The organism is Nonomuraea insulae, assembly GCF_042656245.1.
Genome location: NZ_JBHSPA010000038.1, coordinates 56,162 through 113,832 on the forward strand (window position 1 = coordinate 56,162; position 57,671 = coordinate 113,832).

At 70.3% G+C, this 57,671-nt stretch carries 49 protein-coding genes (1 of these 49 cut by a window edge); 32 read left to right on the top strand and 17 right to left on the bottom strand.

Annotated features, from left to right (window positions below):
• Together ACFPZ3_RS32245 and ACFPZ3_RS32250 are read left to right on the top strand one after the other, a co-directional pair.
• Window positions 1-428 (top strand): oligopeptide/dipeptide ABC transporter ATP-binding protein (locus ACFPZ3_RS32245; RefSeq protein ID WP_379518065.1); only part of this gene is annotated, 428 nt, incomplete at its 5' end.
• A gap of 32 nt (window positions 429-460) precedes the next feature.
• Window positions 461-1,444 (top strand): ABC transporter ATP-binding protein, encoded by a 984-nt coding sequence (locus ACFPZ3_RS32250; RefSeq protein WP_379518127.1) that lies wholly within the window; start codon window positions 461-463, stop codon window positions 1,442-1,444.
• Window positions 1,445-1,463: 19 nt separating this feature from the next.
• Here ACFPZ3_RS32250 and ACFPZ3_RS32255 read toward each other — a convergent pair whose 3' ends face one another.
• The 3 genes from ACFPZ3_RS32255 to ACFPZ3_RS32265 all read right to left on the bottom strand — a co-directional run bounded on the left by ACFPZ3_RS32255 (window position 1,464) and on the right by ACFPZ3_RS32265 (window position 4,386).
• Entirely contained in the window at window positions 1,464-2,147 is a 684-nt protein-coding gene (locus tag ACFPZ3_RS32255; RefSeq protein WP_379518066.1) for a response regulator, read from the bottom strand.
• A complete protein-coding gene (locus ACFPZ3_RS32260) occupies window positions 2,144-3,316 on the bottom strand; it encodes a sensor histidine kinase (RefSeq protein ID WP_379518067.1) in 1,173 nt (390 codons plus the stop codon). Before ACFPZ3_RS32260 ends, ACFPZ3_RS32255 begins: the two co-directional genes overlap by 4 nt.
• Window positions 3,317-3,525: 209 nt before the next feature.
• On the bottom strand, window positions 3,526-4,386 hold the full coding sequence (locus ACFPZ3_RS32265) for a RecB family exonuclease (protein ID WP_379518068.1): 861 nt from the start codon (window positions 4,384-4,386) through the stop codon (window positions 3,526-3,528).
• Between the two features lie 115 nt (window positions 4,387-4,501).
• Here ACFPZ3_RS32265 and ACFPZ3_RS32270 point away from each other — a divergent pair, with 115 nt between their 5' ends.
• Window positions 4,502-5,638 carry a site-2 protease family protein gene (locus ACFPZ3_RS32270; RefSeq protein WP_379518069.1) on the top strand — a complete coding sequence of 379 codons (1,137 nt, stop codon included), beginning with the start codon at window positions 4,502-4,504 and terminating at the stop codon, window positions 5,636-5,638.
• 339 nt (window positions 5,639-5,977) lie between these two features.
• Window positions 5,978-7,450: an FHA domain-containing protein gene (locus ACFPZ3_RS32275; RefSeq protein ID WP_379518070.1), complete on the top strand. Its 1,473-nt coding sequence runs from the start codon at window positions 5,978-5,980 to the stop codon at window positions 7,448-7,450.
• A 256-nt stretch (window positions 7,451-7,706) separates the two neighbouring features.
• On the opposite strand, the gene ACFPZ3_RS32280 is transcribed toward ACFPZ3_RS32275, so the two are convergent.
• The 4 genes from ACFPZ3_RS32280 to ACFPZ3_RS32295 all read right to left on the bottom strand — a co-directional run bounded on the left by ACFPZ3_RS32280 (window position 7,707) and on the right by ACFPZ3_RS32295 (window position 13,875).
• The gene (locus tag ACFPZ3_RS32280; protein ID WP_379518071.1) at window positions 7,707-8,588 is read right to left on the bottom strand and encodes an SDR family oxidoreductase; all 882 of its coding nucleotides are present in this window, start codon (window positions 8,586-8,588) and stop codon (window positions 7,707-7,709) included.
• Between the two features lie 172 nt (window positions 8,589-8,760).
• Window positions 8,761-11,700, bottom strand: a complete 2,940-nt coding sequence (locus ACFPZ3_RS32285) for an AAA family ATPase (protein WP_379518072.1) — start codon at window positions 11,698-11,700, stop codon at window positions 8,761-8,763.
• Between the two features lie 379 nt (window positions 11,701-12,079).
• A complete protein-coding gene (locus ACFPZ3_RS32290; RefSeq protein ID WP_379518073.1) occupies window positions 12,080-12,583 on the bottom strand; it encodes a hypothetical protein in 504 nt (167 codons plus the stop codon).
• Between the two features lie 203 nt (window positions 12,584-12,786).
• On the bottom strand, window positions 12,787-13,875 hold the full coding sequence (locus ACFPZ3_RS32295) for a GNAT family N-acetyltransferase (RefSeq protein ID WP_379518074.1): 1,089 nt from the start codon (window positions 13,873-13,875) through the stop codon (window positions 12,787-12,789).
• A 55-nt stretch (window positions 13,876-13,930) separates the two neighbouring features.
• On the opposite strand from ACFPZ3_RS32295, the gene ACFPZ3_RS32300 reads away from it, so the two are divergent.
• The 6 genes from ACFPZ3_RS32300 to dop all read left to right on the top strand — a co-directional run bounded on the left by ACFPZ3_RS32300 (window position 13,931) and on the right by dop (window position 23,052).
• Complete coding sequence (locus ACFPZ3_RS32300) at window positions 13,931-14,782, top strand: tRNA (adenine-N1)-methyltransferase (RefSeq protein WP_379518075.1); 852 nt, start codon at window positions 13,931-13,933, stop codon at window positions 14,780-14,782.
• Window positions 14,783-14,986: 204 nt separating this feature from the next.
• A complete protein-coding gene (gene arc / locus ACFPZ3_RS32305) occupies window positions 14,987-16,750 on the top strand; it encodes a proteasome ATPase (protein WP_379518076.1) in 1,764 nt (587 codons plus the stop codon).
• Between the two features lie 237 nt (window positions 16,751-16,987).
• Entirely contained in the window at window positions 16,988-19,225 is a 2,238-nt protein-coding gene (hypF, locus tag ACFPZ3_RS32310; RefSeq protein WP_379518077.1) for a carbamoyltransferase HypF, read from the top strand.
• A gap of 48 nt (window positions 19,226-19,273) precedes the next feature.
• On the top strand, window positions 19,274-20,302 hold the full coding sequence (locus ACFPZ3_RS32315) for a pyridoxal-phosphate dependent enzyme (protein WP_379518078.1): 1,029 nt from the start codon (window positions 19,274-19,276) through the stop codon (window positions 20,300-20,302).
• Between the two features lie 66 nt (window positions 20,303-20,368).
• On the top strand, window positions 20,369-21,448 hold the full coding sequence (locus ACFPZ3_RS32320) for an acyltransferase family protein (RefSeq protein WP_379518079.1): 1,080 nt from the start codon (window positions 20,369-20,371) through the stop codon (window positions 21,446-21,448).
• An 86-nt stretch (window positions 21,449-21,534) separates the two neighbouring features.
• A complete protein-coding gene (dop, locus tag ACFPZ3_RS32325) occupies window positions 21,535-23,052 on the top strand; it encodes a depupylase/deamidase Dop (protein WP_379518080.1) in 1,518 nt (505 codons plus the stop codon).
• A 134-nt stretch (window positions 23,053-23,186) separates the two neighbouring features.
• Here the strand turns inward: dop and ACFPZ3_RS32330 are convergent, their stop codons facing one another.
• The gene (locus ACFPZ3_RS32330) at window positions 23,187-23,591 is read right to left on the bottom strand and encodes a hypothetical protein (protein ID WP_379518081.1); all 405 of its coding nucleotides are present in this window, start codon (window positions 23,589-23,591) and stop codon (window positions 23,187-23,189) included.
• Window positions 23,592-23,737: 146 nt separating this feature from the next.
• Between ACFPZ3_RS32330 and ACFPZ3_RS32335 the strand changes: the two genes are divergently transcribed.
• Together ACFPZ3_RS32335 and ACFPZ3_RS32340 are read left to right on the top strand one after the other, a co-directional pair.
• On the top strand, window positions 23,738-23,947 hold the full coding sequence (locus ACFPZ3_RS32335) for a ubiquitin-like protein Pup (RefSeq protein ID WP_379518082.1): 210 nt from the start codon (window positions 23,738-23,740) through the stop codon (window positions 23,945-23,947).
• 185 nt (window positions 23,948-24,132) lie between these two features.
• The gene (locus ACFPZ3_RS32340; protein WP_379518083.1) at window positions 24,133-24,984 is read left to right on the top strand and encodes an endonuclease VII domain-containing protein; all 852 of its coding nucleotides are present in this window, start codon (window positions 24,133-24,135) and stop codon (window positions 24,982-24,984) included.
• A gap of 9 nt (window positions 24,985-24,993) precedes the next feature.
• On the opposite strand, the gene ACFPZ3_RS32345 is transcribed toward ACFPZ3_RS32340, so the two are convergent.
• Genes ACFPZ3_RS32345 through ACFPZ3_RS32365 form a run of 5 tightly spaced genes read right to left on the bottom strand, consistent with a single transcriptional unit; the run spans window position 24,994 to window position 30,406 of the window.
• The gene (locus tag ACFPZ3_RS32345; RefSeq protein WP_379518128.1) at window positions 24,994-26,019 is read right to left on the bottom strand and encodes a DNA polymerase IV; all 1,026 of its coding nucleotides are present in this window, start codon (window positions 26,017-26,019) and stop codon (window positions 24,994-24,996) included.
• A 45-nt stretch (window positions 26,020-26,064) separates the two neighbouring features.
• Entirely contained in the window at window positions 26,065-27,330 is a 1,266-nt protein-coding gene (locus tag ACFPZ3_RS32350) for an ABC transporter ATP-binding protein (protein ID WP_379518084.1), read from the bottom strand.
• Window positions 27,327-28,145, bottom strand: a complete 819-nt coding sequence (locus ACFPZ3_RS32355; RefSeq protein WP_379518085.1) for a carbohydrate ABC transporter permease — start codon at window positions 28,143-28,145, stop codon at window positions 27,327-27,329. The genes ACFPZ3_RS32350 and ACFPZ3_RS32355 overlap by 4 nt, the downstream gene beginning before the upstream one ends.
• A 10-nt stretch (window positions 28,146-28,155) precedes the next feature.
• On the bottom strand, window positions 28,156-29,064 hold the full coding sequence (locus tag ACFPZ3_RS32360) for a carbohydrate ABC transporter permease (protein ID WP_379518086.1): 909 nt from the start codon (window positions 29,062-29,064) through the stop codon (window positions 28,156-28,158).
• Window positions 29,039-30,406: an extracellular solute-binding protein gene (locus tag ACFPZ3_RS32365; RefSeq protein WP_379518087.1), complete on the bottom strand. Its 1,368-nt coding sequence runs from the start codon at window positions 30,404-30,406 to the stop codon at window positions 29,039-29,041. Before ACFPZ3_RS32365 ends, ACFPZ3_RS32360 begins: the two co-directional genes overlap by 26 nt.
• A 235-nt stretch (window positions 30,407-30,641) precedes the next feature.
• Between ACFPZ3_RS32365 and prcB the strand changes: the two genes are divergently transcribed.
• The 8 genes from prcB to ACFPZ3_RS32405 all read left to right on the top strand — a co-directional run bounded on the left by prcB (window position 30,642) and on the right by ACFPZ3_RS32405 (window position 37,822).
• Window positions 30,642-31,490, top strand: a complete 849-nt coding sequence (gene prcB / locus ACFPZ3_RS32370) for a proteasome subunit beta (RefSeq protein WP_379518088.1) — start codon at window positions 30,642-30,644, stop codon at window positions 31,488-31,490.
• A gap of 21 nt (window positions 31,491-31,511) precedes the next feature.
• Complete coding sequence (prcA, locus tag ACFPZ3_RS32375; protein WP_379518089.1) at window positions 31,512-32,315, top strand: proteasome subunit alpha; 804 nt, start codon at window positions 31,512-31,514, stop codon at window positions 32,313-32,315.
• A gap of 290 nt (window positions 32,316-32,605) precedes the next feature.
• The gene (locus tag ACFPZ3_RS32380) at window positions 32,606-33,130 is read left to right on the top strand and encodes a hypothetical protein (protein WP_379518090.1); all 525 of its coding nucleotides are present in this window, start codon (window positions 32,606-32,608) and stop codon (window positions 33,128-33,130) included.
• 124 nt (window positions 33,131-33,254) lie between these two features.
• The gene (pafA, locus tag ACFPZ3_RS32385; RefSeq protein WP_379518091.1) at window positions 33,255-34,613 is read left to right on the top strand and encodes a Pup--protein ligase; all 1,359 of its coding nucleotides are present in this window, start codon (window positions 33,255-33,257) and stop codon (window positions 34,611-34,613) included.
• Between the two features lie 131 nt (window positions 34,614-34,744).
• The gene (locus ACFPZ3_RS32390; RefSeq protein ID WP_379518092.1) at window positions 34,745-35,662 is read left to right on the top strand and encodes an FKBP-type peptidyl-prolyl cis-trans isomerase; all 918 of its coding nucleotides are present in this window, start codon (window positions 34,745-34,747) and stop codon (window positions 35,660-35,662) included.
• 78 nt (window positions 35,663-35,740) lie between these two features.
• Window positions 35,741-36,649, top strand: a complete 909-nt coding sequence (locus ACFPZ3_RS32395; protein WP_379518093.1) for an FKBP-type peptidyl-prolyl cis-trans isomerase — start codon at window positions 35,741-35,743, stop codon at window positions 36,647-36,649.
• Between the two features lie 19 nt (window positions 36,650-36,668).
• The gene (locus ACFPZ3_RS32400) at window positions 36,669-37,325 is read left to right on the top strand and encodes a helix-turn-helix transcriptional regulator (RefSeq protein ID WP_379518094.1); all 657 of its coding nucleotides are present in this window, start codon (window positions 36,669-36,671) and stop codon (window positions 37,323-37,325) included.
• Between the two features lie 17 nt (window positions 37,326-37,342).
• Window positions 37,343-37,822, top strand: coding sequence for a DUF3291 domain-containing protein (locus tag ACFPZ3_RS32405; RefSeq protein ID WP_379518095.1), 480 nt, complete (start codon window positions 37,343-37,345; stop codon window positions 37,820-37,822).
• Here the strand turns inward: ACFPZ3_RS32405 and ACFPZ3_RS32410 are convergent.
• A complete protein-coding gene (locus ACFPZ3_RS32410; RefSeq protein WP_379518096.1) occupies window positions 37,768-38,835 on the bottom strand; it encodes a DUF3866 family protein in 1,068 nt (355 codons plus the stop codon). The genes ACFPZ3_RS32405 and ACFPZ3_RS32410 overlap by 55 nt on opposite strands.
• A gap of 38 nt (window positions 38,836-38,873) precedes the next feature.
• On the opposite strand from ACFPZ3_RS32410, the gene ACFPZ3_RS32415 reads away from it, so the two are divergent.
• The 9 genes from ACFPZ3_RS32415 (at window position 38,874) to ACFPZ3_RS32455 (ending at window position 48,859) form a co-directional block, all read left to right on the top strand.
• Window positions 38,874-39,824, top strand: a complete 951-nt coding sequence (locus tag ACFPZ3_RS32415; protein WP_379518097.1) for a helix-turn-helix transcriptional regulator — start codon at window positions 38,874-38,876, stop codon at window positions 39,822-39,824.
• On the top strand, window positions 39,821-40,786 hold the full coding sequence (locus ACFPZ3_RS32420; RefSeq protein WP_379518098.1) for a helix-turn-helix transcriptional regulator: 966 nt from the start codon (window positions 39,821-39,823) through the stop codon (window positions 40,784-40,786). The genes ACFPZ3_RS32415 and ACFPZ3_RS32420 overlap by 4 nt, the downstream gene beginning before the upstream one ends.
• Window positions 40,783-40,983 (top strand): hypothetical protein, encoded by a 201-nt coding sequence (locus tag ACFPZ3_RS32425; RefSeq protein ID WP_379518099.1) that lies wholly within the window; start codon window positions 40,783-40,785, stop codon window positions 40,981-40,983. The genes ACFPZ3_RS32420 and ACFPZ3_RS32425 overlap by 4 nt, the downstream gene beginning before the upstream one ends.
• Before the next feature lie 29 nt (window positions 40,984-41,012).
• Window positions 41,013-41,369, top strand: a complete 357-nt coding sequence (gene tatA / locus ACFPZ3_RS32430; protein ID WP_379518100.1) for a Sec-independent protein translocase subunit TatA — start codon at window positions 41,013-41,015, stop codon at window positions 41,367-41,369.
• 32 nt (window positions 41,370-41,401) lie between these two features.
• Entirely contained in the window at window positions 41,402-42,289 is an 888-nt protein-coding gene (gene tatC, locus ACFPZ3_RS32435; protein ID WP_379518101.1) for a twin-arginine translocase subunit TatC, read from the top strand.
• A gap of 40 nt (window positions 42,290-42,329) precedes the next feature.
• Window positions 42,330-43,229, top strand: a complete 900-nt coding sequence (locus ACFPZ3_RS32440) for a diacylglycerol/lipid kinase family protein (RefSeq protein WP_379518102.1) — start codon at window positions 42,330-42,332, stop codon at window positions 43,227-43,229.
• Window positions 43,230-43,304: 75 nt separating this feature from the next.
• Window positions 43,305-46,028, top strand: a complete 2,724-nt coding sequence (locus tag ACFPZ3_RS32445; protein ID WP_379518103.1) for a DEAD/DEAH box helicase — start codon at window positions 43,305-43,307, stop codon at window positions 46,026-46,028.
• A 476-nt stretch (window positions 46,029-46,504) separates the two neighbouring features.
• Entirely contained in the window at window positions 46,505-48,175 is a 1,671-nt protein-coding gene (locus tag ACFPZ3_RS32450) for an ABC transporter ATP-binding protein (protein WP_379518104.1), read from the top strand.
• A gap of 108 nt (window positions 48,176-48,283) precedes the next feature.
• On the top strand, window positions 48,284-48,859 hold the full coding sequence (locus ACFPZ3_RS32455; protein ID WP_379518105.1) for a TetR/AcrR family transcriptional regulator: 576 nt from the start codon (window positions 48,284-48,286) through the stop codon (window positions 48,857-48,859).
• An 80-nt stretch (window positions 48,860-48,939) separates the two neighbouring features.
• Here ACFPZ3_RS32455 and ACFPZ3_RS32460 read toward each other — a convergent pair whose 3' ends face one another.
• Both ACFPZ3_RS32460 and ACFPZ3_RS32465 read right to left on the bottom strand, forming a co-directional pair.
• The gene (locus tag ACFPZ3_RS32460; protein ID WP_379518106.1) at window positions 48,940-50,361 is read right to left on the bottom strand and encodes an RNB domain-containing ribonuclease; all 1,422 of its coding nucleotides are present in this window, start codon (window positions 50,359-50,361) and stop codon (window positions 48,940-48,942) included.
• A gap of 126 nt (window positions 50,362-50,487) precedes the next feature.
• Entirely contained in the window at window positions 50,488-50,811 is a 324-nt protein-coding gene (locus ACFPZ3_RS32465) for an STAS domain-containing protein (protein WP_379518107.1), read from the bottom strand.
• 559 nt (window positions 50,812-51,370) lie between these two features.
• On the opposite strand from ACFPZ3_RS32465, the gene ACFPZ3_RS32470 reads away from it, so the two are divergent.
• Both ACFPZ3_RS32470 and ACFPZ3_RS32475 read left to right on the top strand, forming a co-directional pair.
• The gene (locus ACFPZ3_RS32470) at window positions 51,371-52,354 is read left to right on the top strand and encodes a hypothetical protein (protein WP_379518108.1); all 984 of its coding nucleotides are present in this window, start codon (window positions 51,371-51,373) and stop codon (window positions 52,352-52,354) included.
• A 65-nt stretch (window positions 52,355-52,419) separates the two neighbouring features.
• Window positions 52,420-55,257, top strand: coding sequence for a hypothetical protein (locus tag ACFPZ3_RS32475; RefSeq protein WP_379518109.1), 2,838 nt, complete (start codon window positions 52,420-52,422; stop codon window positions 55,255-55,257).
• A 28-nt stretch (window positions 55,258-55,285) separates the two neighbouring features.
• Here the strand turns inward: ACFPZ3_RS32475 and ACFPZ3_RS32480 are convergent, their stop codons facing one another.
• Window positions 55,286-56,179 carry a siderophore-interacting protein gene (locus ACFPZ3_RS32480; RefSeq protein WP_379518110.1) on the bottom strand — a complete coding sequence of 298 codons (894 nt, stop codon included), beginning with the start codon at window positions 56,177-56,179 and terminating at the stop codon, window positions 55,286-55,288.
• A 310-nt stretch (window positions 56,180-56,489) separates the two neighbouring features.
• Between ACFPZ3_RS32480 and ACFPZ3_RS32485 the strand changes: the two genes are divergently transcribed.
• Window positions 56,490-57,671 carry the 5' portion of a pectate lyase family protein gene (locus ACFPZ3_RS32485; RefSeq protein WP_379518111.1) on the top strand. 261 nt of this gene lie beyond the right edge of the window, so 1,182 of the gene's 1,443 nt are visible here — the first part of the coding sequence; the start codon lies at window positions 56,490-56,492; its stop codon lies beyond the right edge, outside the window.

Below are 57,671 nucleotides of genomic sequence, written 5' to 3' on the forward strand. Positions count from 1 at the left end.
AGCGCGAGTTCAACTCCGCGCTGATCATCATCACTCACGACCTCGGCGTGGTGGCCGAGCTGTCCGACGACATCCTCGTCATGTACGCCGGCAAGTGCATCGAGTACGGCACCGCCGACGACATCTTCGCCCGTCCCGAGCACCCCTACACGTGGGGTCTACTGGGATCGATGCCCCGCCTCGACCGGGAGCGCACCGAACGGCTCCTGCCGATCAAGGGCTCACCGCCGTCCCTGATCAACGTGCCGTCCGGCTGCGCCTTCCACCCCCGCTGCCCCTACGCCGGGCACACGGCCGGCAAGGCGGAGAACGAGGTGCCGGCCCTGGCCGAGACCGAGGGCGGCCACCTGGTGCGCTGCCATCTGAGCAGGACCGAGCGGCAGAGCCTGTGGGACAACGAGATCAAGCCCGTGCTGGAGACGCAGTGACCGACAACGAGCCGCTTCTGTCCGTCCAGGACATGGAGAAGCACTTCCCCGTGACCAAAGGCCTGCTCAAGCACCAGGTCGGCGCCGTCAAGGCGGTCGACGGGATCAGCTTCGAGGTGTTCAAGGGCGAGACGCTCGGCCTGGTGGGGGAGTCCGGCTGCGGCAAGTCCACCACGGGACGGCTGGTGACCAGGCTGCTGGAGCCCACCGCCGGCAAGGTCCTCTTCGAGGGCCAGGACATCACGCACATGAGCCAGGGCCGGCTCCGGCCGCTCCGGCGCGACATGCAGATGATCTTCCAGGACCCGTACTCGTCGCTCAACCCGCGCCACACCGTCGGCGCCATCGTCGGCGCGCCCTTCCGCATCCAGGGCGTCAAGACCGAGCACGGCGTCAAGAAGGACGTCCAGGACATCCTGGAGCTGGTCGGGCTCAACCCCGAGCACTACAACCGCTACCCGCACGAGTTCTCCGGCGGGCAGCGGCAGCGCATCGGCATCGCCCGCACGCTCGCGCTCAAGCCCAAGCTGATCATCGCCGACGAGCCGGTCTCCGCGCTCGACGTGTCCATCCAGGCCCAGGTCGTCAACCTGCTCGAAGACCTGCAGAACGAGCTGGACCTGACCTACGTCGTGATCGCCCACGACCTGTCGGTGGTGCGGCACATCAGCGACCGGGTCGCCGTCATGTACCTCGGCAAGATCGTCGAGGTCGCGGACCGCAAGCGGCTGTACAGCTCGCCCATGCACCCGTACACCAACGCCCTGCTCTCGGCCGTGCCCGTGCCCGACCCGAAGATCCGCAGGGACCGCGACCGCATCCGGCTGACCGGTGACGTGCCCAGCCCGCTCAACCCGCCGCCCGCCTGCCGCTTCCACACCCGCTGCTGGAAGGCGCAGGACATCTGCAAGCAGGTCGAGCCGCCGCTGGAGGAGCTGGCCAGCGGGCACCGGGTGGCCTGCCACTTCCCGGAGAACGCCCCCGAGGCGTCTGCGGCGCCCGCAACGGCCGGGTGAACCCCGCGCCGGGCGCCTGTCAGGAGATGGCGCCCGGCGTGATCAGCCCCGTCTCGTACGCCAGCACCACGGCCTGCACCCGATCGCGCAACCCCAGCTTCGTCAGCACGTTGCCCACGTGCGTCTTCACCGTCGTCTCGCTCACCACCAGCTTGGCCGCGATCTCCGCGTTCGACATGCCCTTGGCGATCAGCCGCAGCACCTCCAGCTCCCGCTCGGTCAGCCGGTCGAGCCGCGCGGGGGTCGCCTGCTCGTAAGCCGACGGCAGCCGCGTCGCGAACCTGTCCAGCAGCCGCCGCGTCACGCTCGGCGCCACGATCGCGTCCCCGGCCGCCACCACCCGGATCGCCTGCACCAGCTCATCCGGCGGCACGTCCTTCAGCAGGAACCCCGACGCGCCCGAACGCAGCGCCTCCACGATGTACTCGTCCAGGTCGAACGTCGTCAGCACCAGCACCTTCGGCACGTGCGCCGCGGGGGCCGCCTCCCGCACGATCCTGCGGGTCGCCTCGATGCCGTCGACCCCGGGCATCCGGATGTCCATCAGCACCACGTCGGGCAGCAGCGCCCTGGTCTGCTCCTGCGCGCCCTTGCCGTCACCGGCCTGGCCCACCACCGTGATGTCGGGCTCGGCCTCGAGGATCAGGCGGAATCCGGTACGCAGCAGCGGCTGATCGTCCACCAGCAGCACTCTGATCGTCATTGGCCGTCCTTCAAGGGGAACCTCGCCCGCACTTCGAAACCGCCCCCAGCTAGCGGACCGATGTTCAGGATTCCACCATAGAGGGCCACCCGTTCGCGAATGCCCACCAAACCATGGCCCGACAGCCCCTCGCCACTCGGCCCCGTGCCGTCGTCCTCCACCCGCACGTCCAGCTCGCCCGGATCACGGCGGACGATCACCACCGCCTTCGCCCCGGCCCCCGCGTGCCGCAGGCTGTTGGTCAGCCCCTCCTGGACCAGCCGGTAGGCCGCCAGGTCCACCCCCGCGGGCAGCGCCCCCGGCTCGCCCTCCACCTCCAGCCGCGTGGCCAGCCCCGCCTCCCGCATCTGCTCCACCAGCGCGGGCAGATCCCGCACACCCGGCTGCGGCCCCAGCTCGGCCCGCGCGTCGGTGCGCAGCACACCCACGATGTTGCGCATCTCCGTCATCGCCAGCCGGCCCGTGTGCTCGATCGCCGACAGCGCCTCGCGCGCCAGGTCCGGATCGGAGGCCAGCACCCGCCGCGCCGCCGAAGCCTGCACGGTCATCACGCTGACGTGGTGGGCGACGACGTCGTGCAGCTCGCGCGCGATCCTCGACCGCTCCTCTGCCCGCGCGGCCCGCGTGTCCGACGCGTGCGCCCGCTCCAGCCGCGCCGCCCTGTCCTTCAGCTCCTCCAGGTACGCCCTGCGCAACCGCAGGCTCCGCCCGCCTCCCCAGACCGCCACCAGCACCACGGTCACCACGACGTACTCGTTCCAGCTCGCCGCCCGCACCGGCCCCGCGACGGCCGCCGTCACGTATGTCAGCAACGACAACACCAGCGCGCCCAGCGCGACCGCCAGCCCCCGGTAGGAGGCCACCGAATACAGCAGCACCATGCCGGACAGGCTCGACAGGCCGGTCCCGTAACCGAGCAGGGTGAGCAACGTCTCCGGCACCAGCCCCGCGCACAGCGCCGCCAGCGGCCAGCGCCGCCGCATCGCCACCGGCGCGCACGCCGCCACGACCAGCAGAGCGCCGAACGGGTCGGGCTCGCGCATCCCGCCGGCGGGCAACCCGCCGGCCTGCAGGCGATCGGGCCCGTAGAGCGTGAACAGCGCCACGGAGGCCGCGGCCACCACCCCGGCCAGCACCGCGTCGTGGAGCCTGCTCCGATCTATCCGCACCGCTTCACTGTAAGACCAGGTGAGAGCCCACAACCTCCTCCCTCGGGAGGATAAGCACCCATCTGGTCCGGTGGCGGGCTCCCGGACGGCCAGGACCGTGTACGGGTCGTCAGGGCGGCAGGACCGCGTACGGGACGCCAGGACCGCGTACAGGACGCCAGGACGCCAGGATCGCGTGCGGTCGTCAGGGCGCCGGGCCGCGCGCGGGGTCAGAGCTCGTCGGTGGCCGCGCGTCTGCTGCTGCGCACGGTGTCGCCGGGCTGGCGGTCCGGCACCGGCGGTGGCGTGCCGCCGAACTCCGGGCACAGCGCCTGATGGTCGCACCAGTCGCACAGGCGGCTCCTGCGCGCCCGCCACTCGCCCGTCACCAGCGACCGCTCGATCGCCGCCCACAACGCCATCACCTTGCGCTCGGTGGCCAGCAGGTCGGCCTCGTCGGGCGCGTAGCGCAGCACCTCGCCCTGGCCGCCCAGATAGACCAGCTGCAACAGCCGCGGCACCTGGCCGCGCAGCCGCCACAGCACCAGCGCGTAGAACTTCATCTGGAACAGCGCCTTGGCCTCGAAGTCGGGCCCCGGCGCGCTGCCCGTCTTGTAGTCGACGACCCGCACCTCGCCGGTCGGCGCCACGTCGAGCCGGTCGACGTAGCCCCGCAACATCAGCCCCCCGTCGAGCACCGCCTCCACGTAGAGCTCCCGCTCGGCCGGCTCCAGCCGGGTCGGGTCCTCCAGCGTGAAGTAGCGCTCCAGCATGCCGCGCGCCTGCCCGAGCCACTCCTTCTGCTCGGCCTCGTCGGTGAACATGCCGGCGTATTGCGGATCGTCGTCGAGCAGCCGTTGCCACTGCGGATCCAGCAGCTCCAGCGCGGCCTCGACCGAGCGTCGCGGGGCGGGCAGGTCATACAGACGTTCCAGGACCGCGTGGACCACCGTGCCGCGCACCGCCGCCTGCGAGGGCTTCTCGGGGAGCTGGTCGAGCACCCGGAAGCGGTAGAGCAGGGGACATGTCATGAAATCGCCCGCCCGGGACGGGGAGAGAGCTCCGATGATCACCGGTTCGGTCAACGTCATGCACCGCACTCTAGGTCAAGACCCCGACAGAATAACGCCCGCGGAACGAGGATCACGTGATCTGGCGCGTAGCATCAAGGCAGCAACAGCACGTAATGGACGTACAAGGAGTGCGGTGAGCGAGCAGAGCCCGCGACAGGAGTTCTCCGGTCTTCGGATGGGCAGGCCCTTCGGCATTCCGGTCTACGTCTCCTGGACGTGGTTCATCGTGGCGGCCTTCATCACCATGATGTTCGGGCCGCGCGTGCGGCAGATGTTGCCGGAGCTCGACAGCGTGGTGGCGTACGCGGTGGCGTTCGTGTTCGCGGTCCTGCTGTACGTGTCGGTGCTGCTGCACGAGCTGGCGCACAGCGTGCTGGCGAAGTCGTACGGGCTGCCGGTCCGCAGGATCACCCTCTACCTCCTCGGCGGCGTGTCCGAGATCGAGAAGGAGCCGCCCACGCCGGGCAAGGAGTTCATGGTCGCCGCGGCCGGGCCGGCGCTCTCGCTCGGGTTGGCCGGGCTCGGGCTGGCCGCCGACGTCTACGTGATCAACGACGGCGGTGTGCCCGAGGTGCTCATCTGGCAGCTCTGGGTGGCCAACCTCATCGTCGGCGTCTTCAACCTGCTGCCGGGGCTGCCGCTCGACGGCGGCCGGATGTTGCGGGCCGGCGTGTGGAAGCTGACCAGCAACCCCGGCTCCGGCACCATCGTGGCCGCCTGGGGCGGGCGGGTGCTGGCCGTCTTCCTCGTCGTCACGCCGATCGTGATGACCCTGTCCGGCGGCGAGGAGCTGGACATCACCGACCTGGTGTGGCCGATGGTGCTGGCCTCGTTCATCTGGATCGGCGCCACCCAGTCGCTGCGCGTGGCCAAGATCCGAGCCAGGATCCCGCGGGTCAACGCGCGTGCCCTGGCGCGCAGGGCCATCCCGATCACGGCCGAGACGCCGCTGTCCGAGGCGCTGCGCCAGGCCACCGAGCAACGGGCGGGCGCCCTCGTCGTCGTCGACCACGACGGCAAGCCCCTCGCCATCGTCAACGAGACCGCCGTCCAGGCCACCCCCGAACACCGCCGCCCCTGGGTGAACGTCGGCTCCCTGGCCAAGTCCCTCGAGCCCACCATGGTGCTCGCGGCCGACCTGACGGGCGAGCCGCTCATCGAGGCCATGCGGGAGGCGCCGGGCAGCGAATACCTGCTCGTCGAGGACGGCGGCGAGATCTTCGGGGTGCTCGCCACGGCCGATGTGAACAGAGTTTTCACGGGCGTCTGATTTGTCCCACTCGTTTATGCGGCAGCCCATGGATAGGGTCGTGTCCAGCAGTTTCGGGCGGCCGGAGCCGACTCCGGCGATTTCTGCGATGCGACGACTGGCCGATAGTGTTCTGTTTGGCCAGACTTGCACAGTTAAGGGGTTTGCTGCGGTCACCGGTTCATCGAATCGAGACGAGGAGGCCGCGACACGGCCTCGTCGCCTGGGTATGCGTATGACTGGTGGCCAGCACGGCAGTGCGGGTGCCGTAATATCGCCGGCTTCCGGGGAGGAGAGTTGAGTGACCGAGCGCAGCGAGGGCACCAATGAGCGCAGCACGGTCGTCATGAGGGAGGACGCATGACCGACCAAGGCTTCGGGGTGGTGCGTCCGCTTCCCGGAAACGGGCTGGTCGCCTACGTGGGCGGGCTGCTGCTGGTGTGCGACGCCCACGAGTCCGCCGCCGACGACCTGCTCAACGCGCTGCGCGAGACGGCCGCGTCCGGCGGCGACGGCAGGGCCCTGGCCCGCCGCGCCGCTCAGGTGCTCGCGGCCAACATGGCGGGCGACCCGGCCACCTGCGCCGTCGCGGGCCCGGTCGGCGACGGCGTCGCCGTCCTGGTCAGCGGCTCGGCCGCGGCCACCATCGCCACCCAGGGCGGCGAGACCCGGCTGGCCGGCAACGACTCCCTGACCTGGGCCGACCGGCTCGTCACCGGCCCCGTCGACCGCGTCGAGCTCAGCCTGCCCGGCGCCGGCAGCCCGCACCACGCGGTCCGCCTCGACGGCGGCGTCGTGCACGGCGGCGGCCTCGTCGGCGACCTCACCGACCAGCCCGCCCCCTCCAGGCCCCTGACCAGCGAGATGCCCGCCACGGCCTTCCACCTCGAGGCCGACCTCATCCAGCCGCCGGTCCAGCAGCCGGTCCAGCAGCCCGTGGAGCGGCCCCCCTACCCGCTGGCCGACCAGCCGCCGATCGCTCCAGGTCCGCCCTCGGGTCCCCAGCCCGCGCCCTCGGTCATGGACCAGCCGCCGTCCTACCACACCCCGCCGGACCCGCCGTCCTACTTCCCGCCGCAGGAGCCCTCCTACCAGCCCGAGCCTCCCTACCAGCCCGAGCCCTCCTTCCAGCACGAGCAGCCCTACCAGCCCGCGCAGGAGCAGCCGCCCCCCCTGCCCGAGCAGCAGTTCCCCTCCTACGACGAGCCGCCGCCCTCCGGGAACGGCGCCGACCAGCAGGGCCCGCAGCACCTCGGTCCGCCCGACCACTTCGACCAGCCCGTGCTCGGCCCGCCTGACCACTTCGACCACCCGGGCCAGCAGCAGGAGCAACAGCAGCAGCAGCAGGACCCCAGCGACCGGCCGCTGGTCTACGGCGTCGACTGCAAGAACGACCACTTCAACGACCCCCGCGTCCCCTACTGCGCCGTCTGCGGCATCGCCCTCGTGCAGCGCACCCTCGTCCCCTACAAGGGCCCGCGCCCCTCGCTCGGCGTCCTCATCCTCGACGACGGGACCGCGCTGCCCCTGGAGAGCGACTACCTGCTGGGCCGCGACCCGGAGCGGGCGCCGGAGGTGGCCGGCGGCACCGCCAGGCCCGCCAAGGTGACCAGCCCGGACGGGTCGGTCTCCCGGCGGCATCTGCGGGTGGCGTTGGACGGGTGGGACGTCAACCTGGTGGACCTGGGATCGGTGAACGGGACCCAGATCCAGCCGCCCGGTGACCCTAACTTCTACGACATCCCGCCGAACGAACCCGTCACGATCGCGGCGGGGACCACGGTGCGGGTGGGGGTGTCCCGGACGCTTCGGTTCGAGGCGCATCGGGGGTAGACGCATTCTGGCGAACGCCCGCGTCCCTGAGATTTGTGGGGGTGTGGGCGTTCGTGGTGCTTGGGGGTGACGGCGTGGTGCAGTCATGGTCGGGCCCGCCATGTTGGCGCACACCATGTTGGCGCACACCATGTTCGCGCCCGCTATGTTCGCGCCCGTCACGGTGTGGGTGCCCGTCCCGGTGGTGCTGGTCACGCGGGGTGCTGGTCACGCGGGGTGCTGGTCACGCGGCGGGGCCGTTACGGGGTCGCGTCCATCACGGGGCCGCCGCGTTCCCGTGTGGAAGGGGCTGCGGGGTGCTGCCGGCCGGGCGGGGCGTCAGGAACTCCCTGGCGCCGCGGAGGCGTATCCCGGGGAGGCGTCGGCGCGTCGCCGTGCAGTCCAGCCGTACCTCCAGCGGGCCCGGGACCCCGGCGTCGGCGCGGCGTCCGGCAGGCAGACGGGTCTCGTCGAGGCCGTCGCGGCGGGCGATGAGCACACCGAGTTCGTACCGGGTCACCGCATCGGCCCCGGCCACGTGCTGGACGCCGGACAACCCCCTGGCGCCCACCTCCACCAGCGCCGCCGCCAGGTCGCCGACGTGAACGGGGCAGCGTACGTCATCCGTGAACAGCATGCCCGTCCCGGAGCCCGTCGCCAGCGAGCGGACCAGCGCCTCGTGCGGCGAGGCGCCATGGCCGACGATCAGCGAGGTCCTGGCGATCGCCGCCTCGGGTGAAATGGCCCGCACAGCCGTCTCGGCCGCCGCCTTGGCCGCGCCGTACGGGGTGATCGGGTCGGGTACGCACGTCTCGTCATACAGGGCTGAGGCTCCGGAGAAGACGACGTCGCTGGAGACGTGCACCAGCCGCCCGCCTCCCCGCTCGACCGCCAGCGCCACGTGCGCGGCGCCGTCCGCCGTGATCGCCCAGTCGGCCTGACGGTACGAGGCGTTGATCGTCACCTCCGGCCGGAACCCGCCCAGCACGGACGCCACGTCCTCCCGCGACCGCACGTCCAGGCGCAACCACTCCACCTCAGGGCATTCCTCGCCGGGCCGGGTCAGGTAGGTGGCACCCACGTCGTGACCGGCCGCCGCGCACAGACGTACGAGCTCGCCGCCCAGAAACCCGCTCCCACCCACGATGAGCACTTTCACGAACGGCCACGCTACCCTTCCGCGGGCTTCACACGGTCCGCCACCAGAACTCCTGCGCGGGGCTTCGTACGGTCCGCGACCGGAACCCTTCCGCGGGGCCTTGTATGGTCCGCCACCCTCGACTCCTGCGCGGGGCTTTGTATGGTCCGCCACCGGAACCGTTCCGCAGGGCTCATGCGGGCCGCCACCGGAGCGGGGCCCCGTTCCTCAGGGTCCTTGCCTGCGTCCTGACCTCGGTTCCGAACAATCTCAGCCCCACGGCGTCGAAGCCCGCCGCCACTTCCGCCAGCCCCGCCGCGTCGCCTCCCGCCAGGGCGTCGGCGTGCCGCGAGGCGAGGCGTACCCGGGGGCCGTCGTGGAGCGTCGTCAGCTCGTCCAGGCGGGGCAGCGCGCTGACGGGGGCGCCCAGTCGTACGGCGTCGTGCAACGCCACGGCCTCGAAGGACGTCGGCCCGCCCTCCCGGCACTCCTCCGCGTGGCCCAGGGCGAGCTCCACAGCCCGCGACCGTCCTCCCGCCGCCGCCTCCACCCACACCTCCGCCAGCGCTCTCCAGTGCCGCAGCGCGGTCCAGGAGACCGGTACGCGTGCCGCCCCCAGCGACGCCCGGGCGCCCGCCGCGTCCCCTCGCAGCGCCTGAACCATCGCGTACGCCGCCATCCGTTCCGCGGCTTCCAGCGGCGTCTCGTACCCGGCCGGGGTCCGCAGGATGAGCAGCGCCGCTCCCAGGTCGCCCGTGAGCATCGCGAGGCGTCCCCGGGCGAGGATCTGCTCGCTTCTGCCCGGCCAGCCGTGCCGCATGGAGGCGATCGCCCCGGTGATGATGTCGAGGTCACCGGAGAAATAGCCGCACAGGGCCCACGTCGTGTACAGCGACGTCCCCGGTCCTTCGCCTCGCAGCACGTCAACGGTGCGGGGCGGCGCGTCCGGATGGTGAGCGCGCAGCGTGGTCTGAACCACCGCGACCGCTTCGGTGGTGCGCCCGGCGTGGCACAGGGCCAGTGCCCGCGTCTTCGCCATGCCGTCCTGGCCCGGTAGGCGGTCGCTCAGGCTGAGGGCCTCCTCCGGCCGGGCCGCCTCGGCCAGCAGTTCCGCCCTCTTCAGGTCCAGGTCGCGCCGCCGCCCGGTGTTCCGCACCTCCTTGCGCGTGGTGGTCAGGAGGTCGAGGGCGTCGCCGAGCCGGTTCAGGCCCCAGGCCAGGTTCCGCGCCCTGGCCACGGCCAGCCGTACCCGCTCCGCCTCGTCGCCAGGCACACGAGAGTGCCCCTCGGCACGCAGGAGCACCTCGTGCGCCTGCCTCGGGTCTCCTGCCTCGCTCAGGGTGGCCGCCAGATCGATCGCCGCCTCCGTACCCCCGCCCGCCCGTAGTGCGGCCCTGGCGAGACGGACGGCCGCCTGATGATCGTGTACGGCTCCAGCCAGCTCGCAGGCCCCCAGCAACACCCCGGGATCGGCCTCCAGCCCGCCGGCCAGCCGCCACGCGGCGATCCTGGCCTCATCCTCACTCCGGCAAGCCCCGGCCTCGGCGACGAGCCTGGCGTACCGATCCCGCCGCCGCTCCACCGGGCATCGCGACCGTGCAGCCTCCCCGTACAGCGGATGCGCCGGCCTGGCGACGTACAGCGGGCGGGCCAGCGGGATGGTGTGCGGCGATGGCTCTGGCGGGATGGCGTGTGGTTCTGGCGGGATGGCGTGTGGCTCTTGTGGTGCGGTGTGGAGTGGTGGCTCTGGCGGGATGGCGTGTGGCTCTGGTGGTGCGGTGTGCGGTGGTGGCTCTGGCGGGGCGGAGCCCGATGGGTGGGTCGGCGGGGTGGAACCTGATGGGTGGGTCGGCGGGGTGGTGTACGGCGGTGGTGACGGCTGCGTGATGACTTCAGGTCCCTCGGCGGTCACCGTGATCACACCGTGCGACAGCGCCTCCTGTACGGCCGTGTCCGAGCACAGCGCCGCCAGCGTACGCACTCCGATCGGCTCCCCGAACGCCGCGTACTCCAGCACCTCCCCGACATCGGCTGGCAATGCCCCCACACGACGCTCCACGAGATCACCCGGCCCCCAGCCCGCCGCAGGGTCCTCCGCCAGCCGCCAGACCCCGTCCGTCTCCTGGAGCGCTCCAGAGGCGCGAGCGGCTTCCACCACCTCGCGCAGCCACAGCGCGTTCCCACCGGTGATCTCCGCCAGCCGGGCCACGGCCGCGTCCTCGACAGGACCGTTCAGCGCCGCGGCGAGCACGGCCGCCACATCGGCACCGCTGAACGGCTCCACCTCGAAACGCCTGAGCCACCCATCCCGCCACAATCCGACGATCGGACAGGGGCCGGCCTCGGAGCACCTGGCCGGGCAGCCGCCGACCACCTCGGAACACCCCGTTGGACAGTTACCGGCCTCCCCAGCACCCAGGGCCAGACCATCGTCGGCGCCCTCGAAGATCCCGGTCGGACCAGCGTGGGTTCCCTCAGTGCGCCCGGTCGGGCGAGTGCCGGTCATCCCCCCGGCCCCGATCAGACAAGGCCCGGCCATCCCTGTGGGCCCGGTCGAACAAGGGCCGGTCACCCCAGAGCGCCCGGTCGGATGGTCGCCGGTCACACAACCGGACCCGGCCGGCCGGGTGTCGGCCTCGTCCGGGCACACGGTCGCGACCAGGCGGATCCGTCCGGCGCGTACCAGGGCGGCCACCACCTCGGCGGAAGGGCGGTCGAGCAGGTGCGCGTCGTCCACCAGCAGGAGCCCGGCGGGGGAGTGCCGCAGCACCTGCTCGCCGTACCACTCCACCGTCCCGGCGGGGTGCGCCGTGTCAGCGGATCCGGCCCGCGCGACCTCACCGCCATGCTCCAGGGCGGACCGCGCCAGGCTGTCGCCACCTCCCCCGATCACGGTGGCGAGGGCCCCGCCCGGTACGTCCCGCAGCGCCCTGGCCGCCCTGATCGCAAGCCCACCCCCCAGCAGCCCAGCCATTCGCCCTGTCCGCGGCCCGGCCAGCCGCTCCGCCAGGGCGCTCTTGCCCACTCCCGGAGGCCCGGCGAGCAGCACGCCCTGGGCGGTCGGATCGCGCGAGAGGCGGAGCAGGTGCCCGAGTTCCTGCTCGCGCCCGGCGAACGGCCAGGTGGTGCCCATAAGCGGAGATTACGCCCTGGCTGGACGAAGGTGATCACTTATTTCCCGTGTTTATAGCCCATCAAGGCAGAAAAACGACAGAACCCGCCGGATCGCGCCCGAGCCAAGGAGTCAAGGAGTCAAGGCGGGCACGCCGTCGGGGTCCGGGGAGCGGGGATCGGCTGCGGGGGCGGGGATGTGGGCGCCGGGAAGGTGCGAAGCAAGTTGTATTCCACCTTCTCCGGAAATAACTGGAATATTGCGCTTAATCCCGTTAATGGTGAAGATCTTTCGGAAATAGCGGCCATGAAACGCGCCTCGCGCAACGAATCCCGTACCGAATCCGGCCCCGAACCGGACATCCCTTACCCGGCGATGCGGCCCGTCGCAAGGACGCGGGTCACGGCTGGGCCGGTCGGAAAGCCCGTACGCCCCGCAACAGGCGCACCGCCGCCTCCATCCCGCTCGCCGCCTCCAGCGCTCGCCCGGCCGCGGTGGCGAAGCGGCTCAGCAGATGCTCGTCCCCATCGCCGAACCCCCGCCCCGCGACCCACACGAACGTGTGATCCCGCGCCGCGACAGGTACGGGCGTGGCCAGGAACCCCGGCTCGCCCACCGAGGCGTCCCGCCTCACCCGTACCGTCACCGACGACACGGCCAGTTCCTTCAGCACGCCCGACTCGGCCAGCCACCGCCGCAGGCGCAGCGGGTCGCCGGGAGGCGCGTGCACATGGACGCAGCACGCCTCCTGGCGCAGCGCGTCCACGCGCACGAAGCCCGAGTAGGTGGTGCCCGCGACGGCGGCGGCGGTCCGCGCCAGGCGGTCGATCAGGTCCGGAGCCTCCAGGCAGGAGAAGGAGGCGATCAGTTCACGCACGGCGAGATCGACACGGTTGTATGGCATCGCTGTGACCCCTCGGAGCGGAGGGGGCGAGATCGCGCGGCCCGATCGCGCGAAACTCGCCTGCGGGTGCCCTGACTATCGCCCTCGACGCGGCCCTTGACTAGCCTCCAACAGGAAATCGGGATTTTTACCCATTCCGGCCATCCGTCCGGCCCCGCCGCAACACCGCCCCCGCCGCGCCTCGGACCCCGGACCCGTTCCGCCTACGACGGCCGCACCAGCGCCCAGTGCACGTCATCGGCCCGGGTGCCGTCCGGCTTCGGCAGCAACTGCCTGTGCACGCCCTCCCGGTGAAACCCGGCACGTTCCAGAACGGCGTGCGAGGCGGTGTTCCGTTCGTCGGTCCCGGCCACGATCCGGTGCAGGGCCGTGTGCGCGAAGGCCCAGTCCACCAGCAGCCGTACCGCCCGCGTCATGAACCCCCTGCCGCGGAAGCCGGGCACCAGCGAGTAGCCGATCATCGCCTGCCCCAGCGCGGGCGCGACCTGCATCATCTGCAGATGCCCCGCGAACGCCCCCGACACCGCGTCCCTGAGCGTCAGCTCCACCCGCTGCCCCGACATCCACCAGTAGCCGGTGTACCGGCAGCGCCGCTCATCGTCCTCCAGCGAGGTCGGCGGCCCCAGTGAGTACGCCGCCACACTCGGCTCGGCCATCATCCGATGGAAGTCCGCGGCGTCCCCGGGCGCCATCGGCACCAGCCGCACCACTCCGTCGCCCAGTTCCCCGCCCTCGAAGAGCGGCAGGTACGGCTCCGGGACCTCCACCTCCCCGGCCAATCGGGCAAACAGCACATAGTCAACAAAGCGCCCGTCCCGCAGCTGCTTGGCGTCCCGCCGCAGCCCCTCCTCGCGGAACCCCGCCTTGTACGCCACCCGCAGACTCGCCACGTTCTCCACCTCGGCCTGCAGCTCGACCCGGCGTACGCCATGATCGAACAGCCAGTCCGTCACCGCCCGGGCCGCCGTCGCCGCCACGTTCCTGCCCCTGGCCCACGGCGCCACCAGGTAGCCGACCGACGTCGCCCCCCACCGATCCGGCGGGCGCACCCCGATCGAGCCGGCGAACCGCCCGTTCTCCGTGATCGTGTACTCGGCCCCGCCGTCCTCCCACCTGGCCACCGCGTTCTTGACGTAGGCCAGCGCGTGCTCCAGCTCGTACGGCGACGGCAGCAGCGGCATGAACCTGGCCGTCACCGGATCGCCGCACATCCTCACAATCGGCCCGGCATCCGCCTCCACCGGGGGACGGAGGATCAGGGGACCGGTTGAGATCACGTCGCGCGGGAACATCCCCCATAGATATCGCGCGCCCGGACCGGCTCGAAAGCCCTATACCCTTGCGGCCATGGGTTTCCGCAGGCATGGGCCTTTCCAGGTGGGGGATCAGGTGCAGCTCACCGACCCCAAGAACAAGCGCCACACGATCACGCTCAAAGAGGACGGCGTCTTCCACACCCATAAGGGCGCCATCCCGCACAGCGAGCTGATCGGGCAGCCTGAAGGCTCCGTCGTGCGCGCCTCCAGCGGCACCCAATACCTGGCCTTCCGCCACCTGCTGCAGGACTACACGCTCGCCATGCCGCGCGGCGCCGCCGTGATCTACCCCAAGGACGCCTCGATGATCGTCGGCATGGCCGACATCTTCCCCGGCGCCCGCGTCATCGAGGCCGGGGTCGGCTCGGGCGCCCTGACCTGCTTCCTGCTGCGCGCCGTCGGCCCCGAGGGCCACGTCACCTCCTACGAGCGGCGCCAGGAGTTCGCCGACGTGGCGCGCAAGAACGTCGAGAAGTTCTACGGCGACCCCATGGACGACAACTGGCGCCTGGTCGTCGGCGACCTGGTGGCCTCCATCGACGAGGTCGACGTCGACCGCGTCATCCTCGACATGCTCGCCCCCTGGGAGTGCGTCGACGCCGCCGCCAAGGCTCTCACGCCAGGCGGTGTGATCTGCTGTTACGTGGCCACGACCACGCAGATGTCCAAGACAGTGGAAGCGATTCGCGATCACGGGTGTTTCACCGAGCCGCAGGCGTGGGAGACCCTGGTTCGCGACTGGCACGTCGAAGGGCTCGCGGTAAGACCCGATCATCGGATGATCGGCCACACCGGATTCCTCGTCGCCGCCCGCCGCATGGCCGACGGCGTGACCCCGCCGCCGCGCCGTCGACGACCGAAGGGGACCACCGAGGAACTATGACAATTTGGCCACGAGGGTGCGTTCGTGCGTGACACGGGAACAGATCGCCGTGTTCATATGCTGGGAGTATTAAACGCACTATTGGGGATTATTCAACGAATACTGAATGTCACTCGACGAACACTGCCCGGCCAGGTTACGGAGGGGCCCGAGATAGGTAAGGTCCTTAGTAGTCGCCCTCGACTGGGAAGGAGGTGACGGGGCGTGGCAGCTCGCGATGATGCTGAGGCTCGAGCCGCGCAGCGCGAACGGGAGGTCGCTGATCTTTCAACACAGGTCTCCTTCCTCCAGGAGGAGATCACAGCGCTGAGGCGGAAACTGGCCGAGTCACCCCGTCAGGCCAGGGTCCTCGAAGAGCGTCTTCATGAGGCACAGGCGAATCTCGCGGCCGTGACAGGCCAGAACGAGCGCCTGGTGGCAACCCTCAAGGAGGCCAGGGACCAGATCGTAGCCCTCAAGGAGGAGGTCGACCGGCTGGCGCAGCCGCCATCCGGTTTCGGCACCTTCCTCGAGGCCAGAGAAGACGGCACGATCGAAGTGTTCACCGGAGGCCGCAAGCTCCGGGTGAACGTCAGCCCCGCCGTCGACGTCGACTCGCTGAGCCGTGGCCAGGAGGTCATGCTCAACGAGGCGCTCAACGTGGTCGAAGCCCTCGGCTACGAAGAAGTCGGCGAGATCGTGATGCTCAAGGAACTGCTCGACGAGGGCAAGCGGGCCCTGGTCATCTCGCACGCCGACGAGGAACGCGTCGTGCGACTGGCCGAGTCGCTGGTCGGCCAGCCCATCAGGGCCGGCGACTCGCTCCTGCTCGAACCTCGCTCCGGCTACGTCTACGAGCGCATACCCAAGTCCGAAGTCGAAGAACTCGTGCTCGAAGAGGTCCCCGACATCTCCTACGAGGAGATCGGCGGCCTCATGCGGCAGATCGAGCAGATCAGGGACGCCATCGAGCTGCCCTACCTGCACGCCGACCTGTTCCGCGAGCACAAGCTCCGTCCCCCGAAGGGCGTGCTGCTCTACGGCCCGCCCGGATGCGGCAAGACGCTCATCGCCAAGGCCGTCGCCAACTCCCTGGCCAAGCAGGTCGCGGAGAAGACCGGCCAGTCCGGCAAGAGCTTCTTCCTCAACATCAAGGGCCCGGAGCTGCTCAACAAGTACGTCGGCGAGACCGAGCGGCACATCCGCCTGGTCTTCCAGCGAGCCCGCGAGAAGGCCTCAGAGGGCACCCCGGTGATCGTGTTCTTCGACGAGATGGACTCGATCTTCCGCACCCGAGGCTCCGGCGTGTCCTCCGACGTGGAGAACACCATCGTCCCTCAGCTGCTGTCGGAGATCGACGGCGTCGAGGGCCTGGAGAATGTCATTGTCATCGGCGCCTCCAACCGCGAGGACATGATCGACCCGGCGATCCTGCGGCCCGGCCGCCTGGACGTCAAGATCAAGATCGAGCGGCCGGACGCCGAGGCGGCCAAGGACATCTTCTCGAAATACCTGGTCTCCGAGCTGCCCCTGCACCCCGATGACCTGGCGGAGCACACCGACTCCCGCGAGGCCACCATCCAGGGGATGATCCAGAGCGTCGTCGAGCGCATGTACACCGAGAGCGAAGAGAACCGCTTCCTCGAAGTGACCTACGCCAACGGCGACAAGGAAGTCCTCTACTTCAAGGACTTCAACTCCGGCGCGATGATCCAGAACATCGTCGACCGGGGCAAGAAGATGGCCATCAAGCAGTTCCTCGAAAGCGGCCAGAAGGGCCTGCGGGTGCAGCACCTGCTCACGGCCTGCGTGGACGAGTTCTCCGAGAACGAGGACCTGCCCAACACCACCAACCCCGACGACTGGGCCCGCATCTCCGGCAAGAAGGGCGAGCGGATCGTCTACATCCGCACGCTCGTCTCCGGCAAGCAGGGCACCGAAGCCGGCCGGTCCATCGACACCGTCGCCAACACCGGCCAGTACCTGTAGAAAACCTCTGGGACGGCAGGGCCACGCGGCATCGACCGCGCGGCCCTGCCGCCTTTCCGGGCCGCCTTCCGGGCCGCCTTTCCGGGCCCGCGGTACGTCACGGGCGGCGGCCGGAGGGCTGGGCGGTTGCGGGGGGTGTCCGGTTGCTCCGGACAGGTCGGGAAGCTCCCCGGGGGGACGCGCGGCGACACGGCGGATACGCATGCGCGTCACCCCGATGAGGCGCACACTGGCCCTGTGACCACGCTCAAACGAGTGGACGTGCACGTCGAAGGCATCGTCCAGGGGGTCGGCTTCCGACCCTTCGTCTACTCGCTCGCCAACCGGCTGGGTCTGACAGGGAGGGTGCACAACGACGCCAACGGCGTACACATCGAGGTCGAAGGAGCGCACACCGGAGTCGCGGAGTTCCTGACGGCCCTCGAACGCGACGCGCCCGCCCTGTCCGAGATCGAGCGGGTCACCGTCGTCAGCGGCGAGCCCGCCGGGCACAGCGAGTTCACCATCGCCGCCAGCGACCCCTCGGGAACGCGCCACGCCCTCGTCTCGGCCGACTCCGCCACCTGCGACGCGTGCCTGCGCGAACTGGCCGACCCCGCCGACCGCCGCCACCGGTACCCGTTCATCAACTGCACGGAATGCGGGCCACGCTTCACGATCGTCCGCGGAGTCCCGTACGACCGGCTGCTGACCACCATGGCCGGGTTCGGCATGTGCGACGACTGCGCCCGCGAATACCACGACCCCGGCGACCGCCGCTTCCACGCCCAGCCCACCTGCTGCCCCGCCTGCGGCCCCCGGCTGCGGCTGCGCGACGCGCGCGGCACCGAGTTGTGCGGCGACCCCATCTCCTGCGCCGTCACGCTGCTGCGCGCCGGCCGCGTCGTCGCCGTCAAAGGGCTCGGCGGCTTCCACCTGGCCGTCGCCGCCGCCGACGAGCGGGCCGCCGCGACGCTGCGCGCCCGCAAGCACCGCGAGGACAAACCGTTCGCCGTCATGGCCGCCGACCTGGCCCAGGCCCGCCGGCTGTGCGAGATCGACGACGCCGCGGCCGCGCTGCTCACCGGCCGCGCCCGGCCCATCGTGCTGCTGCCCCGCCGCGCCGGCGCCCCCGTGGCCACATCCGTGGCGCTCGGCAACCGCAGCCTCGGGCTGATGCTGCCGTACACGGCCCTGCATCACCTGCTGCTGGCAGAACTCGCCGAACCCCTCGTCCTGACCAGCGGGAACGTCTCCGACGAGCCCATCGCGTACGAGGACGCCGACGCGCTCACCCGTCTCGGCGGCATCGCCGACGCCTTCCTCATCCACGACCGCGCCATCCACACCCGCGCCGACGACTCCGTCGTGCGGCGCATGTCCGGCGAGGTCACCGTGCTGCGCCGGGCCCGCGGGTACGCCCCCGAGCCCCTCGTCCTGCGCAGACCCGCCCCCAGACCCGTGCTCGCCTGCGGCGCCGACCTGAGAAGCACCTTCTGCCTGGCGCAGGGCAGGCGCGCGTTCGTCTCCCAGCACCTCGGCGACCTGGACAAGCACGACACGCTGAGGTCCTTCGTCGAGGGCATCGACCACTACTGCGGCCTGTTCGGCATCCGCCCCGAGATCGTCGCCCACGACCTGCGCCCCGGCTACCTGTCCACCAGGCACGCCCTGGAGATCCAAGGCGTCGAACACGTCGGCGTCCAGCACCACCACGCCCACATCGCCTCCTGCCTGGCCGACAACGGCGAATCGGGCCCCGTGATCGGCGTCGCCTTCGACGGGCTCGGGCACGGCACGGACGGCACCCTCTGGGGCGGGGAGTTCCTGCGCGCCGACCTGACCGGCTTCGAACGCCTCGGCCACCTCGCCTGCGTCCCCATGCCCGGCGGCCCCGCCGCGATCAGGCAGCCCTGGCGCATGGCCGCCGCCTACCTGCGCGACGACCACCCCGACCTGGACGTGGCCAGACGCCACGCCGACCACTGGGCCGACGTCGCCGCCGCACCCGGCTCGCCTCTCACCTCCAGCGCCGGGCGCCTGTTCGACGCCGTCTCGGCGCTGCTCGGGGTGCGCGACACGATCACGTACGAGGGGCAGGCCGCCATCGAGCTCGAACAACGCGCCGACCCCGCGGAAACCGGCGTCTACCCCGCCGCCGTCACCGGCCCGGGCCCGCTGCTCGTCCAAGGCGGCGACCTCGTCCGAGCCGTCGCCGAGGACCTGGCCGCAGGAACCGACCCCGGCGTCATCGCCGGCCGCTTCCACAACGGCGTCGCCGCCGCCATCACCCGCGCCTGCGTCACCCTCAGGCAGGCCACCGGCCTGACCGCCGTGGCCCTGTCCGGCGGGGTCTTCCAGAACGTCCTGCTGCTCGAACGCACCGTCGAACGGCTGCGGGCGGCCGGGTTCCGGGTGCTCAGGCACGTACGGGTGCCGCCCAACGACGGCGGCATCAGCCTCGGCCAGGCCGCCGTCGCCGCCGCCCGCTCCTAGCGGCAGGGCTCCAGGGGGAGCGGCAGGCCCGCGCCTAGCATGGCGATCATGGAGTACCTCAACCCGGCCCGCGCCCCGTACACCGCGCACGACCGCGCGCTCATCGGGATCGAGCACGCCCGCCAGGCCCGCGCCCACTTCGCCCGGCACCCGGCCTACCGGCCCACGCCCGTGCACACCATCCCCGGGCTGGCCGGGACCCTGGCCGCGTACGTCAAGGACGAGAGCGGCCGCATGGGGCTGGGCAGCTTCAAGGCGCTCGGCGGCGCGTACGCCGTGCACCTGCTCGCCGGGCGCGACCCCGGCGGCCCGCCGTTCGTCTGCGCCAGCGCCGGCAACCACGGCATCTCCGTCGCCTCCGGAGCGGCCGACGCGGGCGTGGCCTGCGTCGTGTACCTCGGCGAGGACGTCCCCGAGGCGTTCGCCCGGCGGCTGCGCGCCCTCGGCGCCGAGGTGCGGCGCAGCGCCGGCGACTACGACGCCAGCATGGCGGCCGCCCTGCGGGCCGCTCAGGAGCACGGGTGGCGGCTCGTGGCCGACAGCTCATGGGAGGGCTACACCGGCGTCCCTCTGGACGTCATGCGCGGCTACAGCGTCCTGTTCGACGAAATCGCGGACGCGGGCACGGCGTTCACGCACGTGTTCGTCCAGGCGGGCGTGGGCGGGCTGGCCGCCGCCGCTGCCGGGTACGCACGGGACCGGTGGGGCGAACAGCCCAAGATCGTCGTCGTTGAGCCGGAAGGCTCGCCCTGCCTCATCGAGAGCGCCCGCGCCGGCCGGCCCGTCCACGTCCGGGGCGGCCACACCACCCTCGGCCGGCTCGACTGCCGCGAACCCTCGCTGCTCGCCCACGGCCTCCTGCACCACCTCGCCGACCTCTACCTGACCATCACCGACGGCCAGGCGGCCGAGGCGGCACGCCTGCTCGCGGGCCACGGCGTCGCCCTGTCCGACTGCGGCGCCGCCGGCGCCGCGGGACTGCTCGCCCTCACCCCCACCGGCCGCGCCGCGCTCGGCCTCGACGACGCCTCACGCGTGTTGCTCGTGGGAACAGAGGGACCAGTGGAACCGGCGTGATCAAATGTACGTCTAAGGGGCGTGCATCAACCCAACCGGCCCAGGCACGCTCGGGGAGACGGCCGGTTGGCCGAACTCGACCTGCTGCGCTTTCTCGCCGCACTGGCCGTCGTCTCCTTCCACTACCTGGTCGCGTACGCCTCCGTCTGGGGAGACAGGCCCGCCGAGTTGTTCCCGGCCCTGGCGCCCATCGCCGGGCTCGGCATCCTCGGCGTCGAGTTGTTCTTCATCATCAGCGGATTCGTCATCCTGATGTCCGTCTGGGGACGCGGCCTCGGCGCCTTCGCCCGATCCCGGCTGGTCCGCCTCTACCCCGCGTACTGGCTCAGCCTCGCCGCGATCGCCGCCCTCTACGGCCTCACCGGCGCCAAGCCGCTCGACCCAAAACTTTCACCAGGTGAATACCTGCTGAACGCCACCATGTTCCAGCGGCTGTTCAAGATCACAGATGCCAGCGGCGTCTACTGGTCCCTCTGGGCGGAACTCCGCTTCTACCTCCTCATGGCCATCCTCGTGATCATCGGGGTCACGTACCGGCGCGTCCTGGTCTTCGCCGGCGTCTGGCTGGCCGCCGTGATCGGCGCCGGACTACTCGGCAACGCCACCGTCGACGAGATCGTCATGCCCGACTACGCCCCCTACTTCATCGCCGGCATGTCCCTCTATCTCATACACAAGCACGGAAACGCCTGGCTGCCCTGGCTCTACGTCGCCGCCGGCTACGGCCTGTCCATCGGCTCCGCGCTCGACCGCGTACACCGGCGCATCGACCTCGCCGGGTTCAAGAACATGCCCGTCACCGACACCGGCGTGATCATCGCCATCACCCTGATCTACGTCGTGACCGCCCTCGTCGCCCTCGGCCTGCTCCGCCTCAAACCCTCCAAGGCGCTCACCGCTCTCGGGGGCACCACATACCCGCTTTACCTGTTCCATAGCACCGTCGCGGTGGCCCTCATCCCGCTGCTCACCGGCGACCTGCCCCCGTGGGCCGTCGTCACGATCACGGCACTGACCGCGATTCTCGTGTCGTATATCGTCTACTCCTTTGCCGAACGCCCCATCCAGCGGCTACTCAAGCCCCGCAGACCCACACAAACCCCACCAGCTCCCGCCGTACAGGTTGAAAAGACGTCGGTGCCATAACTCTGTGGCCCTGGGGCACTGTGAAGGGCATAGGCTCGGGCATATAAACGGCGGATAGACAGACCCGGACGAACAGAGGGTGTTGCATGACGGTGCGTCGGGTGATGGGCATCGAGACCGAATACGGCATCTCCGTACCAGGTCAGCCAGGCGCCAACGCGATGGTGACCTCCTCACAGGTCGTGAACGCCTACCTGGCCGCCTCGGCGGCCCGCGCGCGCAGAGCGCGGTGGGACTTCGAGGAGGAGAACCCGCTCCGCGACGCGCGCGGCTTCGACCTGGCCAGGGAGGTGTCCGACCCCAGCCAGCTCACCGACGAGGACCTCGGGCTCGCCAACGTCATCCTCACCAACGGCGCTCGGCTCTACGTCGACCACGCCCACCCCGAATACAGCTCGCCCGAATGCACCAACCCCCGGGCCGCCGTGATCTGGGACAAGGCAGGCGAGCGGGTCATGTACGACGCCGCCACGCGCGCCTCGGCCATCCCCTCCAACGCGCCCATCCAGCTCTACAAGAACAACACCGACGCCAAGGGCGCCTCCTACGGCTGCCACGAGAACTACCTGATGCGGCGCGCCACCCCCTTCGCCGACATCGTCAGGCACCTCACCCCCTTCTTCGTCTCCCGCCAGGTCGTCGTCGGCGCCGGCAAGGTCGGCATCGGCCAGGACTCACGCGGCGAAGGCTTCCAGATCAGCCAGCGCGCCGACTTCTTCGAAGTCGAGGTCGGGCTCGAGACCACACTCAAGCGGCCCATCATCAACACCCGCGACGAGCCCCACGCCGACCCGGAGAAGTACCGGCGGCTGCACGTGATCATCGGCGATGCCAACATGTCGGAAATCTCGACATACCTGAAGCTCGGCTCCACCGCGCTCGTCCTCGCCATGATCGAAGAAGGCTTCCTCACCCGCGACCTCGCCGTCGAAAACCCCGTCCAGTCACTCCGCGCCGTCTCCCACGACCCCAGCTGCCGCTACGAGATCCCCATGCGCGACGGCCGCAAGCTCACCGCCGTCCAGCTCCAGATGGAATACCTCGAACAGGCCCGCAAATACGTCGAAGAACGCGGCACCGCGCAAGACGAGATGAACAAGGACATCCTCGACCGCTGGGAGTCCATCCTCACCCGCCTCGCCGAAGACCCCATGCAACTCTCCCGCGAACTCGACTGGGTCGCCAAACTCGAACTCCTCGAGGGCTACCGCAGCCGCGACGGCCTCGCCTGGTCCCACCCCCGGCTCCAGCTCGTCGACCTGCAATACTCCGACATCCGCCCCGACCGCGGCCTCTACAACCGCCTCGTCGCCCGCGGACGCATGCAACGCCTCGTCACAGAAGACGACGTCCAGCGCGCCGTCGAACACCCGCCCAACGACACCCGCGCCTACTTCCGCGGCCGATGCCTGCGCCAATACAGCGAATCCGTCGCCGCCGCCTCCTGGGACTCCGTCATCTTCGACATCCCCGGCAGGGAGTCACTCCAGCGCGTCCCCACCCTTGAGCCGCTCCGCGGCACCAAGGCCCACGTCGGCGAACTCTTCGACCGCTGCCGCACCGCCGCCGACCTCGTCGCCGCCCTCACCGGCACCGGCGACTGACCCCCGCGCGCCCCTCACAGCACGCTGACCCCGGCGTCAGCGTGCCAGCCATGCCCGTCACAGCAGGGTGACCTCAGCGTCAGCATGCCCGTCATACCCGTCACAGCAGGCTGACCTCAGCGTCAGCGTGCCCGTCACAGCAGGCTGATCCCCAGCGTCAGCGTGCCCGCCGCCAGGCACACGCCGCCCGCCACCGTCAGCCAGATCAGCCTGCTCGGCTTCGTGTCGCCCGGCCGGACCACCGACAGGAAGAAACCCAGCGGCATCAGGATCGGCGCCGCCACGATCAGCGTCCTCGTCAGCGCCTTGCCGCCCTCCGGCAGGCCCGACTGGTCCACGTACACCATCGCCACCAGAGCGAACAGGACCAGCACACCCGCGTGAGCGTGGCCCGCGCGCCACAGGCCGCGGCGCACCGGGTTGTCCAGATAGCCCGGGACGTTCCGCATCAGGAACGACAGCAGTGACACGCCGCCGAAGGCCACCAGCGGGACTGTGATGAGGAGCACACCTGCTGCGCTCAGGGACGAAGGGGACATCTCAACCTCCTGTGAGTACGGGGGTTCATTGTTGGATAGGAAGGCTATCTAGTCAACCCGGCAAGATCGCAGGGCGATCGGCGCGAAATGTCGCTCGGTTCGGGGAAGATATGCCTAGAGGCAGTCCCCCAGTGCGGAGGTAGGACATGGCAACGAAGGACACCGGCGGGCAGAAGCAGACCGGGCGGCGCGAGAACGAAGTCGAGGAGACCGAGGCTTCGGCGGCACCGGAGGTTCAGGAGCGGCAGGAGAAGCTCACTGACGATGTCGACGCGATTCTGGACGAAATCGACGAAGTTCTCGAAGAGAACGCAGAGGAGTTCGTGCGCAGCTACGTCCAAAAGGGCGGAGAGTAGGGCAAAACGGACATTTAAAAGGGGTAAATCGGGTGGAAATGCCGGAGGAGGCAAAGCTGTGTCCGGACTGCGGGGAGGTTAAGGCCGTCTCCGGGTTCGGGCGCAATAAGCGCAGGCCCGATGGGCTTGCGATGTACTGCAAGGTCTGTTTTCGGAGACGGTCCACCCAGAGTTATCGCAAGCGCTTGAGCGAACAGGGGAAAACGGTACGTGAAGCGGTCCTCGTTCCGGAAGGGTGCAAATACTGCCCTCGGTGTAAGGAGATCAAGGCCGTTGAGGAATTTGGGCGCAACCGAGCGGAGAAGTCCGGGCTGACCGCTTACTGCAAGGTGTGCCACACGCTCGTGATGCGCGAGAACAAGATCAAGAATCACGGGAGCGAGCGGAACTATCTGCTCCAATACCGCTACGGCATCACCGAGGACGACTTTGAGCGCATGCTCGCCCAGCAGGGCGGGCTCTGCGCCATCTGCGGGGTCGTCCCCGGCACGTTCGTCGATCACAGTCACGAGACCGGGCAGGTTCGGGGCGTGCTCTGTTTCAACTGCAACAACGGGCTTGGGCACTTCGGTGACAATCTCGTGTTGCTGGAGCTGGCCGCGCTCTATCTGGACGGGGAGGTGCTCTGGCCGAAGTTCGTGGTGCTTCCGGAGGCCCGTGGTGATGTCTCTGCGGCGCCCTCGCGGACTTATCACCTGTCGCAGCGTTATCGGGTGCGGCATGAGGATGTCGAGCGGATGATCTCGGCTCAGCACGGGTTGTGTGTGGTGTGCTGGGATCGGCCGCCGGAGCATGTGGATCATTGTCATCGGACCGGTGCTGTGCGGTATGCGTTGTGTTTGCCGTGCAATACCGGGATCGGGCAGTTCCGGGATGATCCGGGGGTGGTGTGGCGGGCGCTTTCGTATGTCGAGGCGACCGTTGAGGATTACGGGGAGACCGAGGTCTCCGATGAGGAGCTCGAGGGGTTGGTTCGGGCTGATGAGGAGCTTCGGTCTGAGTTTTATCGGCGGGTGACGCGGGCCGATTTCAACTGAGGTCCGGGGTCACTGGTCCGGCATGGTGTAGTCGACGGCCACGCCCAGGAGGCGGACGGGGCGGGTGAGGTCGTGGCGGTCGAGGATGGTCAGGGCAGTCCGGGTGATGGTGGCGGGGTCGGTCGTGGGGGCGGGGAGGGTGGACTGGCGGGTGCGGGTCAGGAACGGGGTGGTGCGGACCTTGACGGTGACCCTGGTGATCTCGCGGCCGGCCTCTCTGGCGTCTTGGGTGACTTGTTCGGCCAGTGTCGTGACGTGGTAGGCGAGGTCGGCGCGGTCGGTGAGGTCGTGCTGGAAGGTGGTTTCGCGGCTGTGGCCGCGGGCGATCCAGGGTGTGGTGACTACTTCGGCTTCGCCTTTGCCGAGGGCGAGGTAGCGGTACCAGGGGCCGTTGGTGGGGCCGAAGTGGCGGGCCAGGTCGGCGGGGTCGGCGGTGGCGAGCTGGGCGACGGTGTGGAGGCCGAGGGCGGCCAGTTTCTTGGAGATCCTGGCGCCGATGCCCCAGAGGGCGTCGGTGGGGCGCTCGTTCATGGTCTCGGCCCAGTTGTCGCTGGTGAGGCGGTGGATTCCGGCGGGTTTGGCGAAGGCTGAGGCGAGTTTGGCCTGGTGTTTGTTGTCGCCGATGCCGATGGAGCAGTCGAGGTGGGTGCGGGCGCGTACGGCGTGCTGGAGGTCGGCGGCGAGGGCTTCGGGGTTGTCGGTGGTAGCGCCGAGGAAGGCTTCGTCCCAGCCCCAGACCTCGACGGCGATGGGGAATTCGCGCAGGACGGCCATGACGCGTTCTGAGGCGGCCTCGTAGGCGGGTGGGTCGCTGGGCAGGAAGACGGCCTCTGGGCAGCGTCTGAGGGCGGTGCGCAGTGGCATGCCGGAGTGGATGCCGTGTTCGCGGGCCTCGTAGGTGGCGGTGGCGGCGACGGTGCGGGGCTGGGTGGGGTCGCCTGAGCCGCCGACGACGACGGGTATGCCGCGGAGTTCGGGGTGGCGCAGGAGTTCGACGGCGGCGATGAACTGGTCGAGGTCGAGGTGGGTATCCAGGTCCTGGCGCCCATGGTGTCCAGTATGGCGGGGCGGGGCGGGGTGTCAGGGGAGGGTGGTGTGGAGGGTGTCGTCGCGGTAGAGGAGGGCGCGGCGGGGGACGGCCCAGGCGGGGGTGCCGAGGGGTGGTTCGTGGCCTTCGGGGACGACGAGCTGGATGAGGGGGCCTGGCGTTCCGTCGGTGGTGTCTGAGGTGCTGGTGGCGCCGGTCGGGGTGCCGGGGGTGATCTCGGCGATCTCGGCGGTCTCGGCGGTCTCGGCGGTCTCGGTGGTCTCGGTGGTCTCGGTGGTGCTGGTGGTGCTGGTGGTCTCGATGGTGCCGGTGGTGCTGGTGGTGCTGGCGGTGAGCTCTGTGGTGCAGGGGGCGGTTTCTGTGGTGCCGGGGGTTTCGAGGGTGACGAGGGTGTGGGTGCCGAGGTTCTCCAGGACGGAGATGACGCCGGGGAAGGCGTCGGGGCGTTCTGTGGGGGACAGGTCCATGTATTCGGGGCGTACGCCGTACGTGAGCTGATCGCCGGGGGAGAGGCCGGTGGGGAGGGGGAGGGTGGCGCCGGCGGCGTGGAGGGCGGTCGCGGTGGCGTGGGCGGGGAGGAGGTTCATGGGGGTGGAGCCGATGAAGGAGGCGACGAACGTGGTGGCGGGGCGGTGGAAGATCTCGGCGGGGGTGCCGACCTGGATCATGCGCCCGTGGGACATGACGGCGATGCGGTCGGCGAGGGCGAGGGCTTCGGCCTGGTCGTGGGTGACGAAGACGGTCGTGACGGCGAGTTCGCGCTGGAGGCGTTTGAGGAAGGTCCTGGCTTCGAGGCGGAGCCGGGCGTCGAGGTTGGACAGGGGTTCGTCGAAGAGGAAGGCGGTGGGGTGGCAGGCGATGGCGCGGGCGAGTGCGACGCGTTGTTGCTGGCCGCCGGAGAGTTCGGCGGGGCGGCGGTGGAGGAGTTCGGTGAGGCTGAGGCGGGAGGCGACGTCGGCGGCCTTGGCGGTGCGTTCCGCGCGGGGGACCTTCTTGATGCGCAGGGGGTAGGAGATGTTGGCGGTGACGTCCATGTGGGGGAAGATCGCGTAGTCCTGGAAGACCATGGCGACGTCGCGGTCGCCTGGGGGGAGCGGGGTGACGTCCGTGTCGTTGATGTGGACGCGGCCGGCGGTGGGGGTCTCGAGGCCGGCGATGGTGCGCAGGAGGGTGGTCTTGCCGCAGCCGGAGGGGCCGAGGAGGGCGAAGAACTCGCCGTCGCCGATGGTGAGGTGGATGTCGTCGAGGGCGTGGACTCCGCCGGGGAACACCTTGGTCAGGCCGTGCAGGGAGATCACCGTTTGATCCCTCCGTGGAAGCGGAAGCCGTAGCGCTGGGAGACGAAGAGGTACATCGCGACGACGGGCAGGGAGTACAGCAGGGAGAAGGTGGAGATGAGGTCGAGCTTGGGGGCGCCGCCTTCGGTGTAGAGGGTGTAGAGGATGACGGAGCCGGGCGCCTTGTCGGGGTCGCGCAGGAGGATGAACTGGAACAGGAATCCGCCCCAGACGCTGGCCAGGGCCCAGACGGCGATGGTGGCCAGGCCCGGCCTGACGAGGGGGACGACGATGTGGCGCAGGATCTGCAGGGGTGAGGCGCCGAAGACGCGGGCGGACTCCTCGTACGAGGTGGGGGTCTCGTCCATGAAGTCCTTGAGTATGAAGATCGCGGCGGGCAGGAGGCCGCCGGAGACGACGAGGATGACGCCGAGGTGGGTGTCGATGAGGTCGAGCCGGGTGGCGAGTTCGAAGATGGGCACCATGGCGGCGGTGCCGGTGACGACGGATGACAGCAGGAGGAGCACGTACAGGAGGGCGTCGCGGCCGGGTACGCGGACGCGGGACAGGGCGTAGGCGGCGAGTGCGGCCAGGATGACGACGAGTGCGGCTGCGCCGCCGCCCTGGATGAGGGAGTTGCGGATGGAGCCGAGCGCGTAGGGGTTGTCGAGGATGGCGTAGAAGTTGCGCAGGGTGAACTCGGGGATGGAGGTGGTGATGGTGGGGGTGGCGTCGAAGGGGGCGCTGGCCAGCCAGAGCATGGGGAGGGTGAAGAAGGCCAGGACGACGGCGATGACGACGGTGGCGGCGAGTCTGCCGAGGGTGTGGCGGATCATGTTTGCTCGTTCATGAGGCCGCTTCCCGCTGCCTGCGCCGGCTGCGGAGCAGCCGCAGGTAGGCGAGGGCGAAGATGAGGTTGATGAGCAGGATGAGGAAGGAGATGGCGGCTCCGACGCCGAGCCGGCCGTCTCTGAGGGCGACGCGGTAGACGTACACGGGCAGGATCTCCGAGCGGCCCTCGGGGCCGCCGCCGGTGAGGACGAACGGCGTGAAGTCGTTGAACGTCCACAGGCTGATGAGCAGCAGGTTCGTCAGGATGTGGCGTCTGATGCGGGGGAAGACGACGTCGCGTAGTTGTTGCGGGACGTTCGCGCCGGCCAGGCGGGCGGTCTCCAGGTGGGAGGGCGGGACGTTCTCGAGGGCGGCCGAGTAGAGCATCATGGAGAACGCGGTGCCGCGCCACACGTTGAAGATGATGATCGACAGCAGTGGGTAGTCGAGCAGCCAGGCGAATCCGGGGGTGTGCAGGAGCGCGTTGAGCGTGCCGTCGTCGCGGTCGAGCAGGGCGAACCAGAGGAAGCCGACGACGGTGCTGGGCAGGATCCACGACAGCAGGACGACGCCTTCGACGGCGCGGCGGACGGGTCCCGTGCGTGTGCGCAGGAGCCAGGCGAGGGTGAAGCCGAGGCCGGCCTGGCCGATGACGGCCGAGCCGCCGACGTACAGGATGGTGAGCTGGAGCGAGGACAGGAAGCGGGGGTCGCCGAGGGCGTCGGTGTAGTTGTCGAGGCCGACGACCTGGGGGTTGGCGGCGGCCAGGCCGGTGAGGCGGTAGTCGGTGAGGCCGAGGTAGATGGTCCACAGGGCGGGGAAGATCAGGAAGACGGCGATGAGGACGAGGGCGGGCAGGACGAACGCGACCGCCCTGCCCCGGCCGAGTCCGGCGGCGTCAGCCGCCGACGTTGGCCGCGCCACCGACCAGTCCCTCCAGTTTGCCCTGGTAGGCGGTGGCGGCCTCGTCGGCGCTCCTGCCGCTGACGACGGCCGCGGTGGCCTCTTGGAGCGCGGTGGACACCTGCGGGTAGACGGCGAGCCCGGGCCGGTAGGCGGTGAGGGGGAGCACCTCGTCGGCGATGTACTTGAGCATGGGGTCGGCGGTGAGGACCTCGTCGTTGACGTCGGTGCGGGCGCTGATGCGCACCTGTCCGGCGAGCTGCGCCTTGGTGGCGGGGGCCGAGTGCATGAAGGCGAGCAGGTCCCAGGCGAGCTTGGGGTTCTTGGAGAACGGGTTGAGCACGCGTACGGCGCCGCCTGACATGCTGACGAAGTCCTGGCCGCGGATGCCGCCGCCGGGCTGCTTGGCGGGGATCTTGGTGTATCCGACGACCTGGTCGCGGTCCTTCATGGGGGCGACGCCGGCCTGGGGTTCGACGACGGAGCGCCAGAAGTAGTCGCTTTCGGCGAGGATGCCGATCTTGCCGGCGGCGAACTGGGCGAAGGACTTGTCGCGGCCTTTGGCCTCTTGCTGGAGTTTGGGGTCGCCGAGGCCGCTGCCGCCGTAGATCTGCTGGTAGAGGCCGAGGGCGTCCTTCATGGCCTGGGAGGCGCCGTTCCATTTGCCGTCGGCGTAGATCTCGGCTCCGGCGCCGGCGAGCAGGGGGAGCATGCCCTGCATGGTGGTGGCCTCGCCCATGGCGGTGCCCGCGTCGAGCTGGATGGGGGTGGGCACGCCGGCGGCCTTCAGCTTGGCGCCGGCGTCGATGATCTCCTGCCAGCTCGCCGGTTGCCAGGGTTCGGGCAGGCCGGCCTTCTTGAACAGGGTCTTGTTGTAGAACAGGACGCGGCCGTCGGTGCCCTGGGGCAGGCCGTACTTCTTGCCGTCGAAGATGCCCAGCCCCTGTACGGCCTGCGGGATCTGCGCCCAGCCCTCCCATTGCCCGACGGTGGCGCCGCCGATGTCGGCGAGGGGTTTGAGGTAGCCGGCCTGGGCGAACTCGCCGACCCAGATGCCGTCGAGGTCGATGACGTCGGCGCCGGTCCTCGACTTGAGGTCGAGCGCGATCTTGGTCTTGTACTGCTCGTCGTCGACGCCGCTGGGCCGGAACAGCACCTTGACGCCGGGATGGGTCTTCTCGAACTCGGGGATCACCCACTGCTTGATCCATTGGGCGGATTCCGAGTTCTTGCCGCCCTCGATGGAGTTGGCCGCGATGGTGAGGCTGGTGCTGCCCCCGCCGGAGCTCGTGCCGGTGCCGCAGGAGGTGAGGGCGAGTACGGCGATCGCCCCGATCAGCGCGGGTCCGCTGGGGAGTCGCATGTCGGCCTCCGATTGAGGACGTGCAGACATACCGACAATCGCATGGGCGGTGGCGGCCGTAAAGAAACGATCTGAACACGGACCTACCGCTCGAAAGCCGCCTTTCGGTCAGCAATGCCGTCTTTCGGTAAGCGTGGCGGGGGTGGTTCGCCGTGAGCTGATCGTGGGAAGTGCAGACAGCAACCCAACATGAGTAGGGTCGCCCTAGGAACACTGAACGTTTGGAGGGAGTCGCGTGGCATCGCACAGGGATCTGCCCGTCGGCTTGGCGAATCAGCTTTTCCGGAACACCGGGAGTGCCTCGTTCACGGAGTTCGTCAGCTCTTACGCGCCTGATTTGCTGCCGCGGCGGGATGAGGTGCTGGCCACCCCGATCGGCGACCAGGTTCCGCACGCGACCACGATCGTGGCGGCCACCTTCGCCGGTGGTGTGGTCATGGCGGGCGACCGGAGGGCGACGTCGGGCAACATCATCTCGCAGCGTGACGTGGAGAAGGTCTTCCGCGCCGACGATTACTCGTGCATGGGCATCGCGGGCACGGCCAGCACGGGCATCGAGATGGCCCGCCTCTACCGGGTCGAGCTGGAGCACTACGAGAAGCTCGAGGGCCGCACCATGTCGGTGGCCGGCAAGGCCAACCGGCTGGCGACCATGATCAGGGGCAACCTCGCGCTGGCGATGCAGGGGCTGGTGGTGGTGCCGCTGTTCGCCGCCTACGATCCGGACAAGGACGAGGGGCGCATCTTCAGCTACGACGTGGCGGGCGGGCCTTACGAGCGGGAGAGGTACGACGCGATCGGGTCCGGTTCGATCTTCGCACGGGGGTCGCTGAAGAAGCTCTACCGCGACGGCGCGTCGGCCGACGACATGGCGATGACGCTGATCCAGGCGCTCTACGACGCGGCCGACGATGACTCGGCGACCGGCGGGCCCGATGTGACCAGGAAGATCTGGCCGATCGTGTCCGTGATCGACGGCGACGGTTTCCGCCGGCTGGGCGAGGAGCAGGTCGCCGGTTACGTCGAGCAGATGCTCGAGGCTCGCCTGATCTCGCCTGACGGTCCCATCGCCCCGCTGCGCTAGCAAAGGATCACCACTGTGTCCATGCCTTTCGGATATGCGTCCCCCGAGCAGATCATGCGGGACAAGGCCGACTACGCGCGCAAGGGCATCGCGCGAGGCCGTTCCGTGGTCGTGCTCCAATACGTGGACGGCGTCCTGTTCGTCGCGCCCAACCCCTCCCGGGCGCTGCACAAGATCAGCGAGATCTACGACCGCATCGGCTTCGCGGCTGTCGGGCGCTACAACGAGTTCGAGGAGTTGCGCCTCGGCGGCATCCGCTACGCCGACATCAACGGCTACACCTACGACCGCTCCGACGTGACCGGGCGCGGCCTGGCCAACCTCTACGCCTCCAATCTGGGCCGTATCTTCACCGAGTCGATCAAGTCGCTGGAGGTGGAGGTCGTCGTCGCCGAGGTGGGCGAGACGAAGGACGGCGATGCGATCTACCGGCTGACGTTCGACGGGTCGGTGTTCGACGAGCACGGCTTCGCGGCCATGGGCGGCCAGGCCGAGGCGGTGGCGGCGCGGCTGAAGGAGCGTTACCGGGAGTCGATGTCGCTGGCCGACGCGCTGGAGGTGGCGCTGACAGCGCTGACCGAGCCGGGCGGGGAGCGGCCGCCATTGGGGCAGCTGGAGGTGGCGGTGCTCGACCGGAACCGGGAGCACCGCAAGTTCCTGCGGCTGACCGGGGCACGGCTGGAGCGGCTGCTCGCCCAGACCACCACCCCGCCGCCCGCCGCCACCCCGCCGGCCTCTTCTCCGGACGACGCGCCGACCGGGCCGCCTCCTCCCACGGGGCCTGACGGTGACGGGGACGTGGACGACGGGTCCTCGCCGCTGTAGGCGCGGACTTTCCGGTGAGGGCTGCTACGGCGGCCCTCACTGCCGTTTCCGGCCCTATTGCGGCTCAGGGGTTGGAACCTCGGGCGGTGGGTGGGTGGCGTGGACAGGCGGCCGGTAGGGCGGCCGGTAGGCGGCCGGTAGGGCGGCGGAGTGAGGTCGGCCGGTGAGGGCGGTGGGTGGTGAGGGTGGTGGAGTGAGGGGTGGGTGGGGTGGTGGTTATTGGGTGGAGTGTGACCTGTATCACACTGGTCTGTACGAACCGCAGTGAGTGATCGAGGATCTTAAGATCCGTGAACACTCCACTACGTGGCCTCCTGGCGGCCGGTGCGGCTACGGCCGTGATGCTGACCTCAGGCGTGGCGGCCGAGGCGGCCACCGCGTACCCGAAGTACGAGGCGCCGAAGACCTTCGGCACCACCTTCCAGTCCGACCCCGGGCACGACTTCACCAAGCACATCAGCTCCCGCCACAACGGCATCCTGCGCGGCTGGATCACCTACGTGCGGAGCGGCGTGGCCGAGTACGAGCCCATCAAGTGGAAGAAGGGCACCAAGACCGAGGGCAACTTCGTGGGCCCGCGTGAGGGCGACGTGACGGCGTACGCCTCGCCCGTGGCCAAGGACGTGACCTTCCTGTCCGCGTACGGCTGCAAGTCCGACATGTCGGGCTTGACCGTCAGTCACAGCACGGGGCTCGGCGCCAAGCGCTGCTCCCGCGACGTGCTGATCAAGCGGCACAACCGCGCGAGGATCCCCGCCCTCATCACCGTCCACAAGGGGAAGATCGTCAAGGTTCAGGAGATCTTCACCCCCTGACACGCCACGGCACCCGCGCCCCGTGGGGGCGGGCGCGGGGACGAAGCGGGTCATACGAGGCCGGGCGGGAAAACACCTGGGAAGATCCCTCCCGCTTGCGGATCCGTGGGCATAGTGTGAGGTGATGGATCGTCGCATCTTCGGGCTGGAGAACGAGTACGGCGTGACCTGCACGTTCAGGGGCCAGCGCAGGCTGTCCCCCGACGAGGTCGCCCGCTACCTGTTCCGGCGGGTCGTGTCCTGGGGCCGATCGAGCAACGTCTTCCTCCGCAACGGCGCACGTCTCTATCTCGACGTGGGCAGCCATCCTGAATACGCAACACCCGAGTGTGACAACGTCATCGAGCTCGTCACGCACGACAAGGCAGGCGAGCGCATCCTCGAAGGCCTGCTCGTGGACGCCGAGAAGCGGCTGCGTGAAGAGGGCATCGCGGGTGATATCTACCTTTTCAAGAACAACACCGACTCGGCCGGCAACTCCTACGGCTGTCACGAGAACTATCTGGTCGGCCGGCACGGGGAGTTCGGGCGGCTGGCCGACGTGCTGATCCCGTTCCTGGTCACCCGGCAGATCATCTGCGGGGCGGGCAAGGTGCTGCAGACGCCGCGCGGGGCGGTCTACTGCGTCTCGCAGCGGGCCGAGCACATCTGGGAGGGCGTCTCCAGCGCCACCACCCGGTCCCGGCCGATCATCAACACCCGTGACGAGCCGCACGCCGACGCCGAGCGGTTCCGGCGGCTGCACGTGATCGTGGGCGACTCCAACATGAGCGAGACCACCATGCTGCTCAAGGTCGGCGCCACCGACCTGGTGCTGCGCATGATCGAGTCCGGCACGGTGATGCGCGACCTGTCGCTGGAGAACCCGATCAGGGCCATCCGCGAGGTCTCCCACGACATGACGGGCCGGCGCCGGGTGCGCCTGGCCAACGGGCGTGAGGCCTCCAGCCTGGAGATCCAGCGGGAATATCTGTCGAAGGCGAAGGACTTCGTCGACCGCCGTGGTGGCGACGCGATCGCGCACCGGGTGCTGGAGCTGTGGGAGCGCACGCTGCACGCGGTCGACACGGGCAACCTCGACCTGGTCTCGCGGGAGATCGACTGGGTGACGAAATACCAGCTCATCGAGCGTTACCGGAAGAAGTACGACCTGCCGTTGTCCTCGCCGAGGGTGGCGCAGCTCGACCTGGCCTACCATGACGTGCACCGCAAGCGCGGGCTGTTCTACCTGCTACAGAAGCGCGGCTCGGTGGAGCGGGTGGCGTCCGACCTGAAGATCTTCGAGGCCAAGTCGGTGCCGCCGCAGACGACCAGGGCGCGGCTGCGCGGCGAGTTCATCCGCAAGGCGCAGGAGAAGCGGCGCGACTTCACCGTGGACTGGGTGCACCTCAAGCTGAACGACCAGGCGCAGCGCACGGTGTTGTGCAAGGACCCGTTCCGCAGCGTCGACGAGCGAGTGGACAAGCTGATCGCCGGTATGTGAGCGGTGGTCGGGCCGGTCGGGCCGTGGGGGATCGTTTACCACGGCCCTACCGGGAAGTCGGGTAGTGTGACGCGAATCTGCCGTCTTTCCGAGGGAAATTCATGCGCCGCGCTATGGCCGTACTGGCCGCCGTGCCTTTGATCTTGTTCGCCGCCGCGTGCGGTTCCGGCGGCGGCACCTCCGCAACCGCCACCGCCTCCGCAACCGCCCCCGGCGGGTCGGCCGGGGTCAAGGTCGCCGGGACCGTGGGCGCCAAGCCCACGGTGACCTTCCCCTCGGGCTCGCCCGCGACGAAGTCGTCCTATGAGGTGATCCACCCGGGTGCCGGCACCGGCCTCAAGGCCGGCGACCGGGTGCTGGTCAACCTGACCGTCTACAACTGGGACGGAAAGGGCAACGCCGTTCAGGGCTCCTCCTACGACACCAAGGCGCCGGAGACGATCGCGATCAACGAGCAGTTGCCGCAGGTGCTGCAGGAGGGCTTCACCAAGGTCAAGCACGGCGGCCGGCTGCTGGCCGTGCTGGCCAACGACTCCGTCGCCCAGCAGCAGTCCACGGCGCCGCCAGAGCCGACCAAGGTGTTCGTGTTCGACGTGGTCGGCACGCAGCCGCCGCCGCTGAAGGCCGCCAACGGTAAGGAGACCGGCGACTCCATCAAGGGTGTCAAGGTGGTCAACCCGGGCGGGGAGAAGGCGCCGACGCTGACCACGAAGACCGGCGAGAAGCCGCCGAAGGACCTCGTGGTCAAGACGGTCATCCAGGGCACCGGCGAGAAGGTGAAGACCACCAACACGCTCTCGGTCCACTACACGGGCAAGATCTGGGGCAGCGACAAGCAGTTCGACTCGAGCTGGGAGCGGGGGCAGCCGGCCGAGTTCCCCCTCGCCCAGGTGATCCAGGGGTGGCAGAAGGGCCTGGCCGGGGTGCCGGTCGGCAGCCGCGTCGTGATGAGCATCCCGCCGGAGCTCGGCTACGGCGACCAGGCGCAGCAGGGCATCCCCGCCAAGAGCACGCTGGTGTTCGTGGTGGACGTGCTGGCGGCCTACTGACGATCGAAGCGGCGGCGCGGTAGCATCGCGAGGCCCGGTGGCGTGACGCCGCCGGGCCGCTCCGCGCTGGGAGGAACGATGCGCCGTGCCGCCGCGTCGCCGCTGGCCGCCCTGCTGCTCGCGCCCCTGCTGGTGGCGGGGTGCACGGGCGAGGCGGCGAAGGACCTCGACCTGAAGGTGGGCGGCCGGTTCGGCGCCCGCCCGACGATCGTCTTCCCCGACGGCGAACCGATGGCCGGGCTGCAGGTGGACGAGCTGGCCGCCGGCAAGGGGGAGACCCTCGCGCCCGACGACGTGGCGATCGTCCAGTACACCGCGCATGTGTGGAACGGCAGGGACAACCGCCTGGTGGACTCCAGCTTCAACCGGGGCATCCCGGCCGCGTTCCCGGTGGGGGAGCTGCTGCCGGGCCTGGAGCGGGCGCTGCGGGGCCGCAGGGTGGGCAGCAGGGTCATCGCCGCGATCCCGCCCGAGAACGGTTTCGGCGCCAACCCGCCGCAGGGCGTCGGCGCGGGAGAGGAGCTGTTCTACGTCGTCGACATCCTGGGCGCCCACCACAAGGGCGTCTCGGTGAAGGCGGGCGGCGGGACGCTGGCCGGAGTGCGCGTCGGCGGCGGCGCCCGGCCCGCGCTGGCCGTGCCCGCCACCGCGCCGCCCGCCAGGTTCGAGGCCAAGGTGCTGGCCAGGGGCGGCGGGCGCAAGGCGCAGGCGGGGCAGCTCGTGGTCACCCAGTACGAGGGGGCCGTCTGGAGCCGGCGCCGCGTGTTCGACGCGACCTGGTCCACGGGCCGGCCCAAGGCGTTCAAGCTCGGCGACGGCGGTGTGATCAAGGGTTGGGACAAGGCGCTGGTAGGCGTGCCGGTCGGCAGCCGCGTCGCGATGATCGTCCCGCCCGCCTACGGGTACGGCCCCGCCGGCCATCCGGCGTACGGCATCAAGGGCTCCGACACCCTCGTCTTCGTCGTGGACGTCATCGCCGCCTACTGAGGCTTCGTAGACTCCCGATGTGAGTAGCGACGACCTCGAGGCGCTGGCCCTCCTGCACGACCCCGTCCGCCGCAGCCTGTACGAGGCCGTCACCTCCCGGGGCGGCGACGTGGGCCGCGGGGAGGCCGCGGAGGCCGCGGGGGTGTCCAGGACGCTGGCCGGCCACCACCTCGACAAGCTCGTCGAGGCCGGCCTGCTGGAGAGCGGCTTTCGCCGGCCGGACAAGAAGGGCCCGGGCAGCGGCCGGCCCGCGAAGGTCTACCGCAGGGCCGGGGGCGAGCGGTCGGTGAGCCTGCCGCCGCGCGACTACGTCACCCTCGCCTCGGTCCTGGCCGACGTGGTGGAGGTGCTCGGCGCCGAAGAGCGGGCCGAGGAGGCGGCGCGCGGCGCCGGGGCCAGGATGGCCGGGCGGCGCCGCGGCGAGCCCGTCGAGCGCCTGCTGGGCGAGCGCGGCTACGAGCCGTACGCCGAGGACGGCAGGTTGCGGCTGCGCAACTGCCCCTTCCACGTGCTGGCCGTCGAGCAGCCGCTGCTGGTCTGCTCGATGAACCTGGCCCTGTGCCAGGGGCTGCTCGAAGGGCTCGGCGACGACCCGGCCAGGGCGGAGATGGACCCGCGTCCCGGGGAGTGTTGCGTCTCTCTAAAACAAACATCCATTGACATAGAAGGCGGGTGAATGGTGTGCTGAGCCCCATGCATCTCGCCGAGCTCAACATCGCCCATATGCGCGCGCCCATCGACAGCCCCGAACTCGCCGAGTTCGTCGCACAACTCGAACCCATCAACGCCCTCGCCGACGCGGCGCCCGGGTTCGTGTGGCGGCTCAAGGAGAGTGAGGCGGACCCCACCGCCACCATCATCCACGACTACGGCGACCACCTGCTGATCACCTTCTCGGTGTGGGAGTCGCTGGAGTCGCTCTGGAACTACGTCTACCGCACCCCCCACCTGGACGTGCTGAGACGGCGCAGGGAGTGGTTCCTGCGCATGGCGGAGCCGTACATGGTGATGTGGTGGATCCCCGAGGGCCACATTCCGTCCCTGGCGGAGGGGATGCGCCGGCTGGAGCGGCTCAAGGCCGAGGGGCCGAGCCCCGAGGCGTTCACCTACAAGAACACCTACGACAGCAGCGAGGCCGTCAGCCTGCCCGCCGCCGCCGAGGCCAGGAAGTAGGACAGGTCCTCCTCCAGCCCCCTGCCCATCGTGGAGAGCCGGACCGGGGACTCGCGCAGCGCCTCGTGCAGGCCGTCCACCGGGACCGGGACCAGCCGGTGCCGCACGGCCAGCAGTTCGGCCTGGTCCCTGACCCGCTCCCCGAACTCGCCCGGCAGCTCCGGCACCGGCACCTGCGCGGGGGAGAGCGCGACCCGGCCGTAGGCGGTCAGCGAGTGGTGCGAGACGCCGTAGTGGCGCTCCCGCTTGTCGCCCTCGCTGACCCGCAGCGCCGCCACCGGCCGCCCCAGCAGCACGGCGGCCGCGTTCACCGCCTCGCCCGCCGACACCCCCGAGAAGCCCCACCGGGTGCCCGTGCCCAGGTTGCCCGGGCCCTGCGTGACGATGGCCACGTCGGCGTCGAGGACGTGCCTGGCCGCCAGTAGCCCGGTGTGGGTCGTGACCGCCTCCACGTCGCCGCCGAACGCCTGGCCCACCGTCACCACGCCGGCCAGCCAGCCGATCTCGCGCAGCCGGGCCGCCGTCATCGAGAACCAGACGGGCAGCGCCCCGCCGTCCAGCATCACGTACGCCACCCGCACGCCCGGCCTCGCCTCGTACAATCCGCACAGGATCGGCGCCAGCGCCGAGTGCAGGTCGGCCATCACCACGGGCATGCCGTCCAGCGAGTCCGCCTCGCGCAACCTGGCGTGATACGGGGAATCCTGTTCGTCGGCGCCCTGCACCGTGGCCTGCAGCGGGGTGTACCTGGCCTTCACCAGGTGCCCGGGACCCTCGGGATCTTGCGGCAAACGGTTCGGGACGGCCACCACCATGGCGTAACCTCCCGTACCGAGACCCATCGCGAGCGCGGTCGTGTTGAGCAGCACCTCGTCACCGGGTTCCGGGCGGCCCACCAACGGCGGATAGGCCAGCGCCCGGCACTCCCCCTCGGGGACGGCGACGTCCAGCTCCACCGCTCCCGGCCACTCGCGTCGGATCCGTACAACCTCGCCCTTGCGCCATCTGATCACGGGGGCAGGGTAGCGTCGATGAAGGAGGAGTGAGGCAGATGTCGCGCCGGAAGACAGAACGGTTGCTCAATCTGGTGATCTGCCTGCTCGCCACCCGGCGCCCGTTGTCGGCCGAGCAGATCCGCCAGGCCGTCCCCGGATACGACCGCGATGGCGACGAGGCGTTCCAGCGCATGTTCGAGCGGGACAAGAACGAGCTGCGCGAGATCGGGATCCCGATCGACGTCGTGCGCGACCCGTGGGAGGACGAGCCGGGCTACCGGATCGAGCGGGAGTCCTACGAGCTGCCCGAGATCACCCTGGAGCCCGACGAGGCCGCCGTGCTGGGCCTGGCCGCGCAGGTGTGGCAGCGCGCCAGCCTGGCCGAGGCCGCCTCCGGGGCGCTGCTGAAGCTGCGGGCCGGCGGCGTGGCCACCGACCAGCCCGTCGGCACGGGAGCGCTGGAGCTGCGCGTGGACACCCGCGACCCGGCCTTCCCCGCGTTGTGGGACGCCGTGCGCGACCGGCGCGTGGTCCGCTTCGACTACCGCGGCGCCGGCAGCGAGAGCGTGCGCAGCCGCACCGTGGAGCCGTGGGGTGTGGTCAGCCGGCGCGGCCGCTGGTACCTGGCCGGGTTCGACCGCGACAGGGACGCCCCGCGCGCCTTCCGGCTCAGCCGCATCACCGGGCAGGTCGCCGCGATCGGCAGGCCGGGGGTGGTCGAGGTGCCCGAGGGCGTCGACCTGCGGGCCATGGTGGGCTTCCCCGACGAGCCGATGGAGGAGCGGGTCGCCGTCGTCCGCGTACGCCAGGGGGCGTGCGAGGGGCTGCGGCAGCTGTCCAGGGCCGTGCACACGGGCACCGGCGGGTGGGACGAGGCCGAGCTGATCTTCTCCGACCCTGAGCGGCTGGCTGGGTGGATGGCCAGCCTCGGCGCCGACGTCGAGGTCGTCGAGCCGCCGGACGCCCGCGAGGCCGTCATCCGCAGACTGAAGGGGGCATACACATGAGCGGGTCCGCCGACAGGCTGCCCAGGTTGCTGGCGCTGGTGCCGTACCTGATGTCCCATCCGGGGGCGCAGGTCGGCGAGGTGGCCGCGGTGTTCGGGCTGAGCGAGAAGCAGCTCATCGACGACCTGCAGCTCGTGTGGATGTGCGGGCTGCCGGGTCACACTCCCGGCGACCTCATCGACGTCTCCTGGGACGGCGGCGAGATCATCATCGACAACGCCGACACCATCGGCAGGCCGCTGCGGCTCGGCATCGACGAGGCCAGCGCCCTGCTGGTCGCGCTGCGCATGCTGGCCGCGACCCCGGAGCTGGCCGAGGTGCCGGGCGACGCGCTGCCCCGTGTGATGGCCAAGCTGGAGCGGGCCGCGGGGGAGGGCGCCGCCACCGTCAGCAGCCAGGTCGCCGTGGACGTGGACGCCGCCCCCGACGCCCTGCCGCGCGTGCGCGAGGGGCTCACCAGGCGGCGGCGGCTGTCGCTGCGCTACTACGTCCAGGGCCGCGACGAGGTGACGCCGCGCGAGGTCGACCCCATGCGGGTCGTGGTCGTCGACGGCCGTGCCTACCTGGAGGGCTGGTGCTACCGGGCCGAGGCCATGCGGCTGTTCCGGCTCGACCGGGTGCTCGGCGTGGACGTGCTCGACGTGCCCGCCGACCCGCCCGCCGGGGCCGAGCCCAGAGACGTCACCGACGGCGTCTTCCGGCCCTCGCCCACCGACGAGCTGGTCGAGCTGGAGCTGAGCGCCGCCGGGCGGTGGGTGGCCGAGTACTACCCGTGCGAGCGGATCACCGAGCTGGGCGAGGGCCGGCTGCGGGTGGCGCTGCGGGCCCGCGACGAGGACTGGATCCTCAAGCTGGCGCTGCGGCTGGGCGACACCGGCCGCGTCGTCTCCCCGCCCGACATGGCCGAGACCGTACGCCGTGAGGCCGAGCGCGCCCTGGCCCTGTACGCTCACCGATCATGACGTGGATATTCGTGTCCGTGGGGCTGGGCGTGGCCGGGCTGGTCGTGCTCGGAATCGCGGGTGCCCGCGTCGTCGCCGCGGCACGTACTCTGAAAAGGGAAATCGCCGAGGCGAAAGCCCAGCTGGAGCCGAGGCGGGCCAGATTGGCGGGCCGGGGGGATGAGACCGCGCCCCAGGCAGCGTACGATCGTGGCTGATATAGGCATTCGCTAGAAAAGGGCATTTCATGGGAAATCTCGGAGTCCCCGAACTTCTGATCATCGCGCTGGTGCTCGTCCTGCTGTTCGGTGCGAAGAAGCTGCCTGAGATGGCCCGGGGCGTCGGCCGGTCGCTTCGCATCTTCAAGTCGGAGACCTCCAAGCTCCGCGGCGAGGAGGACGAGGACGGCCACACCGTCCAGGCGCAGCCCCCGGTCCAGGCGCAGGCCCAGCCGCAGCCTCAGCCCGTGCAGCCGCAGCAGCTCCAGGCCGCTGCTCCCGCGCCCGCTTCGGCGCTGTCGGCCGAGGAGCAGGCCCGCCAGCTCGAGGAGCAGGCCGCCAGGCTGCGCGCCAGTGCCGCCACGCAGGCCGACAAGCACGCCTGACCCCCGTCCCTCCTCGTCACCTGGACTGCTAGATGGCGCTGCTCAAACGGTCAAGCCAGACCGCACCTGACCCCGAGGGCCGCATGCCCCTCATGGATCACCTGCGCGAGCTACGCAACCGGCTGCTCATCGCGCTCGCCGCCGTCGTCGTCGGCGTGATCATCGGATGGATCTTCTTCGATCCGGTGTGGGAGACGCTCAAGGCGCCCTATTGCGAGACCGTGCAGTCGCGCCAGCTCAACGGGCAGTGCAGTCTCACCTACAGCGGCATCTTCCAGTCCTTCTTCATCACGCTGAAGGTCTCGTTGATGATCGGGCTCGTGGTGGCCTCGCCTGTCTGGCTCTACCAGATCTGGGCGTTCGTGACCCCCGCGCTCTATCGCACGGAGAAGCGCTACTCGATCGCGTTCCTGGGGCTGGCCGTCCCGCTGTTCGTGTTCGGCGCGGCGCTGGCCTACTTCATCATGGACACCAGCCTCGGCATCCTGCTGGGGTTCTCCCTCGAGGGCACCGTCGCCACCATCGGCATCGACGACTACCTCGACTACGTCCTGATCATGTTGCTGATCTTCGGTGTCTCCTTCGAGCTGCCGCTGATCCTGGTCTTCCTCAACGTCATCGGGGTGCTCTCCTACACCACCGTGAAGAAGCATCGCCGCATGGTGGTCTTCGTGATGTTCGTCTTCGGTGCCGTGGTCACCCCCGGCGGCGAGCCGCTCACGATGATGGCGCTGGCCGCGCCGATGATCGCCCTGTACTTCCTGGCCGAGCTGTTCATGTACCTGCGCGAGAAGCGCATGCCGGCGACGGAGGACTTCTCCCATCTGTCCGACGACGAGGCGTCCCCGCTGATGGAGGACACCGCGCCGCCCGAGGATGACACGCCGCTCGAGGAGGAGCCCGATCCCGGCAAGCGATAAGGGCATTTCGCTTCCGCGGCGCAGACGATAGGTTCCGGGCGTGTCCCCGCAACTCGTTCTGCTCGTCAACCCCGCCGCCCGCGGCGGGCGTACGCTGCGCCTGCTCGAACCGGTCGCGCGCCGGTTGCGCGCCGGAGGGGCCGAGCTGTCCGTGATCGTCGGCGTCGACGCCGCCGACACGCTTGAACGCGCCTGCACCGCCGTGTCCGAGCGCCCCGACGCGCTCGTGGCCTTCGGCGGCGACGGCCTGGTGCACCTGGCCGTCCAGGCCGTGGCAGGCACCGACGTGCCGCTCGGCATCATCCCCGCCGGAACCGGCAACGACATCGCCGCCGCGCTCGGCCTGCCCCGCGGCGACCTCGTCGCCGCCGCCAGGACCGTGCTGCGGATGAAGTCGCGGCTGGTGGACGCCGCGCACATCCGGGCGGGGGCGGTCGAGGAGCTGTTCGCCGGGGTGGTGTGCTGCGGCTTCGACTCGCGGGTCAACGAGCGGGCCAACCGGCGCACCTGGCCGCCCGGGATGGGCAGGTACGTGGTGGCGATGGCGCAGGAGCTGCGCTCGTTCCGGCCGATCCCGTTCCGGGTCACGTTCGACGAGGACGAGGTGATTGAGCGGGAGGCCATGCTGGTGGCGGTGGCCAACACGCGCTCGTACGGGGCGGGGATGCGGGTCTGCCCGGACGCCGTGCCCGACGACGGCCTGCTGGATGTGATGGTGCTGGGCGCCATGTCGAAGGGGGAGTTCCTGCGCGTGTTCCCCAGCGTCTACCGGGGCACGCACGTCGGGCACCCGGCCGTGTCGCTGCGGCGGGCGCGCATCGTGCAGGTGGCGGCGGCCGACACAGGAGACGAAACAGTGGCCTACGCCGACGGCGAACGGGTGGGGCCGGTGCCCATGCGATGCGAGGTGCGGCCTGGGGCGCTGCGCGTCATCGTTTGAAATCTACATTGTAAAGGCGCCCGCCCGGTAACGGGCGGGACGGACCGGAATGGCGATTTCGGTAGGCTGACGGGTATGACAACGCCAGCGGAACGCTATGCGGCCTTCCGTCAGAAGTACGGGGACGACGGGGCCGCTCTCAGATCGTTCCGGGGCCTCTACGACTTCGCGCTGGATGACTTCCAGCTCGACGCCTGCCGGGCTCTGGAGGCCGGTGACGGGGTCCTGGTGGCGGCGCCCACGGGGTCGGGCAAGACGGTCGTCGGCGAGTTCGCCGTGCACCTGGCCCTGGAGCAAGGCCGCAAGTGTTTCTACACCACCCCCATCAAGGCGCTGTCCAACCAGAAGTACAACGACCTGGTCAAGCGCTACGGCACCGCCAAGGTCGGGCTGCTGACCGGCGACAACAGCGTCAACGGCGAGGCGCCCATCGTGGTCATGACGACCGAGGTGCTGCGCAACATGCTCTACGCCGGCTCGGCGACGCTGGCCGGGCTCGGGTTCGCGGTGATGGACGAGGTCCACTACCTGGCCGACCGGTTCCGCGGGGCGGTGTGGGAAGAGGTCATCATCCACCTGCCCGAGTCGGTCAGGCTGGTGGCGCTGTCGGCGACGGTGAGCAACGCCGAGGAGTTCGGCGAGTGGCTCGGTGACGTGCGCGGCGACACGACGGTGATCGTCGACGAGCACCGCCCGGTGCCGCTGTGGCAGCACATGATGATCGGCAACCGCGTCTACGACCTGTTCATGAACGACGACCTGACGCCGCGCATCAACCCGACGCTGATGCGGGTGACGCGTGACGCCGAGCGGCTGACGCAGGGGCAGGGCCGGCGTGGCTATGGGAGGCCGCAGCGTTCACGTCCGGCGGACCGGGTGCAGGTGATCGAGAAGCTGGACTCCGAGGGGCTGCTGCCGGCGATCTCGTTCATCTTCTCCCGCGCCGGTTGTGACGCGGCCGTCCAGCAGTGCCTGAACGCCGGGATCCGGCTCACCAGCGACCGCGAGCGGCACGAGATCAGGCAGCTCGTGGACGAGCGCACCGCGCACCTGCCCGACGAGGATCTGGCCGTGCTGGGCTTCCTGGAGTGGCGCGACTGCCTGGAGCGGGGCCTGGCCGCGCATCACGCGGGCAAGTTGCCGGCCTTCAAGGAGGTCGTGGAGGAGCTGTTCACGCGCGGGCTGGTCAAGGCGGTGTTCGCCACCGAGACGCTGGCGCTGGGCATCAACATGCCGGCCCGCAGCGTGGTGATCGAGAAGCTGGACAAGTGGAACGGTGAGACCCACGCCGATCTGACGCCGGGCGAATACACCCAGCTCACCGGCCGGGCGGGGCGGCGCGGCATCGACGTCGAGGGTCACGCGGTGGTGTTGTGGCAGCCGGGCATGGATCCGCTGTCGGTGGCGGGGCTGGCGGGCACCCGCACCTATCCGTTGCGCTCCAGTTTCCAGCCGTCGTACAACATGGCGGTCAATCTGGTCGGTCAGTTCGGCCGGGAGCGGGCCAGGACGCTGCTGGAGGAGTCGTTCGCGCAGTTCCAGGCCGACCGGGCGGTCGTGGGGCTGGCCAAGCAGTTGCGCAAGCACGAGGAGGCTCTGGAGGGCTACCAGGAGGCCATGACGTGCCACCTGGGCGACTTCCCCGAATACGCGGAGCTGCGCCGCCGTCTGTCGGACCGGGAGGCGGAGCTGTCGCGTCAGCGGGGCGCCGCGCGCCGGGCCGCGGCGGCGCGGTCGCTGGAGGCGCTGCAGCCGGGTGACGTCATCCGGGTGCCTGGCGGGCGGCGGGCGGGCCTGGCGATCGTGCTCGACCCGGGGCGCAACCCGAGGGGCACGGGGCCGAGCCCGCTGGTGCTGACGATCGGCAAGCAGATCAAAAAGCTCGACCCGGCCGACTTCCCGGTGCCGGTCGAGCCGCTGGAGAAGCTGCGCATCCCGAAGAACTTCAACGGCCGTTCGCCGAAGGAGCGCGCCAACCTCGTCTCCACGCTGCTGGCCAAGCTGGGTGACCGTGATCTGGGCAAGCCGGACCGGGTGCGCGACCACACGGTGGAGGACGAGGAGATCAACGAGCTGCGCCGGCTCATCCGCCAGCATCCGTGCCACGGTTGCGACGAGCGCGAGGACCACGCCCGCTGGGGTGAGCGCTACTACAAGCTGCAGCGGGAGACCGAGGGGCTGCGGCGCCGGGTGGAGGGGCGCTCGCACGTCATCTCCCGTACGTTCGACCGCATCTGTTCGGTGCTGGAGCAGCTCGGCTACCTCAACGGGGAGACGGTCACCGACGAGGGGCGCCGGCTGGGCCGCCTCTACACCGAGCTGGACCTGCTGACGGCCGAGTGCCTGCGCATGGGGCTGTGGGAGGAGCTGGAGCCGGCGGAGCTGGCGGCGTGCGTGTCGGCGCTGGTGTTCGAGTCGCGGGCGTCCGACGACGCCCGGCGGCCGAAGATCCCGGCGGGGCGGGCGCAGGACGCGTTGTCGGCGATGGTGCGGCTGTGGGGGGAGCTGGAGGGCATCGAGTCCGACCATCAGCTGTCCACGATCAGGGAGCCCGATCTGGGGTTCGCGTGGGCGGCGTTCCGGTGGACCAAGGGGCACACGCTGGACGCGGTGCTGATGGAGGGCGTCAACGGCAACGAGCTGGCGGCCGGTGACTTCGTGCGGTGGATCAAGCAGCTGATGGACTTGCTGGGGCAGCTCGGCAACGCGGCGCCGCCGGGCAGCAAGATCAAGCAGTCGGCGGGCAAGGCGATGGACGCGATGCGGCGCGGGGTGGTGGCGTACTCGTCGCTCACCTAGGCGTTTTTCGTCAAGGATGCTTCTGGGAGCTACTTCTCAGGAGCATCTTTTGCTTTGGCGTGGTCTGGGCTTGTGCTTTTACCTGTCCGGGGGCGACTTTACGTTGGTTGTCGTTATCGCCTTTCCCGTCGGATTTTACCAGTCAAGTCTTTCTGAAATCGGCGATAATCTGCTGATTTATAGCAATTAGGGTGCTAGCGTCCGATTTATCAGTGTTCAGCCAACGGGGGAGGAATCATGGCGAACACGCAACTGTCTCAGGTGGGTTACCAGCAGGGATGGGGATGCCGTCGCCGTCGCCGCTGTTACCGTAGGTGGAGCTGCTGTGGCCGCCGCAGGTGGTGGGGGTGCTAGAGCGCCCCGTTGAGAGCCGGCGGCTCAGCCGCCGGCTCTCTTTGAGCGTCTCCGGCCGTGAACTCGCACCGACGATTTCCCTTCGCCGCACATTTCGCGAGTTCTGGCCGGACACCCGCGGATTGCGCCGCCTGTTCGCCGCCGGAGTGCTGTTCGCCATTCTGGCCGCGCTCTGCGAGGTCGTCGCGATCCGCCTGTTCGGGCACATCACCGACGAGGTGCTCACGACCAGGAACCTGGGGGCCTTCTGGGGGCCCGCGTTCACCTGGCTCGCGCTCGCGGTGCTGGCCGGGGTGGCCTCCTTCGCGGGAGCGTACGCCACCGCGCTGGCCGCCGAACGTTTCCTGCTGGCCCTGCGCGACCGCGTGTACGCGCACCTGCAGACGCTCGCGCCGGACTTCTCCGAGAAGCGGCGGCTGGGCGACCTGATGGCGCGCATGACGGACGACATCGAGGCCATTGAGGAGCTCGTCGGGTCCGGACTCGTCAGGGCGATCACCACGGTCGCCAGCGTCGTCTTCTTCGCGGGGGCGGCGTTCTTCATCCGATGGGATCTGGCGCTGCTCACGATGGCGCTGGTCCCGCTGTTCCTGGTGGTCTCCAAGGGGTTCACCGGCAGGTTCAGATCGGCCGCCGCACGTGAGCGGGCGAGCAACGGGGCGATGAACAGCGTGCTGGAGGAGGGGCTGGCCAACCAGCCGCTCGTGCAGGCGTACAACAGGCAGGGCGCCGAGTCGCGGCGGCTGCACGGGGAGGGCCGCGGCTGGCTGCGCGCGAACATGGCGCAGGCCTGGCTGGCCGGCCTCTACAGCCCTGTGATGCAGGTCATCGAGACCGTCTGCCTGATCGTCATCCTGGGGTTCGGCGCGTGGGAGATCGCGGCGGGCCGGCTGACGCTCGGCGGGCTGCTGTCCTTCGCGGCGTACCTGGCCCTCCTCTACCCGGCCGTCCAGGGCCTGGGAGAGCTGGCCATGAACGTGTCGGAGGCGGCGGCCGGATCCGACCGGGTGATCGAGATCCTGGGGGTCAAGCCCGTCGTCACCGACGCCGACGGCGCCGTGCCCGTGGGCAGGAGCGGCGGCCGGATCGTGTTCGACCAGGTCGGCTTCGCCTACCCGGGACGGCCCCGGCCGGCGTTGCGGAACGTGTCCTTCACCGCCGAGCCCGGAGAGGTCGTCGTGATCTCCGGGCCCAGCGGGGCGGGCAAGTCCACGCTGGCCAAGCTGCTGCTGCGCTTCTACGACCCCGACCGGGGCCGCATCCTGCTGGACGGCACCGACCTGCGGGGCCTGACGAGGGAGTCGGTGCGCGAGAACGTCACGATCCTGCACCAGGAGACGATGTTGTTCTCGGGCTCGGTACGCGACAACATCGCCTACGGCCGTTCCGCCGCCTCGCTCGACGAGGTGATCAGGGCGGCGGAGGCGGCAGGGGTGCACGACTTCGTCAAACTGCTGCCCCAGGGGTACGACACGCCGGTGGGCCAGCGGGGACGGCTCCTGTCCGGCGGGCAGCGGCAGCGGATCGCGATCGCCAGGGCCATCCTGCGCGACACACCGGTGCTGGTGCTCGACGAGCCCATGAGCGGGCTGGACGCGGCCACCGCCGCCCAGGTCATGCGGCCGCTGCGGCGGCTCATGTCCGGGCGGACCACGCTGCTCATCACGCACGACCCGCAGCACGTGCCCGAGGGGGCGCGCGTGGTGGAGCTGGAGCCGATTCCGCGCGTAGAACGAATCAGGCTGAAACGCGTCGGCGTGCCGTCGCGTTTCAGCCGCTCCACGGCATCGTGACCCCGGTGCCCGTCCTGCCTTCAGCGGGGCGGGCGCTGCCGTTTCACGGGTGTATGCCGTGAATCTCCTGGATAGAATCGGAGAGCATTCTCCGCGTGAAGGCAGGTCATGGGCGACGACCACAGCTCCGCCAGGCCACTGCGCGCCGACGCCCGGCGCAACCGCGAGCGGGTCCTGCAGATCGCGCAGGAGGCCATGGACGGCGACGGCCTGACCATCTCCTTCGACGAGATCGCGCGGCGGGCCGGGTTCGGGGTCGGCACGGTCTACCGGCACTTCCCGACAGAAGAGGCGTTGTTCGAGGCTGTGCTGCTGGGGCGGATCGAGCGGTTCGTGGCCGACGCCCGCGCGCTGGCCACCGCCGAGGACGCGGGGCGGGCGTTCTTCGGCTGGTTCACGGCGGTGATCGAGCAGGCCGCGGCCAACCGGGCGCTGTGCGACATGCTGGAGACGGGGCTGACGATGCGGCCCGGCTCCACGCTGGCCGCCGACTTCGCCGCCGCTCTGGGCCGGCTGCTGGCGCGGGCGCGGCGGGTCGGGGCGGTTCGTGGTGATCTGGTGGCGGAGGACGTCCATGATCTGCTGCGGGGTTGCCTGGTCGCCGAGCGGCGGGCGCGCGCCAGGGGCGGCGCGGTGCGGATGGCGGAGGTCGTCTGCGACGGGATGCGAGCGAAGACGAACTGACCGCCCGCTCCCGCTCCCGCTGCGAGCTTGGCGGGTTCCGCGGTGGGACGCGGGCCCAGGCGAGCCGGGGGCCTTGTGGCTCAGGTGGCCAGGGTGAAGCGGACCTCGCGGGTGGCCGGGTCGGCCTGCACCAGGCGGACGGTGATCTGCTCGCCCAGGGGCAGGGTGCCGTCGCAGCGGGCGATCACGGCCGGGTCCACGAGCTGCACCTGACCGCCCCCGCGCCGCTCGTCCACGTCGATCACCACCGCCTGGAACGCCTGCCCGATCCGGTCCCGCAGCAGGAACGCCTCCACCAGGTCCACGCACGCCCGCTCCACCGCCCCGGTTCGCCGCCCGGAGGAGGACATGAGGTCGGGCAGGACGGCGAGCGCCGCCCGCACGTCGGACGGGACCGGCACGCCCGCCGCGATCGCCAGGCACACCTCGCTCGCGTAACGATCCACCAGGCGCCGCAGCGGGGCCGTGACGTGCGCGTACGGGGCCGCCACCGCCGCGTGCTCGGCCAGCCTGGGCGGCGCGCCGTCGAAGGCCACGTAGCCGGCGCCGCGCAGCAGCACCTTGGACTCGTGCAGGAACGCCGCCTGCGGTCCCTTCCCGGGATCCAGGTCGTGCACCACCGCGCCGTACCCCGCCCCCTCGGGCCACGGCACGTCCAGCGCTTTTGCCACCCTGCGTACCTTGGCCAGAGCATCGGGCCGCGGACTGGGCAGCACGCGCAGGATGCCGATCTCGGCGTCGAGCATCATGGCGGCCGCGGCCATGCCGGTCAGCAGCGAGATCTGCGCGTTCCACGCCTCCGCGGGCAGTGGCGCGCGGAACCGCAGCCGGTAGCCGCCGTCGTCGCGCGCCACCTCCTGGTCGGGGGTGGGCAGGGTGACGCCGCCGCGCTCGCGCTCCAGGGCCAGCCTGAGCTCGCCGATCTCGGCCAGCAACTCCAGTACGCCGTCCGCGGTGCGGGTGTCGTGGACCGCCTGCACGTAGGCGTAGTCGTAGCGCTCGCGGCTGCGTACGAGGGCGCGCTGCACGTCGGCCCCCACCGTGCGGCCGTCGGTGTCGAGGTCTACGCGCCACACCACGGCCGGTCGCAGCGCGCCGGGCAGCAGGCTGGCGGCGTCCTCCGACAACACCGGCGGGTGCAGCGGCACCTTGCCCGCGGGCAGGTAGACGGTCTCGCCCCTGGTGCGGGCCTCGGTGTCGATCACGCCGCCGGGGCGTACGAAGGCGCCGACGTCGGCGATGGCGTACCAGACGCGGTAGCCTCCGCGCAGCCGCTCCAGGTGCAGGGCCTGGTCGAGATCCATCGAGCCGGGCGGGTCGATGGTGACGAAGGGGACGTCCGACATGTCCTCGGCGTCCATCCTCGGCACCAGGGCCACCCAGGCCGCCTCGTCGAGCACGGCCTGCGGAAAGTCGCCGGGCAGTCTCAGCTCCCGGCTGATCCGCTCGAACCCGTCCTCCAGCTTGAGGGGTATCTCATCGGGAACCTGAATCGTTGGCACGCGTGACAACCTACCGGCGCGGGGGATCACTCGCCGGATCAGGTGGGTGCCCGGTCCTGGCCGGTGATCCCCTCAGACGGCGTGCCGCTCAGGTGAGGTGCCGGTGCGGGCGGGTGGTTCGTTCGTTCAGGTGAAGTGCCGGTCGAGGCCGGTGATCTGGAGCAGGCGTTGCATGGCGGGGGGCGTGCCCTCGATGCGCACGGGGGTGCACTGGCTGAGGGCCTGGTTCTGGACGGAGACGAGGATGCCGAGCCCGGCCGCGTCGATGAAGGACAGGTCGCTCACCTCGATGACCAGCGCCATGCCCGGCCGGCGGGCGTGATCGGCCTCCTGCAGCAGCGCCAGCAGGTGGCTGCGGAGCAACTCGGTGGTGGCGATGTCGAGCTCGCCGGACACGCTCACGGTCAGAGTCCCGTCATGGCGGCTGGTGGTCAGGTGAAGTGGGTCCATCTCCGCGCTCTCTCAGGGGCCGGGATCATCCTGTGGGTAGCGCGGACCCGCCCTTGCCGTTGGCACCAGATGTCATGCTCGCGTCACATAGAGCGACTGTGTGCTTCCGGAATGGAGTGTACATGCCTGTCCCGACACGTCGAGAGGACAGATCGCCGCAAGGTAGACAGGAGAATTCCTCGGGAAAGCAATTGTGGTTAGCAGATAGAAAAAACCTCACCTTTCAGCGTGGTTTCAGCCCCAGGAGGATGAGATCACACGACGCGGCGCAGTCGTCCTCGACGCCGGGGCGGCTGGAGGAGGCGGCGTGCGCCGGGTGGTGGGAGGCGGACGTGGGGTGGAAGACGGCCCGGGCCCGCGGTCTCGGGGTCGTCGAGTGCCTGCTTGCGCTTGGCCCGTGCAAGGTCGCCGGCCGGTCGCGTAGTTGTACGGGTGCGCGTGTCAGGGCAGGTACAGCTGGGCGTATTTTCAGGAAATTTACGGAATTACGGGGGGAGATCGCACTACGCTGCTAGCCCTGTCATTCCGTGGGGTTCATGACGATGACCAGGGGGAAAGCGTGTTATTCGTATTCGCGGTGCTGGCCGCTGCCGGGGTCGGCGCGGTGGTCTGGTGGCTTCGGCGGGATCCGGCGGGCGGTGAGGGTGCCGACGGGTTCGAGGGCGAGCGGAAGTGGGGCTGGCAGTTCCTGCTGGAACAGGAGGCCGCGGCCGCGTTCATGGAGGGGCTGCGGGCCTATCACGAGGCGGGTGGCGTCGTGCGGGTGGGCGGGGAGCAGGGGGTGCTCACCACGTACGAGCCGCCGCGGCTGATCTCCCTGTACCTGCTCGCGGACGCCTTCGCGGCCCGGGGGGACGCCGCGCTGCACGACCCGCAGGGGACGGTCGAGGCGCTGATGGAGCAACTCGCGGCGGCCGAACGGCCCGGCGTGCTGCACCTGCGGCCCGGCTGGCTGGAGGAAGAGGTGGACGGCCTGGACGCCGCCCGCTTCGCCGCCGCCGTCGGCGAGGTCGTCGGCGCCGGATCGGGCGAAGCCGGCCTTGGAGCGTTGCAGGTGAGCGTGTCCGGCTCCCGCGACGACCGTACGCACGTCAACGGCACACCGGTCAAGGCGCTGGCCAAGACGGCGGCGGGGGACGGCCCCAGCGGTGAGACGCTGTTCCCGGAGGCCGAGGGGGACGGCCCCAATGGCGAGGCGGAGGTGAGCGACCCCGGCGAGGTGCGGCCCACGGAGGCGGTGGGGGGCGGTTCCGGTGAGGGACAGCTCAGGGAGGCGGTGCGGGGCGGTCTCGATAGGGCGCCGGCTCAGGAGGGGGGCGGCGGTGGCGAGGGCAACACGATGATGCTGGACCTGGCCCGGGTGCTCGACCTCTACCGGGAGGCGCGCGAGAATCAGCCGGACGCGGCGGCCGGGGCGCTGCTGCGCGAGGTGGTGCCCAAGCTGATCGCCGCCGGCGGGCCCGGCCTGACCTGGACGAAGCCGCCCACCCCCGCCGAGCTGCGGATGGTGCTGGGCAACTCGCCGGAGGTACCGCTGTCCTGATCCGGCCACGTCACGGTTACGCATAGTTCCGGGGGATTCGCCGCGTCGGGGCGGACTATGCGTGAGTGGACGCCGTACGCCGCCGATGGCTCGGAGCGGGGTGCCTGCTGCTGGCCGCCGGCGGCGGGCTGTGGGCGGTCGGGCGCATCGACGTGCCCCCACCACCGGCACCGGCGCCGGTCGTGGAGCCCTCGGAGACACCCACGCCGATGCCCGTCCGGGTCACCATCGAACCGCCGAGCGTCCCGGCCGGTACGGCCCGGGTACGGGTGACGTCCTTCTGCGAGGACGATGACACGGTGGTGGAGTCCAACGCCTTCCCTGAGAGCCCGGACACCTACGAGAAGCTGCCCGGCAGGGGCTGGTTCACCGACGCCGACCTGGATCGCGCGCTGCCCGCGGGCAGATATCCGGTCATCGTCAGGTGCGGGGCCCGGTTCGGCCGCGCCGACCTCGTGGTGACGAAGGGCCGGGCCCCGAAGCCGCCTGGGCCGCCGCGCGTCGCCACCACGTGGGTCACGCTGACCCGCGCCCAGCCCGGCGCCTGGCAGGATCACCCCGACGCCGCGCAGATGCCCGTCATCGGTCGCGCGCCGAACGCGATCCTCTGCCGGATGCGGGTGACGCACGAGGTCCGGGTGCCCGTGGACGACCCCGACGTGGCCGCCTTGCGGGCGGGCGCCGCCGGTCGCGCGCCCGCCGAGTTCGTCGCGGCCCGGATGGGCTCCGTCGCCTTGGACTCGCCGGACCTCGATGTGGCCTTCAGCACACCGGTCATCAGGACGGAACGCGGCTCGCGCGGGGCCGTCATCACCTACACCGGCGTGTCGTACACCGTGCTCGTCGATCCGAACAGCTTCGTCGGCGTCGAATACAGGCCGTCCGCCGACGCGACCGTGTCCCGGCTGACCGCCCACGAGATCGTCGTCTCCGCCACCGGTTGGACGGTGGCCGGGGTGAGCGGGCCCCCGCCCTTGACGCAGGACGCGCATTACCTGCGCGCGAGCGGCGGTAGCCCGATGACGGCCGCCTTCACCATGGATGGCCGGTCCGGGCCTGTGGCCTACTACCTCGGCGGAGACGAGGGGATCAGCCAGTATCTGGAAGGCGGTGCCGCGGAGTCCGATGAGTCCGACGAGTCCGACGATGACGAGACAGGCGCTTTCCTGAGCCGGAGCTGGGAGGTGCTGCGACTGGTGAGCTCGGTGGCCGCCATGCTGGCGCTGTTCTACACCCTGGCTCGTGCGCTCGGGGGCTCGTGGTGGCGGCGCCCCCGCAACTGGCTGCTCATGACCGTGGTCGCGGCGGGGTCCGGCCTGATGGCGTTCTTCCTGAACTCTGACGTCACGAACCTGACGGCGCTGGTGCTGATGGTCGTCGTGCCGGTCCTGGCGCTCTTCTCCACCGCTCGTGCCGCGCGAGGGCACAGCCGCCTGCCCGCGGTGGTCCCGGCGGTGGCCGGAATCGTGGCGGGCCTCATCCTGTGCGCGTGGTCACTGGCGGCGCTCCTCGGTCCTGGGCCGGCGACCGGAGGGCTGGCCGGTGCGGTGGCCGTCACGACCGTCACGGCCGTGCTCCCCCGGCTGCGGCGCCTGCTTCCGCACGTCGCTCTCCTGCTGACGGCGGCCGGAGCGCTGCTGGCGGGCAGGGCGGTGTCGATCGGGTTCACCCCGCCGAACCTCATGTGGATGGCGATGATCGCGCTGGCCTGGTGCGTCCTGGTCTTCGGCTGGGTCACCGAGGCGAGTCACCGGTGGTCGCCGGCGGGTGCGGCCCGATGGGTGATCGCCACGTCGGTCGCGCTCGGCGCGCTGGCCTACTCGGCCATCCCCGTGCAGGACTGGGCATCCCTGCGGTGGGGCGGGCTCGTCGAACTCCTCTCCCTGGTCGTGCTGCAAGGGATCCCGATGCTGGCGCTGATCATGCTCGTGGTCCGCGTGCGCCGGTGGGGTCAGGGTCCCGAGGGCCTCACCGAGACGGCCGCCTTCCACACGGCTCTGCTCTTCGTGCTGCTGATGCACCTGCAGTTCAACGGCAGCCCCGTCACGGGTCTCGTGGTGCTCCTCACCTGGGCGGGCGTCTGCTTCATGCTGCCGGCCCCGCGAGAAGGCCTGCAGCGGGCGGTCTCAGGTGAGGAGCACCGGCTGCTCGTCCGCGACATGATCAGGCGCAGATCGGCGCGTACCGCGCTGACGCACCTGCTGCGGCAACCGGGCGACGACTTCGAGCAGCGGCGCGAGGCGCTGGAACAGGCGGGTGACGAGCGGAACGGTCCCGTCGACTCCGACCTGGCGCTGGCCACCGTGGCGGGGCGCACGCCCTGGCAGAACGGACTGGCCGCGTTCGGGGCGGGGGCGGTGTTGTCGCTGCCGTACTCGGCTGTGCGGATCAGCGAATCGGTGCGCGGAGGGCAGGCCGAGCCGTCCGAGGTCCTGTACGCGGCGCTGGCGCTGCTGTCGCTGCCCGTGCTGTGCATGGTGTTCGGCTACTTCTACCCGCGGGTGCGCGGGAGGGGGCCGATCGCCAAGTCGCTCTCGTTCCTGCTCGCGGCGCTGCTGGTCGAGTTGCCCGTGTCCATTTACGGGCTGGTCCTGGCGACCACCTACGGCATCAACGGGAGCGAGCCGCTCGTCGGGGTGCTCGTGGCGGTCGGGAACATCGCCGTCGTCAGCATCGGGCTGGGGCTGTGGTGGGAGTGGCGGCTGATGTGGCTGGCGGGCGAGCCGTGGGCGCGCGTCAGGAACGTCCGTACGTTGCGCGCCCTGGCCGCGCCGCTGGCCGCCGTCTCCATCGCCATCGCGACGGCGGCGGCGACCGCGCTGGTCAACAATGTGGTCGCGCCGCTGCCCAGCGCCCCGGTCGTCGATGCCAAGCTCGTGCAGACACCCACGCCTGCGCCCTAGTTCTCCGCCGCCCTAGTTCTCCGCCGCCCTAGTTCTCCGCGCGGCCGTTGCGCCAGTAGCCCATGAACGCCACCGACCGCCGGTCCAGGCCGCGCTCGGCCACCAGGTGCCGGCGCAGGGTCTTGATCACGGATGCCTCGCCGGCCAGCCACGCGTACAGGGGCCCGTAGTCCGTGGCCTCCTCCTGCGGCACCTCCCACAGCTCGTCGGAGTCCACGTCCACGTCGTCGAACGTCTCCGGCGCGGGCAGCGGCGGGAGCAGGCGGCCGGCGGCGGCCTTGACGGCGGGGATGAGCCCGGCGCCGCGCGCGCCGCCGTTTCTGGTCAGCCAGGTGACCTTGACCGAGGCGGCCGTCTCCACGGGCAGGATGTCGTCGTCGCAGGGCACCTCCATGAACACCTCGCCGGCCAGGTCGGCGGGCAGGCATTCGAGGACGGAGCAGATGGCCGGCACGGCGGTCTCGTCGCCGGCGATGAGCACGCAGCCCGTGCCCGCCGGCGGGTGGAACTCCAGGCCGCCCTGGCGGCCGACCTCGTGGCCGGCGTTGGGACCGTAGAGGACGGCGACGTCGCCGGGGCGCACCCCTTCCGCCCAGCGCGCGGCGGGGCCGCCGTCGGCGTGCATGACGACGTCCACGTCGACCTCGCGGGCGTCGGGGCGGACGAGCCTGGCGGTGTAGGTACGCATGGGGTTGCGCTTGTCGTCGTCGAGTTCCCGCCACCTCAGGTACCAGTCAGAGCCGGTCGGCAGGTGGGCCAGGCCGTGTTCCGGGAGCGGGAGGATGAGTTTGAGCCGCTGGTCGAAGCCGTTGTCCGCGAAGTGGTGCAGGTCGTCGCCGGTGAAGGTCACCCGCAGGAAGGAGGGGCTCAGGCGCTCGAGCCGATCCACCCGGACGTCGAACATGCGGTAGGGCTCGGTCATCCCCGAAATCTCCTATCTCTATTAGGTGAGGCTAACCTAAACGATTCGGGGGCTTAAGGCTACATTCGCCCAGCGTCGTCGGCCGCTGCCGGAGGGTGACTCCGTGCAGGTGGGAGCCGTTCGCACCGCGCGGAAGAGGCGTTGTGATGAAAGTTTCATGACCGATTGACACTGGGAAAGCGCTTACCTATGTTGTGGGCAGTTCGCTCACACGTACGGCTGTCACATACGTGAACGAATGCTCGCTGGGGGGACACCACGCGGCAGGCCGCATCAGGAGCCTGCCGAGGCCAGCAAGGAGCGTGAAATCGTGCGAGAGAGAATCAACGGCAGAACGGCCGCCCTCATCGCCGGCGTCGTGGCCCTGTCCGCCACCACGGTGACGGCCGGCATCACGGTGGCCTCGGCGGCGGCGGCCGCCGCGCCGGCGCCGGGGGCGTACTCCGTGGTCAACAACGCCAGCGGCCTGTGCCTGACCGTACCGGGATCGAGTTCGTCCGACGGCTTGCAGCTCACGCAGAGCGGGTGCGGCGGCGCCGGGCAGACGTGGAACGTGGCGGCGAGCGGCGGCGGTTACACGCTGAAGGCCGCGCACAGCGGCAAGTGCGCCGGCGTCAGGGACGCCAGCACCTCCGCGGGCAAGGCCGTGCAGCAGGAGAGCTGCAGCGGCGCCTCCTCCCAGACCTGGACGCTGCCCGAGTCGGGCGCCACCGTCAGGGTCGTCAACGCCAACGGCGGCAAGTGCCTCAACACCATGGACAACGCGACCTCCTCGGGCGCCCTGGTGCAGCAGAACTCCTGTGACTCGGTCGCGACCAAGCAGTGGCGGCTCGCGCCTTCCGGCTCCACCCCGACCGACCCGCCCACCGACCCGCCCACGACGCCTCCGCCCGGCAACCCGACCGGTCTGGTCGGCTGGGCCACGCAGGGCGGCGGCACCACCGGCGGCGGCGGCGCCTCGCCGGTCACCGTCACCAGCGCCTCGGCCCTGACCGGCGCGTTGTCCTCCAGCGGCGCCGCGGTGATCCGGGTGTCGGGCACGATCTCCTGCTCGGGCATGCTGAGGGTGGCCTCCAACAAGAGCGTGCTGGGCAACTCGGGCGCGACGATCGTCGGCTGCGGGCTCAACATCTCCGAGGCCTCCAACGTGATCGTCCGCAACCTGACCTTCCGCGGCTGGAACGACGACGGGATCAACGTCCAGTACTCGACGCGGGTGTGGCTGGACCACAACTCCTTCAGCGACGGCTATGACGGGGCCCTGGACATCAAGCGGGCCAGCGACTACGTCACCGTCTCCTGGAACAGGTTCTTCAACCACGACAAGACCATGCTCCTGGGTCACAGCGACGACAACGCCTCGGAGGACCGGGGCCACCTGCGGGTGACGTACCACCACAACTGGTTCGACGGCACGAACCAGCGCCACCCGCGCGTGCGCTTCGGCAACCCGGTGCACGTCTACAACAACTTCTACGGCAACGTCGGCAGC

Coding starts and splice junctions, on each gene's coding strand:
- ACFPZ3_RS32250 (WP_379518127.1), top strand. CDS start 461: ATGGAGAAGCACTTCCCCGTGACCAAAGGCCTGCTCAAGCACCAGGTC.
- ACFPZ3_RS32455 (WP_379518105.1), top strand. CDS start 48,284: ATGGGCGACGACCACAGCTCCGCCAGGCCACTGCGCGCCGACGCCCGG.
- ACFPZ3_RS32300 (WP_379518075.1), top strand. CDS start 13,931: ATGGGTTTCCGCAGGCATGGGCCTTTCCAGGTGGGGGATCAGGTGCAG.
- ACFPZ3_RS32265 (WP_379518068.1), bottom strand. CDS start 4,386: ATGACGTTGACCGAACCGGTGATCATCGGAGCTCTCTCCCCGTCCCGG.
- ACFPZ3_RS32255 (WP_379518066.1), bottom strand. CDS start 2,147: ATGACGATCAGAGTGCTGCTGGTGGACGATCAGCCGCTGCTGCGTACC.
- ACFPZ3_RS32415 (WP_379518097.1), top strand. CDS start 38,874: ATGTCGCGCCGGAAGACAGAACGGTTGCTCAATCTGGTGATCTGCCTG.
- ACFPZ3_RS32425 (WP_379518099.1), top strand. CDS start 40,783: ATGACGTGGATATTCGTGTCCGTGGGGCTGGGCGTGGCCGGGCTGGTC.
- ACFPZ3_RS32465 (WP_379518107.1), bottom strand. CDS start 50,811: ATGGACCCACTTCACCTGACCACCAGCCGCCATGACGGGACTCTGACC.
- tatC (WP_379518101.1), top strand. CDS start 41,402: ATGGCGCTGCTCAAACGGTCAAGCCAGACCGCACCTGACCCCGAGGGC.
- ACFPZ3_RS32445 (WP_379518103.1), top strand. CDS start 43,305: ATGACAACGCCAGCGGAACGCTATGCGGCCTTCCGTCAGAAGTACGGG.
- ACFPZ3_RS32355 (WP_379518085.1), bottom strand. CDS start 28,145: ATGATCCGCCACACCCTCGGCAGACTCGCCGCCACCGTCGTCATCGCC.
- ACFPZ3_RS32315 (WP_379518078.1), top strand. CDS start 19,274: ATGGAGTACCTCAACCCGGCCCGCGCCCCGTACACCGCGCACGACCGC.
- ACFPZ3_RS32365 (WP_379518087.1), bottom strand. CDS start 30,406: ATGCGACTCCCCAGCGGACCCGCGCTGATCGGGGCGATCGCCGTACTC.
- prcA (WP_379518089.1), top strand. CDS start 31,512: ATGCCTTTCGGATATGCGTCCCCCGAGCAGATCATGCGGGACAAGGCC.
- ACFPZ3_RS32295 (WP_379518074.1), bottom strand. CDS start 13,875: ATGTTCCCGCGCGACGTGATCTCAACCGGTCCCCTGATCCTCCGTCCC.
- dop (WP_379518080.1), top strand. CDS start 21,535: ATGACGGTGCGTCGGGTGATGGGCATCGAGACCGAATACGGCATCTCC.
- ACFPZ3_RS32405 (WP_379518095.1), top strand. CDS start 37,343: ATGCATCTCGCCGAGCTCAACATCGCCCATATGCGCGCGCCCATCGAC.
- ACFPZ3_RS32290 (WP_379518073.1), bottom strand. CDS start 12,583: ATGCCATACAACCGTGTCGATCTCGCCGTGCGTGAACTGATCGCCTCC.
- ACFPZ3_RS32335 (WP_379518082.1), top strand. CDS start 23,738: ATGGCAACGAAGGACACCGGCGGGCAGAAGCAGACCGGGCGGCGCGAG.
- pafA (WP_379518091.1), top strand. CDS start 33,255: ATGGATCGTCGCATCTTCGGGCTGGAGAACGAGTACGGCGTGACCTGC.
- tatA (WP_379518100.1), top strand. CDS start 41,013: ATGGGAAATCTCGGAGTCCCCGAACTTCTGATCATCGCGCTGGTGCTC.
- ACFPZ3_RS32480 (WP_379518110.1), bottom strand. CDS start 56,179: ATGACCGAGCCCTACCGCATGTTCGACGTCCGGGTGGATCGGCTCGAG.
- ACFPZ3_RS32285 (WP_379518072.1), bottom strand. CDS start 11,700: ATGGGCACCACCTGGCCGTTCGCCGGGCGCGAGCAGGAACTCGGGCAC.
- ACFPZ3_RS32395 (WP_379518093.1), top strand. CDS start 35,741: ATGCGCCGTGCCGCCGCGTCGCCGCTGGCCGCCCTGCTGCTCGCGCCC.
- ACFPZ3_RS32275 (WP_379518070.1), top strand. CDS start 5,978: ATGACCGACCAAGGCTTCGGGGTGGTGCGTCCGCTTCCCGGAAACGGG.
- ACFPZ3_RS32420 (WP_379518098.1), top strand. CDS start 39,821: ATGAGCGGGTCCGCCGACAGGCTGCCCAGGTTGCTGGCGCTGGTGCCG.
- ACFPZ3_RS32330 (WP_379518081.1), bottom strand. CDS start 23,591: ATGTCCCCTTCGTCCCTGAGCGCAGCAGGTGTGCTCCTCATCACAGTC.